Consider the following 57671-nt stretch of genomic DNA (forward strand, 5'->3'; position numbering starts at 1 on the left):
CGGCAGCTCACAGCTGAGCGAGGCGCTCAACCAGCGACGGCAGCCGCTGCGCATGCCGGTCGCGGCCTACGCGTGATTTGCTGAAGGAGAACGTGATGAACACGAACACGGAGTCGGGTCGCGTGCAGTACGCGCTGGTGCCGACAGGCAATACCGACGGTGACTGGCACTATGACTTCACCAGGCTGACCGAAGGGCACAAATACCTGAAGCTGGTGGTGTACGCCAGCGAAGGCGAGCCGCGCGAGATGGAGCAGTTGCGCCTTCAGCCCGGCAAGGAGGCCAGGCTGGAGATTCGCGTGGGGCCCTCGCCAGCCTGGGGCCAAAAGGAAGAAGGGCTGCCCGCGGCGCTCACCGAGGTGGCACGCACCATGCGAAAGCTGGCGGCGCTGGGCATTCCGGACGATATGCTGTTCGACGCCGCCGCGAAGCTGGGCGGCCGGCGCGAGGTGATTGTGCCGGGCCGGCTGAAGGCGCCGCCGTACCCTGACGCCGGTGAGGGTGCCGAACCGCAAGGCGACGATACGAGCGCCGAGGGGTTCGACACGATCGGCGAGCGTTCCGGCCCGGTGGGCGTGAAGGACTACCGTGAGCCGTCGATCAGCCTCAAGCGCACCTCGCGCGACCTGACGGCGGACTGGGCGCTGTGGCTGCTGATCAAGCGCAACGCCGACATGCTGAGCTGGGACAACTACGCGCGCCAGGTGGACCTGCTGTTCTTCGGTACCAGCCCGCTGCCGGCCCGCCCGGGCGCACCCGGCGGCCCGGCGCTGTACGACGAAGCCGCGCGACTTAGCCGGCGCCGCTTCCTGCCGTTCTCCGACACCGATGCCTATCGCGCGCTGAAGGTGGCCACCGAGGCCTTCGTGGTGACGTGGGGTGCCGTGGTGCCCTCCGCGCGCGACAGCGACACCATCGCCAGGCTGCTGCGGACCGACCTGGCGGCTATCAATCTGGCCAATGACCGGCTCGGGCTGAACCTGGAGCCGGCGCATGTGGACGCGATCGCCAGCCAGTATTTCGGCAAGGGCACGACGCCGACGCTGCCCTACCTGGAGCGCGTGGTGCAGGGTCTGCAGGGCACCGACGCGGGGCGCACCGTCGATGGCATGCGCGAATCCATCGCGCGTTCCGGCGTGGTGGAACATCCGGCCACGCATGGCGCAACCCATCCCACCGGGCATCTGGCCGAGCCGCTGTCGAGCTCGCGCGAACTGGTGCCGCGCGACGATGGCCCGTGCGGCGACGGCTGCCTGTGGCTGCAGCACTGGAATAACGACATCTCGGCCAAGCTGAGCGCGCCGCCGCTGATTGAACTGATCTGGAGCTACTGGATGGAGGAACTGCAGCTGGTGCAGACCATGAACGCCATCTCGCGCCGCTTCCAGAATCTGTCCGGCGGGCCCAGGGATCCGCTCAACCAGCTCGAGCTCGATCCGCTGCGGCCGGTGAGCAACATCATCTGGGGCTGGGTACAGGATGAGCAGCATCGCCTGCCGATCGAGCGGCGCGCGGCCGAATACCTGCACGAGTATGGCTTCCGCCTGTTCGGGCGCGCGGTGCCGCGCATCCAGCCGGCCGACAGCCGCAGCAAGTTCCTGGGCGCGTTCCATACGCTGCTGAACCTGTGCGTGCCGTTCTTCCGGCAGGCGGACGATACCACCGTGGTGCCGGATGGCTTCCCGTTGCTGAACGCGCTGCGCGAGGTGCACCTGATCCTGTCGGAGGGCGCGCATAACCAGTTCGGCGACCTGCCGACCACCTCGCGCATCGAGATGATGATGCAGCAGTGGATCCTGGCGCGGCCGGAGTTCCGCGAGTTCCTGCCGCGGCGCTCGATGATCGCGTATCCCGAGCCGTGGATGCACTCGGTGGAAAGCATGCGCAAGCTGCAGGGGTGGGGCGATACCAATACCTACCAGTTCTGGCAGCTGGCCACCACCGGCGAACAGATCGTGTCGTCGATCCGCTGGAGCGACTGGAATTCGGTCACCGATCCGTCCAACGCGGCGAACTGGGCAGCGTATTTCCGCCCCGAGATCCAGACCTATATCCACTCGTACCGGGCCGTCACCGGCGTGGACATCGGCGCCGAGCCGGTCGACGTGCAGGTGCCGGGGATGCACCTGCTGCGCCGGCTGCAAGAGCACCGAGGTGCGCGGGTGGCCTGAGCATGGCCCCGCGGGAACGGCAGGGACAGCGAGCACAGGGCAGACGAGAGGCAGGCGGCCATGATCGATTTCGCGTCGGCGCTCTACCTGGGCATGTCGCATCCCGCCGCGCAACTGGGCAGCTATGCGGCGCTGACGACCGGCACGCCTGCCGCGCTGGCGGTGTCGCCGCTGGCCGGCACGCTGGCGGCGCAGGCGGCGGCGCTGCAGGGTTGCGAGGCCGGCCTGGCCGGGCCGTCGACGCTGCACCTGTCGCTCGACCTGTTCGACCGGCTCGGCCGCACGCATGCGCTGGTGGCGGATGACACCCTCTATCCGGTGATGCGCTGGGGGCTAGAGCGGGTGCGCGGGCTCGGCGCACCGGTCACGCTGTTCCGTCATGCCGACCTGGCCGACCTGGCGCGGCGCTTGCGCCAGGGCACCGGCATGCGCCCGCCCGCGGTGGTGACCGACGGCACGCGCCGTGAAGGCGCACCGGTGGCGCTGCGCCGCTATCTGGCGCTGGTGCGCGAGCGTGGCGGCCTGGTGGTGGTCGACCACACGCAGCTGCTGGGGCTGGCCGGCGCGCAACCCGGCCCGGGACGACCGTGGGGCAGTGGCGGTGGCGGGCTGCTGCGCTACGCCGGCCTGGCGCCCGCCGAGCCGGTGCTGCTGCTGGCATCGTGGGCCAAGGCCTTCGGCGCGCCACTGGCCACGCTGTGCGGCCCCGCCGCGCTGGTGGGCGAGATCGCCCGCGACGGACCGACCCAGGCCCATTGCAGCGCTGCCTCGCAGGCCGCGCTGCTGGCCGGCCTGAACGCGCTGGCGCGCAACGGTTGCGATGGCGACGCGCTGCGGGCGGCGTTGCTCGAGCGCGTGCGGCGCCTGCGGCGGGGTTTGCGCTGGCTGGCGCAGCACCGCTTGCCGGACCTGCAGGTCAGCGTGCCGCTGCACCCCATGCAGCAGTTGCGGCTGGGGTCTGCCGGGCGCACGCGCGCGCTGCACGCGGGGCTGCGCGCCGCGGGCTTCCGCACGGCGTTGCTGCGGCAGGCCGAAGGGCGCTGTGCCGTGGCGGTGGTGGTACGCGCCAGCCATGCGCCGCAAGAGATCGACGGCCTGCTGGCGGCGCTTGCCTCGCTGGCGGGCCAGCCGGCCGTGCCGCGCGGGCGTGCGCCGCCGGCCTATCGGGAGAGTCTCCATGTTCAAGACTGCGGAAGGTGAAACACTGGAACTGGCGCCATGGCGCATGCGCCGGCTGCTGCGGCTGTTGGCCGAGGTGCGCCGCTACCCGGCCGGCACGCCGCCGCAGGCACTGCTGACCGACCTGCGCCAGCTGGTGGCGCGCGCACGGCGCATCGGCACGCCTTCGCGCCGCGGCACGGCGCGGTACGAGAGCCGGCTGGATAGCGGCGGCGCGCACGGCGGGGCTTGCTGCCGTGCCTGCCTGCTGGCCCGGCGGCAGGCGGGGCGCCTGTCGCTGGTGGGGCTCAGCCTGGACCGGTGGCACGCGCCGGCGAGCCAGTACGAGAGCGAGTCAGCGCTCGCCGGACTGGCGTTCGAGTCCGCGCCCAAATCCGCCAACGTGACGCTGCAATGGCGGCGCTGGCCCAGCCTGGACGCCGCCGCGCGCGCCACCCGCGGTGGTGGCGTCTACCTGTTCCAGCGCGGCGCGACGCCGGTCTATGTCGGCACGGCGGCGAGCCTGCCGGCGCGGCTGGGCGTGCATGGCTGGTACCACGCGCGCCAGGGCAGCGCGCGCGCCGGCGCCTCGTGCACTTGCGCGCCGCCGCTGACGGTATGGACGGCCAACGTGGCCAGTGCCGGCGAAAGGGCGGCGGTCGAGCACGCCATCGTGCGCACGCTTGCCAACAAGGGCTTCGCGCTGGCCAATGACAAGCTGCGCGGCACGGTCACCGTCGGCAGCGGCCTGTCGATCCGCAACCTGGTCCCGGCCGGCATCCTCGGCGCCGGCAATGACCTGAACTACGGCCCCGGCCAGCGCTTCGAGCTGTCGCGATGATCGTCGATTTCCATGTCCATGCCGGGCAGGGCGACGGCATGACGGGGCCGTGGGACACCACCGCGCCGCTGGCCGGCTATGTCCGGCGTGCGCGGCAGGCCGGCATCGCGCATTCGGTGCTGCTGCCGGTGTTCCAGTCAGACTACCTGCGCGGCAACCGCGACGTGGCGGCGCTGGTGCGCGCCGATCCCGGGCGCTTTACCGGCTTTGCCATGGTCCATGCCGAACGCGACCGGCACCGTGTGCATCGCATGATCGAGGAAGCGGTGCTGCGGCTGGGCCTGCGCGGCATCAAGGTGCACCGGCACGACGCCCCGATCCACCGGCAGGTCTGCGATGCCGCGCGCCACTGGCGGCTGCCGGTGCTGTACGACCCCGGCGGCGAGACCGGTGCGCTGCGCCTGCTGGCACAGACCCATCCCGAGGTGGCGTTCGTGTTCGCGCACCTGGGCAGCTTTGCCGACGACTGGGCGGCGCAGCGGCAAGTGGTGGACCTGATCGCGCACTATCCCAACCTGTTTGCCGATACCTCGGGCGTGCGGCGTTTCGACGTGCTGGAGGAAGCGTTCCGGCGCGCCGGCCCCGGCAAGCTGCTGTTCGGTTCCGACGGACCGTGGCTGCACCCCGGCCTGGAACTGGCCAAGCTGCGCGCCCTGCGTCCGACGCCGGAGGCATTTGCGCGCATGGCCGGGGGCAATGCCTTGCGCCTGCTGGCGCGGGTCGCATTGCCGCCGCCAACGCCGACCAGGAACAGCGCGCGCATTGGCCCGCGCTTCACGCCGACGGTGCGGGCCGCACCTGCCGCCGCAACTGCAGCGCCCGCGGCGTGACCTGCAGCAGCTCCGCCGCGCGGCTGGTGCAGCCGTGGCGGCTCTCGGCCACCTGCACCGCCATGGATTCGGCGACCTGGCCGATATGCTTCAGGCCGAGCCCGGCGTCGAGTGCGCCTTCGATGGCATGCCGCAGTGCTTCCGGCCACGGGTTGACGATGTCCGCGGCAAGCTCGGTCCCCGGCACGGGGCCGTCGAGCCCGCCCGTGCTGATCACCTGAAAGCCGCGCTGGCGCTCGGCCAGCCGCGACACCACATTGCGCAGTTCGCGCACATTGCCCTGGTAGTCACGCGTCACCAGGTAATGCATGACCTCCGGCATCACCAGCGGCAGGCCCGGCCCGGTGCCGGCCAGGCTCTCCGCAAGGAAATGCCGCACCAGCAGCGGGATATCCTCGCGACGCTCGGCCAGCGAGGGCGCGCGCACGGTCCACTGGGTAATGCGGAAGTACAGATCGCTGCGAAACCGGCCGGCCTGCACCTCCGCCTCCAGGTCGCGGTTGGTCGCGCACGTCAGCCGGAAATCCGACTTGCGCCAGGTATCCTCGCCCACGCGCTTGTACATGCGTTCCTGGATCACGCGCAGCAGGCGCGCCTGCAACGGCAGCTGCAGCTCCCCGACTTCATCCAGGAACAACGTGCCGCCATCCGCCATTGCCACCGCACCGTCGCGTGCCGAGACGGCGTGGGTGAAGGCGCCCCTGGCGTGGCCGAACAGTTCGCTGCCCGACAGCTCCGGGCTCAGCGTGGTGCAATCGACCACCACGAACGGCGCGCGATGGCGCTCCGGATCGAGATCGTGGATCAGCCGCGCCAGCAACTCCTTGCCGCAGCCGCTTTCGCCCAGTAGCAGGCAAGTGCCGCGGCCGTAGCGGCCTACCTGCGCCACCGCGCGCAAGGTGGCGCGCCATGCCGGCGAATCGCCGACGGCGCGCTCGCGCAACCACTGCGCATCCAGCACGTCCTCGATCTCGGCCAGGCGGCGCAGCCGCATGGCGAGTTCCGTGAGCAGCGCGTCATGGTCCGGCGCGCAGACCAGGTCGCACAGCGCCGCGGGCCACCATGCCTCGGGGATGCAATGGCAACGGGTGGCGGCGGTGCATCCGGCGATAAAGGCGTCGGCGCGCGGCTCGGCGCGCAGCCAGCGCTGCGCGGCGTCGGTGACGCGATTGCCGTCCGCCACCACCAGCACCGCCAGCATGCCGCGCGCGTCGTCGTCCAGCGGCACCTGGTCGGGCAGCCCATGCTCGCGCAGATCGCGCTCTAGCCTGGCACGATCGTCGTGATACAGCACTACGCGCATCTTGCCCCCGCACGAAAGGGAGATCATCGGCAGGGGCCTGCGGTGCGGGCGCGTTATCTGCGCACGCCATGCGCCGCGGCGCCGCCGGCCCGGATCAGGCGGCGGGCTGGGGGTGTCGATAGCGATGAGGCCGTCGGCGGCGTGACGCGAACGCGTCGGAGAGGATCGTCAGGCCGGGGCAGGGCTGTGCATGCAGCCAGTTGCCGGAGCATCGCCTGCCTGCGAGGGAAACCTGAATTGGCCGCATGGAAGCCCCCCTTAGTTTTTGTCTCAGAATACTAGTCAGCGGCAGCGGGGCAGGCAATATGAAGTTAATTTAAGACTGAGATGCTGCGGCGTTACTGGCGGGCGGAGAGGTGGAAACACGGCGTTTGTACGGGTGCAACGCCTACGGCAACCGCAAATCCCACAACACATCCAGTACGTGTTGCGTGGAGCGCTCAACGTAACCCGCACGACAGGCAATACCGAGCCGTCGCCACAACGCCGGCCGCAGCGGACGCATGACAATGCGACTGTCGGGCAATGGCGTAGTGGCCTCATGCGGCAACAGCGCTGCGCCATACCCTGCCGCTACCAGGCTCTTGATCGCGTCGTTGTAGTTCAGCTGAATGCGCGGCGCGGGATGGTGCCCGGCGGTCGCGAACCACTCCGTAGTCAGGCGCGACAGGCGCGTGGTCGCGTCGTTCAGGATAAGCGGTTGGGCGGCCAGCCATTCCGGCGTAACGCGGGCCGGGCACCGCCAGTGCGCCGGCACAAAGGCCATCACCGGGTCGCGCCGCCAGGGCTTTATCACCAGTCCGGCCACCGGAGGCTGAGGCAGCGCGACCACCCCGATATCCAGCGTTCCATCCACCAGCCGGGACAGGGTTTCTTCCGACGTATGCACGGCAATCTGGATGTCGATGGCGGGATGGTGCTCGCGCAGGAGCTCCAGCGCTTGCGGCAGCAGGTGCGCGATCACGCCCGTGGACGCGCCGAGTCGCGCACGCCCTTCGAGACCGTCCACCTGGCGCTGAATATCGTCCAGCGCCTGCTCCGCGTCGGCCAGCAGCCGGCGCGCGCGCTCCACCAGCACCGCGCCGACAGAGGTGGGTCCCACATGGCCGCGCTTGCGAATCAGCAGTGGTGCCCCGATGCGGTCTTCGAGTTCCGCGATGTGAAGGCTGACCGTCGGTGGCGCCAGGTGCAAGGCGCGCGCCGCATCGGCAAAGGAATTGCGGTCGGCAACGGCGACCAGGGTGCGCAAGCGGTCCAGGCTGATCTCTCGCATGACGAAGTCCGGATTCAGGAAAGATGAATGTTGTCGTTATGAAATTCAACTTTCCCTATTCTAGTCGCCCGCGCAACATAGGGACGCCGTTTCACCTGTTCACCCCCACAGTCAGCGGAGTCATCCACCTATGAGCTCTCCCGTAGTTTTCATCGACGGCGACCAAGGCACCACCGGACTGCAAATCCACGAGCGCCTGCGCCACCGGACCGACATCCGATTGTTCACACTTCCCGCTGCGGAGCGCAAGGATCCGCGGCGTCGCGCGGAAGCCATCAATGCCTGCGACATCGCCATCCTCTGCCTGCCGGACGCCGCCGCGCGCGAGGCGGTGAGTGCGATTGTCAATCCCGCCGTCCGGGTGATCGACGCCAGCTCGGCCCACCGCACACAGCCGGGCTGGACTTACGGTTTTCCGGAAATGGCGCCTCAGCAGGCCGAGCGGATTGCCAACGCATCCCGGGTCACCAATCCCGGTTGCTATCCGACCGGTGCCGTTGGCCTGCTGCGTCCGCTGGCACAGGCCGGGCTGATACCGGCCGATTACCCGATCAGCATCCATGCGGTATCCGGCTACTCCGGACGCGGGCGTGCCGGCGTGGAGGAGTATGAGCGGCCGGGAGCTGCCAATGCGCCTGCATACCAGATCTATGGCCTGCAACTCGCGCACAAGCACGCGCCCGAGATCCAGCTGCACGCCGGCATTGCGCAGCGTCCCATTTTCATCCCGGCGTACGGGGCGTTCCGCCAGGGCATCGTGCTGACGGTGCCGCTGGCGTTGCGGCAACTGGCAGCCGGCGTGGATGGCGCGACGTTACACGACTGCCTTGCGCGGCATTATGCGGAGGCTACTCATGTACGGGTCTTGCCGCTGCATGAATCGGGCGCGCTGACACATCTGGATCCGCAAGCGCTGAACGGTACGAACGATATGCAGTTGGGCGTTTTTCACAATGCCGAAAACGGTCATGTGCTGCTGGCCGCGGTGTTCGACAATCTTGGGAAAGGGGCTTCCGGGGCTGCGGTGCAGAACCTGGATTTGATGCTCGGGCGGCAGTAGTGGCGGATGGTGCCCGGCACGCCGCTCCTGCAAGCCAAAGTGTGGCGCTAATGGCGTCTAGCGACCGCAGCATTAATCCGCGCTGCCTCGGCGCGCGCGTCGGGCACTCCGATCACCAGGCGGGCCCAGTCATGTCGGGCCAGTTCGATCACGATGGTCTGCAGCTTGCGCGAGGTGTAGACGAACTGCCTGTCGCCGCCTTTGATAAACGTGCCGGCGGCGATCAGGCCCGGGAAGTAGGTGCCTGGAAGGCGCAGGCCTAGCGCCTTGCCATCGAAGCCATTGTCTTCGGTAGCGCCGCGAACCTGCGCAAGCGGCACGCGAAAGCCGCGGCGCAGCGACCAGATCGATTCCCACGGTGTCAGGTGGACAACGAGTTCGCGGTCGGTTAATTCGAGTCGAGGCATCGCTACTCCTTGTTGAGATCGTGGGGGGGCAGATGATCGAGCAGACGCGCGCCGAGCAGTTCGGCAGCGTTATCTCCATAGGTCTGCAAGGCGTCGCGGCAACGGGCGGCAATCGGTTGATCGACTGGCGCAAGCTCGCGCAAGGCTGTGATCAGAAGGTCGAGCACGGCCGGGTCCCGGTACCATTCGCCGACAAGGGCTCGCTCCAGTACCTTTTCGAACAAACCGCGCTTGGAACCGAATGCCTTGTACAGGCTGCCTCGCTGTAACGCCGTTGCCTCCACCAGGTTATCGACCGAGCAGGCGTTGTAGCCAATACGACCAAAAACCTCCGCCGCGCGGGCGATCACAACGTCTTCGTCGAACGTCCTTGGCCTAGCCATGCGACACCCATTCGCCAGTTATGGAACGATTGTTCAATAACGCCAGTGTGAAGGTTTTTGACCGGCCAGTCAACAATGGCCCGCCACCGTATCAACGGGATCGCTTACCTGCCGCAACGCCGCGCCGCAAGGCCGTCAGCGCGAGCGGCAATGCCGGATGACGCGAACGCGGATCGTAGAGGGCCGTCAATGTCAGCACCAGAGCGGCGGGGTAAGGCTTGATCGGCACGCGGACCGTGCCAGCCACCGCCAGGCTGCGCGACTGCGTTGGGGCGAGCCCAATGCCCAGGCCCGCGGCAACCAGCGATAACTGCCCGTGCAAACGAGGCGCGGTAGCTGCCACCTGCATCGCATGGCCCGCGACACGGCAACGATCGCGTATCGCTGCATACAGCGCCGGTCCCTGCGCCTCCGGAAACAACACCAATGGCTCGCTGGCCAGATCGGCAAAAGAGATGGTGGCCTGATCGGCGAGGCGGTGGTCAGCAGGCAGCACGGCCTCGAAGTGGTCATTCGAGAGCAGAACACTGTCCAGGCGCGCATGCGTTTCGAAGGGCGGGTGACCAATGCCCAGATCGATCTCTCCGGCCGCGAGCAGGGACAGCTGTTCATTGGTAGTCGCTTCCTGCAGCGCAAACTCGACCCGTTCCTGTCCGCCTGACAGCGTCCGCAGCGCCGCAGGCAACGCCAGATACAGCGCGGCCGACACATAAGCTATGCGCAGGCTCCGTCGTTGCTGTCCCACAGTGCGTGCAAGCTCCTGCGCACGCCGCTGCGCTTGTAGCAGGGCGATGGCTTCCTCGCGCAAGCACTCGCCGGCGGCCGTCAGGGCGACACGGCGGCTGGTGCGGTCGAACAGGCGCACGCCGATTTCCTCTTCCAGCCTGACAATCGCGCGGCTCAGATGCGGTTGTGCCATGCCGACCTGCTGCGCAGCACGGCCGAAATGCAGGGTTTCGGCAACGGCCAGGAAAAGCTTCAGTTGCTGGAATTCCATTGATACCTCGTTTCGTATCGAATGATGCCATTTTCGGTTATTGATGCATGGATTGGCGAGGGCTATCGTCACCACAACGAGTCGAGGAGGTATCAAATGAAGCGAACCATGACCCGACGGGTGGCGATAGCGGTGTCGAGCGTCGCGATGACGCTCGGATGGCCTGCACTGGCGCATCACGGTTGGGGCTACTACGACACTGCCACGCCGCTCTACTTCTCGGGGCGCGTGGTGACGGTGACATGGCGCAACCCGCATCCGCAGGTGACAATCGAAGTCGAAGCCAATACCTTGCCGCGTAACTGGAATACTCTGCCCATCCCGCCAGAACTCGCCGAACTGGACTTCGCCAAAACGCTGGCGGCAGTGCGCGCATCGGCCCCGCCCGGCCGTTGGACCCTGGACCTGGCGCCGATCAACCGGCTCGAACGATGGGGCATGCCGCGCGAGCCGCGACCCGGCGACCGGCTCCAGGCCATCGGGTTTCCTTCCTGCAACGACCGCCATGTCGCGCGACCCGCATTGATCGTTCTGGACGGCGTTGGCGTGCGCCAGCAATCGGTCGCGCTGCCCGCGGGATGCAGCGGTACGCCGCGCGGCTGAGCGGAAAAGACGACATGGAAACGTGGGACGCCTTGCTCGCAGCAATCGAGACATGGCAACCAGTGGTGGCGCTGCGCGCATCGACGTGGGCCTATCCGTTGGTCAGCTGGCTGCATCTGCTCGGAATTGGCCTGCTCTTCGGAACCATCGCGGTCGTCGATCTGCGGCTGGCCGGGGGATTGCGGCGGCTCGAGGAGGCAACAGTGCGCGAGACGCTGGTGCCGCTATCGCTTGGCGGCTTCGTACTCGCTGTACTCACAGGCCTGCTGCTGTTTGCTCCAGCGGCGCGCGAATATCAGTCGAATCCATGGTTCGCCGCCAAGTTGGCGTTGATGGGGGCGGCGGCGCTCAATGCAATAGTCTTGCAGTTGGCGTCGTTCCGGCAGTCGAATGGACGCCATGCCCGGTTCGCCGGGCTGCTGTCGTTTGGACTGTGGGCTACGGTAATTCTGGCGGGGCGAATGCTGGCGTTCGGATAGAGTCCGCAACTGTGGCATCCTTGCGTTTCGAATAAGAAAAAGAAGGGTGGGGTCAACATGTACAAGAGCTTGCTCCTCGTCGGAGCTGCCGCGGCGGCTTTTCTCTACTACAAAACGCACGCGCCGCTCAAGAATCCAGTGGCCGACGCCGAGCCACAACCCGTCGCGGTTTCCGTTGTGACAACAACGCCGGAACCAGTCTTCCGCTGCGAGGGCAAGCAACACTGCAGTCAGATGGCTTCCTGCGCGGAAGCCCGCTTTTACCTGAAGAACTGTCCGTCGGTGAAGATGGATGGCGATGGCGACGGTATTCCATGTGAGACGCCGCCTCTGCAGTGCATGTTTTGACGCGCTGGCAAGCTCCGTCGAGCGGGGTAAAAGCCGGCTGGCGCATCCCAACCCAAGTGAGCCCTCCTATGGAGGGGTGCTTTCAGCTGGCCTGACCGCTTAGCATCGCGCAAAACAATAAGCGTAGGAGGGTCATGTGAAAGCGATGCTAGGGCTGGTGTTCCTTTTTGCAGTTGCCGTCGTGCTTATGGCGATGCTGAAGTCCGCAGCGTCCAACAGAAGTTCATCCGGGGATTTTCGTTTTGGACGCAGGTCTCCATTTTTGCGGCAGGATGAGATACACCTCTACGAACGACTGACCGCCGCGCTAAGAGACACGCACGTCTTTCCGCAGGTCGCCATGTCCGCGTTTGTTGAGCATAAAGGAAGGTCACACGCCGCCAGGAATCTCTTCGCTCAGAAGTATGTCGACTACCTCGTTTGCGAGCGCCAGACGATGCGACCCCTCTATGTCATCGAACTTGACGGCGCCTCGCACAGTAGCGCGAGAGCCCAGAAGCGCGACAAGCAAAAGAATGACGTTCTCGCATCGGCCGGCATTCCAATCATGCGCTACAAGTCCAAAGACGTGGATCTGAGCACTATCCTTAGTGACTACATCAGTGTTGTCCCGCCTCAGCCCGCCAAGGGCGTTGGCGCTTCAGTGGCAGAAGACGAACGAAAGCTGCCTGTCGGGCGTACACCTATGGCTTGAGGTCAGCCATGCGGAGATATCTGACGCTCGCGATGTTCGCCTTGGCCACAAATGCAGCAGGCCAGACCATATATCAATGTCGAAGCGCCGCTGGGCATGTCACGTTGCAGGACGCCCCTTGTCAGCACGACGCAAAGACTGAGGTGGTGAGGAAGTCCATCGGCCAGCGAAACGCAGAATACCGGGCTGAACCGTCTTCGATCTTCGACCCGGAGGGGCAAAAGCGACTAGCATCAAGCATCATGTGCCCGTCACTGCGCCAGTCCTACCGCGCAGCGGTCACGCATTCCGAGCGGGCAATGCTCACCAATAATTTCGCCCAGATCCAGCAAGCATCCGAGGCTGTACAGCGAGCCGGTGCGCAGATGTCCCGGTATCGATGCGAGTAAACAATCGCCAGAGAGACCGTAATCGCCTGCCGTAGCTGTCCTACGGATGGTTTGCTCTCTGCGGCGACAGTGACCGGAATCGACCCTACTCGGTCATTCGAGAAACTCCATCTAAACGGCCGTTTCGGTTGGATGAGCAGTCGTTGAGATGCGCGATCGCTCCCGCAGTGATCGAGAGCGCTTTCATGCCAGGCGTCCTCGCGCGTACTTGGAAACGTGGAGCTACTGAGGTACAAATACTAAGGACCCCTATCGCGATATCGGCTCGCGTCGGCCAGTCAGAAACCAAGTATGCACTGCACCGATACCCTTTGCTGCGATGATGCCGCGCTCTTCAAAAAGAAAGGATCGCTCCAACAGGTTGCGCGTTGCGTCGGTGACCTGCACCCGTCCAGCTAAGCTATGGGACTCCATCCGACTTGCCGTGTTGACTGCATCGCCCCATAAGTCGTAAATGAATTTGCGCTTACCGATGACGCCGGCCACGACCGAACCACTATTGATACCGATGCGCATCTGAAGGTTATAGCCAGTGCGTCGATTGAACAGGCTGAGCGCGTCTATCATGTCCAGCGCCATGTCCGCGGCTCTGACGGCATGGTCAATAATGGGTTCCGGTAGCCCCGCTGCTGCCATGTAAGCATCCCCGATAGTCTTGATCTTCTCAAGTCCGCGGCGGTCGGCAATGGTATCGAATTCGGTGAAGATCTCGTTGAGCACTGCGACCAGATGCTCAGCGCTCATGCCCGCCGAGAAACGCGTGAATGCCACGATATCCGCAAACAAGACCGTCACCTCCGGAAAACTGTCGGCGATGATTTCTGGAATGCTGTCGGCTACGATCTCCGGACGTGCTTTCAGTCGTTCAGCGATCGGGTATGGCAGAAGGTTCAAAAGGAGCCGCTCCGACAGCTTCTGTTCAACCATGAGCCTGTCATAAAGACTCTGAAGTTCGTCGCGCTGCCGGCAGATCAGGTCCCAGCTTGCTTGGAGTTCGTCGTTTTTTTGAGCTAGCGCTGCCTCGGCGCGCTTCTTTTCCGTGATGTTGCGCCCCTCCGGCAGCAGGAACACCACGTTGCCACCCGAATCCCTGATAGGCACGAGCGAGAAGTCAACAATGATGGTTTCCTCGCCGGCTTCCTGGCTGTAGACCTCGAAATCACTGCGAACGAATTCGCCTTGGGCCGCGCGCCTGATCAATTCTCGCAGATCGTTCTGAGTCTCCGGGGAGATCACCCACCATCGCGCTTCCCAGAACGGCTTTCCCCGTATGTCGTCCATCTGGATGCCGATCCCGTCAAGCGCTGCGCGATTGATTTCGAGCATTCTGCCGTCGATATCCAGCAGGCCGACGTACTGGAACATCGCGTCGAGCATGATGGTCGCGAGCTTGGATCGCTGTGTCTGGAAATCGTCGTGTGCGGACACCGTTACATCCCGCACCCGAAGCTCCGGGCCGGACGGAAACAGTTTACGGCTAATGAGGGCCATGCTTCACCTCTTTCACCCCTGCTCGGTTCACATGGAATGCACGCCAGGCGCGCTGGATTCATGGGGCTGTCGCTATTGGAGCATATATCGAACCGAGTGGCAGAACCTGACCGGCATGCCATGTTTCCGTTCAAACGGAAGGGCGCAGTTCATGCTTCGTCCTTTCCGTGATTCCGCGAATGGTGCGAGGCGCCCCGATGGGAAAGCAGACCGTTGCCTGGCACATTGGGCCCGCTGTTGAGGGCCCATTTCGTCAGAACGCTGTCACCACCTTGAACCAGAACTTGTCGCCGCCAAACCGGTTCCTGGCATAGGCTTCGTGCTGCCACTGGGCGACGAAGCTGGTTCCCTTGGCATTGGTATACGAGACGCTCGGGCCGACAGCGAACACCTCGCCGCGACGGCCACGGCTCCATACACCCGGCACCTCCGGCACTACGGTCCCGTTGAATTTGTCGTCAGTCACCTGCTTCAGGTAATACCCGCTCAAGCCGACTGTCCATGGGCCGATGTGCTTGCCCAGGGCATAATCGACGTGCAATTCCTGCCCGGACCGGTAGCTTCCCGCCATGCCGCCGAAGTTGGCGTCAGTGTTCTTTGCCTTGATGTTGTACATGAACTTGGCCGAGACTTCCCAGCCGCTCTGGCCCAGCCACGTGAATGCTGCCACGGGCTCGAAGGCCCAGTAGTTCGCGCCGATACTGACCCGCGGATCATTCCGGTCGTAGCGCCCCGTCGGCACATAGATGTCCAGCCCCGTCGTGACATGCCAGTTCGCACCATGCCAGCCAAGGACAATCGGATCGATCGTGATGTCGCCCAGGCCGGTAGCGTTGCGACGGCCGCCTATCTGGGGCAAATTCATGGATTGGTAGACCAGCGGGACGATGGCTTGCATGCCCCAGCTCGCGCCAAGTAGCGTGATGTCGGTGACTTTTACCACCCGCAATGCATCGAACCAGGCGTCAACCTTTGCCGGACTGCCGGCGATATTGGCATTGTCGCCGTTGCCGTCCTTGAGCTTACCGCCGTAGTAGCCGGTGTAATTGAGGAGATAGGTACCGGGAGGTGGCAAAGCACCCGCCATCCAGTTTTCAGCTCCATTTGGATATTGGTCTGCACCCTCCTTGGCGAGCGCCTGGCCGCCTAGCGCAAGCGAACCGGCTAGCATTGCCGCGATTACTCGTGTCTTCACTTCGTTCTCCTCCTTTTGTGGTTATTGATGGCTCAGTCGAGTATCAGCCGGGAATCAGCGCCAGGACGCGAAGCGGGCTCCCGGAACCGTCCTTGATCTTTAGCGGGGCAGCGACAATCAATGCCCCTTGCGGCGGCAGTTGGTCGAGATTGGTGAGGCATTGCAGCCCGTAGCGGTTGTTGCCATGCATCAGGTAATGACATGGGAACGGCAGCTCCCAGCCATAGGACTGGCCCGCATCGGTACCGATGGCTTCGACGCCGAATCCGTGGACGTCGCGCTCGTCAATCATCCACTGGACCACCCCCTGGTCAGGGCCAGGGGTATGCATGCCATCGTCACGCGCATTCAAATACGCTTCGGGACTGGTGCGCTTGGACCAGTCGGTGCGCATCAGCACCCAGGAGCGGGCAGGGATGCGGCCATGCCGGGCTTCCCAGGCCTTGACGGCGTCGACGGTGAGCAGGTAATCCGGGTCTTCCGCAGCCTCGCTCGAACAGTCGATGACGCAGGCGGTGGCAAAGAATTTTTCGGCGGGGATGGTGTCCGTCGTATTGTCGGGCAAGTCCTTGCCGGAGACCCAATGGACGGGAGCGTCGAAATGGGTGCCGGTATGTTCGCCGCAGGAGAAGTTGTTCCAGTACCAGTTCGGGCCGCGATCGTCATAGCGCGAGATGGTCTCTTGTCGGAACGGCCAAGTTTGGCCCAGCTCGGGCGGCAGTGAGATGGTCGGGAATTCGGAACTCAAGGTTTGCGTCAAATCCACCACGCGGATGCGACCGGACAGCAAATCGGCAGCAAAATTGGCAAGGCTGTTGTTCATGGTTGTCTCCTGTAGTTGCTTCACTTATCGGTTCGATCTAGCCCGCTTTTTTGCGAGCGCGTTGGCGACGTGGTAACCGGAGGTACCGCCAAGCCCGGGGCCGGGATGGGTGGAGGCGCCGATGTGGTGAAGGTGTTTAACCGGGGTAGCGTGATCCTTGACGCCCGGTACCGGGCGCCAGAACATGAACTGGTCGATGCTGCATTCGCCGGAATAGGGATCACCGCCGACGAGATTGACGTTCATCGATTCAAGGTCGGCAGGCGAGAGAACCGTCCGCCCGACGATGCTCGCCTTCAGGTTTGGCACTTGGCGCGCAATGCGGTCGATAATTCGGTCGGCGTAGCGCTCACGGATTTCGGCAGTCCACCGGCCATCCGACGGGGCCGCGATCTCTCCAAGCGCATCGCCTTTGATTTGACGCGGGCATTCCGGCACCTGGATCCAGAGCACCCAGCCTCCGGCCGGGCTTCTCGAAGGGTCGACAGCGCAAGGCTGGGCAACGCAAATGGTGCCTTCTGCCGGAAGCAGGCCGCGTTCCGCTTCGCTGACTGCCCTGGAGATACCGTCCAGGCCCGGGGTAAGGTGCAGGTAAATGACGTCGCGGAGATATTCCTGGGGCCATTGCGGAGGGGCGGACAGCGCCAGATGGATCTGCATGTTGCCCTTGCCGTAGCGGTACTCGGCGGCCTGCTGACGCAGGCCGGCCGGTACGTACTTGGCTGCCAACAGCTTCCCGTAGAGCTGTCCCGGTGTGACGTTGCAGATGATCTCCTTGCCCATGAATACACGGTTGTCGCGCGTCCTGACGCCGCGCGCCGAGCCGCCCGCGACCAGGATGTCCTCGACGTCGGCATTCACGTGAAATTCACCGCCCCGGCTCTCGACGATGCTGCGGAAGGCGTCGACAGTACGGCCATTGCCGCCCTGGACGATCGGCAGTCCAACTCCCTCCAGCGAGAACGCGACCACCTTGCCCATCAATGCGGACATTGCGCTTTCGGGGCCAAGGCCTGTATGCAAAACCCAGGGTGCAAGCAGCGCCTGGACCAGGTCGGATTTGACCCGGGTCTCAAGCCAACTGCGGCAACTCATCAGAGCTGGGGAAAAGAAGGCGACGGTATCGTGCACGCCTTGTTTCCACAGGCGGCCGGCTACGGTCCTTGCAACACTGGCACTCCACAGTTCGTTGCCAAGCAGCGAAAACACCAGGCTGGCGTTCTGCTCGACCTCTTGCATGGCCGCCTGAAAGGCATCGCCGTCGCCGCTTGCCAAGGCATTGAAGGCGTCGACATTGCGCTCACGGGAGGTGCTCAGAATCAGCGAACGGTTATCGGGCAGGAGCACGCCAGTGGGCGTGTTGTTATTGCGGTAGCTGAGTCCTGCCTGATGAAGATCGTCCTTCAGCTCGGCGTAGCCCGGCGAGGTGACAAACAGCGGGTGTGCCGTGGACAACGTGTCGTGCAGATAGCCGGGCGCGTTGAGCGTCTCTGTGCGAATGCATCCGCCAAGCGTGCTATTGCGTTCCAGCACACACACGCGCTTGCCGCGCCTGGCCAGGACGGCTGCGCAGACGAGCGAATTGATACCACTGCCGACAATGACGGCGTCATAGGTACTCATTGGATTATCCAGGGGACAAGTACAAGAGAGGCCGGCAATTGCATTCGGTTGCGGCGCTGGCCAGCTTCCTTCGGACGGATTGTCGTGTGCGGTACCGGAATCAGGTCGCGGCGACGTACTCGGTGCGGACCAGGTCGGACAGCTCGGTCATGGCGTTGGCGGTACGAGCGTAGTTTCCCTTGTAGAAGAGCAGGGATTCCCGATCCGACGTGTCAAAATGTCGGACCTCGCCAAGGAAGATGACGTGATCCCCGCCGTCATACTGATGCGTGTTGCGGCATTGGAAAACCGCTGCGCATCCTGGCAGGACGGGGGAGCCATCGATGCCATCCGTGCACGGGACGCCGGCAAATTTTCCTTCTGCGCCCCGTGCAAAGCGGTTGGACACATCCTCCTGATCGGCGGCCAGGATATGGATCACAAAGCTGCCAGTGTTCTGAAACGCTTCAAGGCTGTAGGACTTTTTTGCAAGGCTCCACAGCACCAGCCGCGGCTCCAGCGATACCGAGCTGAAGCTGTTGACCGTTACACCCCATGGCTCGCCATCGGCGGTGCGGGTTGTGACAATCGCTACGCCGGTGGCGAAGCGGCCCAGGGCATTCCGAAACTCGCGTGCGTCGGTCATGTCTGTCTCCTGTAGCCTGCTGCACCAATAGGGCAGCCAGGCGACATGTTTTCGGGTGTTCTTGTTCTGTCTCAGGCGGCGCGGGACTGCGATTCTTGCGCGATCCAGGCGTCGGTGGCTTCCTCGTCGAACCAGTAGCTGCCGTAGTCGCGAGGATCGTTGAAGCCGTTGGCAATGCGATGCGCAATACGCGGTGCGTGCTGCGCCGTGGCCAGAAGCCTGACGATGTGATCCGGCGGCGGGAACAGCAACGAGTTGGTCCAGCGGATCACCGGCTCGGCGTAGCCTTCGTAAAGGCCGTCGAAGGTCGCTTGCATCCATGCCTTGTCGAAGGGCTTGTCGCCGTGGCGCAGGATGGACTCGAAATAGTGCAGGGCGCCCTTGGTGGCGTTGTTGGAGCCTTGGCCAGTGATTGGGTCGTTGACCATGACCGCATCGCCCAGGCCCATCACCACGCGGCCCGATGGCAGCGTAAGCGTGGGGTTGCGTACGGTCGGCGTGACACGCCCGCTCAGAATTCCGTTGGCATCGGTGAGCTGCACGCTGGCACAACGCTCGCTCTCCCAAGGTAGGTAATCACGCAGGATGCCGAGGCAGACATCCAGATGCTGGTCAGCGGATTTCACATCAGCCCAGCGATCCATCGGGCCGCCCGGAATCGCCTCGAAGACCATGATGTCGCAGGCCTGCGTTTCGTTGCTGCCCTTGGTCGTCAGTGCCGGAAACACGAAGTACTCGCCGACGCCTGGGATCAGGTTGAAATTGACACACTCGAACGGGCCGCTGCGCTGCATGCCGGCCACGTAGGCGAGCGCAAGCTGGCGCTGCGGATGGCGCACCGGGGAGCGTTCCTCGTTACGGGTCAGCAGGTTGACAATCTCTCCCTTGCCACCAGCCAGCAGGACCAGGTCGTGGCTCTGCGCCAGAGCCTCAAGCTCGGGAATTTCCACGTTCTCGATGCGCAGGTTGCCGCCGCGGCTTTCGAATTCGGCCATCCACCCTGGCATCTTGACGCGCTGGTCGACTGATTGCGCGTAGGCATTCAGGCGCGCGCGCCAATGGATGGCCATTTCGCCCTTCCCGTCATCGGTGGGGATGGTCAGGCCAATGCCGTCGACGGTCGGGCACTGTGCCTCCCATTGATTCAGGCCGAAATCGCGCTCGATCTGAAGCGCCTGGTCGAAAATGCATTGGGACGACATCACCTTGCCGCTCCAGACTTCCTCTGCCGTGCGGTTAGTGACCAGCGTTACCTCATAGCCCCGTTGCAGCAGGGCGCAGCCCAGCAGCAGGCCAGCCTGGCCTGCGCCAACAATCGCGATCTTGCGCGGCGTGATTTTCGAAATGGGTTGGGTTGTCATGTGTCTCTCCAGTGGGGGATCGTGCTTTCGGGCCGGCGCAGGGCTTGGATCGGTGACCTGCGCCAAGGCCAATGCGTGCGTTAGGCGGTGAGCCGTTGGATGGCTGACTGCCGGCCTTCCGGGCCCAACGCGCCATAGCCTCCATCGCAGGCGTAGTCGGTGCCCGTGACGAAGCCGGCAGCATCGGACAGGAGAAAGAGGACCACCTGCGCAACTTCCTCAGGTTTGCCGAGCCGCCCCAGCGGGTGGAAGTCGGCAGCGACGCTGTCGGCCTTCGCCTTGTCGCCACCGCTCAGCGCACTGATCACCGACGACCAGGTCCAGCCCGGTGAAACCGAGTTGACGCGAATGTTTTCGGGCGCGAGATCGAGCGCCGCGCTGCGCGTGAATTGCTGGATTGCGGCTTTGGTGATCGGGTACAGCCAGCGCCCGGACTGCGCCACGCCGGCCGAGATCGAGGCAAAGTTCACCACGGCACCGGCGCCGCGCTTCTTCATCTCCGGTACGCAGGCCTTAAGCATCATCGCCGCGCCAACCACGTTGACGTTGTAGGAATCCAGCCACTGTTCGCGGGTGGACGCTCCACCATTGTCGACATAGGTGCAGGCGCAATTGACCAACAGGTCGATGCCCCCAAAGGCGTTCACCGTGTCGGCAATGCAGGTAGAGATAGCGGCGTCGCTGGTCACGTCCACGGCAACAAAGCGGCAATGTGCCGCATGTCGTTCCGCAACCTGGCTGCCCCCTTGCTCGTCGATGTCGACAACAACGACGTTGGCGCCAGCCGAGACGAGGGCGGCAACGACCGCTTCGCCAATCATGGTTGCGCCGCCGGTCACGATTGCCGTCTTGCCCTGAATTCCTTGCATGTCTGTCTCCACTTTTGTATTGGCTCGCATGTAGCCATGTGAAAGACAGTTTGGTGTACCAGTGATGATGCTTCTATCCGCAATCCGCTCTCCGATATCCGGATAACGAGCCGATGCTGAATGCGGATAGCACGTAGGGAATGGAGAGGTGCGCGGCAGCGTTGCCGGCTTCCTGAGCCTTGGTTCCGGCACGGACACAAGGGCCGGATTAGCGTTGTTGTATCAACAACGACAGTGAAGGCGCCCAGCTCGACCGGCGAGGCCTTCGAAGCGCGGGGAAGCTGGTGGCGCGAGCCAGCGACGACTAAGGCCGTGGATTTGCACCGACCCTGTGCAAGGTTGCCGAGGGTGGTACCCCAAAGCGCTTTTTGTAGTAGGCGGCAAACCGGCCCAGGTGGGTAAACCCGAAGCGATAGGCAATGTCCGCGACCGAGACCTGCTTCGCGCCCGCGGAGGCAATCAGCGCTTGTCGCACGCCGTCCAGTCTGACGTCCCGCAAGTAGCCAATCGGGGTCGTATTGAAATGGCGGCGAAAGCCTTCCTCCAGCGCTCGTACGCTAACGCATGCAACCTGGGCGAGGTCGGCAACGGTTAGCGGCTGGTCGACATTCGCTTGTACATAATCAATCACGCGCTGCAAGTGACGCGGCCTGGCGGGTTCGCTGCTGCGGACGAGGAACTCGGAATAGGTGTGCGGCTGAAGCAGCAGCAGCGTTCGCAACAGATAGTCCTCCATCGAAGCCACTGCCACGGGGAACTGAAGCCAGTGCGTGCCGTGCTGGTCGATATTCCGTGCCAGGTCGAGGACGGCCTGAGTCCACGGGCTGGAGGGTCCCGCGTGCTTTGGGAGGGTGGGGTCGAACGACAGCGGTCTTCCCGAGTCGCGTCCCGTTAGCAAGACGAAGCGGCGCTCGACCGCCTCCTTGCTTATCCACAGCAGCACCTGAGCACAATCCTCGTGCCAATGCATGCGAGTGGGTGTGTCAGGGCTTAAAAGACTGCCCGTGTGTACATCGGAAAGGATTTTCTGCTGACCGCACAGGATGCTGGCATGCCCCGCTACAGGAATCTGGGCAAGATAAAAATGCCCCAGTCGGCCGGGATCAATCTCGACATGCGCACCATACGCGAGGAAATTGATCGCGGTTTCCTGAAGCCGCACAAGGTTGTGTTGTACGTGAAGATGCTGCGATGCACCAACAACACGCAGATCGTGCGGACAAAATACGGCCGCGACCTTGCCCTGCGTTTCTTCCGGGTCGGCGGAGCGAAACCACGGGTAGGCGGATAGCATTGCGCTCGGTGAGCAGTCTTCTGTACTCAGCGGCGCATCGGTGTCGAAGCTGGACCGGGGGGCGATTGGCATTGTCTCGTTCCTGCGGGATTGCTCCATGGCACGGCTGCCCGCACAGCACGGTCGCGCGCAATCCCATTACTTTGTACTGAAAGTTCTTTTCTGTATCAAGAGGGGGAAGGCGCTGGATCGGGAGCCTCGTCGGCTAGGCAAAATGACCGCCGTGGTATGTTCTATCGTCGCGCGGCCACCAGGGCTGTCCAATCGCATCCGTTTCACATGAATAAGTCCATCGACACCTCTGACGACGAATTTGTCGACAACTACACCCCAGCGTTGCTGGCCCAGGCCAGCCAACTGATTTCGGGCGAATTCCACGCGGTTGTGGTGGCTAACGGATTCACCGTTTCTGATTGGCGCGTGTTGTCCACCTTGTCGGGAGGCAAGGCAATCACTATCGGCGAATTGGCGCAGCTGTCAGTGACCAAGCAGCCTACCGTGACCCGCTTGCTCGACCGAATGGAAGCGCAGGGCTACGTGAAGCGCATTCCGCATGACACCGACCGGCGCATCACGCTGGTCCGCATCACTCCACGTGGCCAAAAGCTCACTTCCGGTCTTATCAGCCAGGCGAGGGCCCATGAAGCGCAAGTGCTGGCCCCACTCGGCGAGAAAAAAGCCGACGAACTTCGAGCCACGCTAAAGCTGCTGATACGGCTGCACCGTGCCGCGGACTAAGTTCATCTCCGGGCGTCACGCCGGCCGGCGCATTTGAAAAAGCGCGTCCCTACTCACCTCGTAGTAATCCGCGGGACCGCCACCGCGCAAAATGGGACGCGCAGCAGCGGTGTCATACACGCCATCCTGAACGAAGGCACGGTCGATATGCACGCCCACCACTTCGCCCAGGACCATCCACGTGTCCAGCATGGCGCCGTCGGCCCTGCCCAGTTGCATGACCCGGGTCGCGCTGCATTCGAATGACACCGGGCTTTCCTGTACCCGAGGGGCTGACACCAGGCGCGATGGCGCCGGTGTCAAGCCTGCCAGGGTGAATTCGTCGACTTCCGGGGCCACGCCGGCGCTGGTCATGTTCATGCGCTCGGCCAACGGTCGTGTCACCAGGTTCCACACAAAGTCGCCAGTCGCCTCGATATTGCGCACCGTGTCCTTGTATCCAACGCTGGAGAAGGCCACTACCGGCGGGGAGTAGTTGAAGACGTTGAAAAAGGCATAGGGCGCCAGGTTTGGCACCCCTGCCGGATCCAAGGTGGCAATCCAGCCAATCGGGCGCGGGCCGACGATGGCGGCCAGCGGATCGTGGCGCAACCCGTGGCCGAGCGTGGGCTCGTAGAAATGGATGTCGTCCATACGCTCTCAAGATGCACCGCCCCGTGGCATGCCCGGTGGCGGCGGGTGGGGCGCTTAATATCTACCGCTCAGCAACTCGCCGCAGCCGGCAACTTCCGTGCGGAGGTCCAGCTTGCGGAGCATCTGCCAGGTAGTCGCGACGGCTGCCGAGAGGGTCGGAATGCCGGATTCGTCCTGCACTTTCTGGATCGACGGCAGGGACTGCATCTGCACGCATGCCGACAGCACGATGGCATCCACGCCGGTGGTGTCGACACGCTTGTAGATCTCCAGCAGCTCGGCAGGGTCCTGGGCGGCGACCTGCAGGTTGTCGGGGATTTCCAGCGCGGTGTAGTCCTTGACCTCGATGCCTTCGCTCTCGATGTACTCGACCACCATCTTCGTGAGCGGCCTCATGTACGGGCATACCACCGAGACGCGCTTCGCGCCCATGGCGTGCAGGCCGTCCACCAGCGCGCCGGCGCTGGTAACCACTGGAGCCGGGTTGCCGTTGTCGACGGTGCGCTGTGTGAGGCGGGCTTCGGACACACGGTGGTAGCCCTTGCCCATGCTCATGATGGCCACCAGGCAGGCATAGCCCAGCACGTCCACGCGCGCGTCGGACAGTTCGAGGGCGCAGCGGTCGCTGTCGCGGTCCATGGCCTCAAGCTCTTCCTTGACCACTTTTTTCATGCGCATGCGGCTGGAGTGGAAGGTGAAGCGCTCGGCAAAATCCTTCTCGCGCTCGCGCAGCATGGCAGGAATTTCCGTCTCCATGGTGGTGTTGGACGACGGCACGATTTGCCCGATACGCAGCGGCTTCTGGGGCGTCAGCAGGAAAGACATTTACTTGCTCTCGGAAAGGTCGAATGCATTGAGATCGGCTTGGTCGGCCTCCAGGTCAAGAGCCTGGGCTGCGCCGTCCATGAATTGCGCGGGCTGCAGCGGCCGGCGGTCGACACGCAGGTCAAAGATGTCGAAGCGGTTGTAGTGGCCGGTGATGTCATGCATCTGGCGCGGCTGGATGCACCGTGAAAGATCGATGTCGGCATAGACAATGCCTTCCACGTCGATCAGCGGCTCGCCGATCACGCGGCCGTCCGGGCCCAGGAAGCCGGAGAAGGAACTGTTTCGGCGGGACAGCAGTTCGCGCGCCTTGGGGTTCAGCGGGCTCATCGCCTCGATGATCTCCGCCGACACCGTTGAACATGACACAGCGGTAAACACCTTGCCCTCGAAGCAGTGGGCGGCCGCGCGCACCTTGATAGCCTCGGCCATGTCATAGTCGGCCGGCGCCACCGGCAGCGCGATATAGCTCGCGACGTGCATCAACTCGCCTTGCGACAGCAGCGAGAAGCGCGCCAGCGTGTTGGTGTTCTCGCCGCACGCCAGCGAGCCGAGCGGCCCGACGCTGGTCTGGTGCACGCGCAGCGCCGAGGCGTCGCCATTGGCCCAGGTCAGCTTCTCAGCCCACGTGGGTACCAGTTTCCGGTGCCGGCCCAGGATGCGGCCCTCATCGCTGATCGTGACTAGGGTGTTGTAGAGCGTGCCGACGCCCGTGCGGCTGCGCTCGTTGACGCCAACCACTACGTTGATGTGGTTGGCCTGCGCGGCCTGGGCGATCTTGCGGATCTCCGGGCCCGGAATCTCGATGGAAGCCTTGACCAGCTTCTCGAACCAGGGGCTGGCGTCGACGGGGTTGGTCAGCCAGCTCCAGTACGGGTAGCCAGCCACGAACACTTCCGGGAATGCGACCAGCTTTGCGCCGTTGTCGGCCGCCTGCTTGACCAGGCGGCAAACCTTGTCGACCGTCGCGTCGGCATCCACGAACACCGGAGCCGCCTGGACAGCAGCGGCCTTGAATGTTGGCAGGTTGAGCATTGCAGTTGTCTCCTTACACTTCCGAATGGCCAGTCCCGAACGCCGGTGCGTGGGGACTGCCGCTTCTCCGGATACTGGGAATCAGACCGCCACGACGGGGTGGCGCAGCTCGCCGATGCCTTCCACCGTGGCCACCACGGTGTCGCCCGGCCACAGCCATTCCTGGGGGGTGCGGCCCGCACCGACGCCATCCGGCGTCCCCGTCGCGATGATGTCGCCGGGCTCCAAAGCCATGCCCTTGCTGATATCCGCGATCAGCGCAGGCACCTTGAACAGCATGTGGCGGGTGTTGGAGCTTTGCTTGGTCACGCCATTGACGGTCAGCGACAGGTCCAGCGTGTGCGGATCGGGAATCTCATCAGCGGTGACGATGACCGGGCCGAACGGCGCATAAGTGTCCTGGCCCTTGGAGTAGATCCATTGGCCAGCGCGACGGCAGTCGCGCGCCGAGATATCGATCATCACGCTGTAGCCGAACACGTAGTTCAGCGCGTCGGCCTCCTTTACGCGCTTGCCACGGGTGCCAATGACGACGGCAAGTTCGACTTCCCAGTCCATTTGCTCGGTGATTTCCTTGTTGTGCTCAATGGCATCGCCCGGGCCAATCACGGTGGTCGGCGGCTTGGAGAAAATCACCGGCTCCTTGGGCAGTTCCTTGGAGGTGTCCAGGCTGCGGCTGGATTCGGCCACGTGCTCGACGTAGTTCAGGCCAATGCCCCAGATGTTCTTGCGCGGGCGCGGGATGGGGGCCAGCAGCTTGACGTTCGAGGCCGGGAAGGCCACGCCGAACGGCAGCCTGCCGCGATATTCGTTCAGTAGCGCACTGGTCGAGCGGACCGCCTCGGGTCCCAGGTCAATGAACTCGAGCATGGTGGACGGAATGTCGACGCCGACGGCAGCGCCGAAGCGGGCAAGGTCAACGATGCTGCCATCGATAATGGCGCCCAGGCGGGCGGCGGCGGCTACTTCAGAGCGATAGGTAACGAGACGCATGGTTTTACTACTCCGGTGAATGCCGCGTTGTCGGCGGCTGCGCAAATCGAAAAAATCAGGTCGTGAAAGTCGTGCACATGGCAATGCACAACGACGGTTCCGTTGTCAGGTGGCTAGCACCTGGTGGCCGCCGTTCTCCGCCAACGCCTCTTCGCGGTACAGCCCCAACGAATGCATGACGGGTAGGTCGTTGAAGCAGAACAGCACCGCGTCATCGCCAGACGACGCGTTAGCGTGCTCATGGAAAGCCCAGGAGGGCACGCAAAAGATGTCGCGCTCGGTCCAGTCAAAGCGCTGGCCATTGACGATGGAATAGCCACTGCCCTTGGCGACCTGGTAAATGAAGCTGCCGGTGTGGCGGTGCGCCTGGGTGGCCTCGCCCGGCCGCAATAGCTGCATGCTGGCGCCGATCGTGGGCATCACGGGGCCCCCAGTGACCGGGTTGACGTAGTGCATCAGCACCCCGTCGAACGGGCTGCCGTCCGTGACTTTGCCGTGACGGAGCAGCGCCTCGTAAGTCGGCGCCCATTCATACTTGAACAACGGCGAATAAGGCTTGGTCCAGGTGCCACCGTGCGGGCGAAGGCCCTTTCCGCCCCAAATGGCCGGCACGTCGTCGACCGGATGTGTCACCGCTTGCTGCAGCCCCGGATGGACGGCGTAGAAGCCGGCTTCCATTGCGTTGACGAGTGGAATATCCAGGCCGTCTTGCCAGATGCAGGTCGTACCGTCAGCCGACACGCCGTGCTCGTGCCAGGTGCCGTTTGGCGTCAGCACGAAGTCATTGGCGTTCAGCGTCATCTTGTGGCCATCGACGATCGTGTACGCACCGCTGCCTTCCATGATGAAGCGCAGCGCCGAGGACGAATGCGCGTGCGCTGACGCGGCCTCGCCCGGATGCATTACCTGCAGGCCGGAGTAGAGCCAGCCCACGGCCGCCGACACGTCCTGGCGCCCAGGGTTGTTCAGGTAGATCACCCGGCGGCCCGCTTTCTCAGGCGTAACGAGGTCCACTGAACGCAGTACGTGGTCGCGCAGGTCGCGGTAGCGCCACAGCACGGGCACCGATTCCGACTTCGGCTGCCACGGCTCGATCTTGTTGGCAACGGTCCAGAGGGCACCCGTCTTGAGCGTGGCCAGTTCCTTGTAGTAGGCCAGCAGCTCGGGCGTGTCCGCCACGTCTGCACGGCCCGCTACGTTCTCGCGGTAGGTGTCATATGAGGTATTCGACATCGTCTTCCTCTCTTGGTGTGTTCTTCCTCGCAGGTCTCGCCTGAGTGGTGGCAACATTCAGGCGCCGGCTGTCGCGCGCTGGAGGTTTCGCTCGAGCTGGTCCTTTGCAAGCAGGTATTGCTTTGGCCATTCGACACGGTGGTAGCCGAGCTTGGCGGTCTCGTGCAGCAGCCAGGCGGGGTCGGCGAGGTGCGGGCGCGAGATTGCGCAAAGGTCAGCGCGCCCCGAGGCGATGATGCCGTTGACCTGGTCGGCTTCGGTGATCGCGCCCACGGCGATGGTCGGGACACCGGCCTCGTTGCGGACCCGGTCGGCAAACGGGGTCTGGAACATGCGCCCGTATACCGGCTTCTGTTCCGGGGTCACTTCGCCGGAAGAGCAGTCGATCACGTCGGCACCGGCTTGCTTGAACAGGCGGGCCATCTCGACCGCATCATCTGCGCTGATGCCGCCGCTCACCCAATCCGTAGCCGAGATACGCACAGAAATCGGCTTATCCTGTGGCCACGCTTCTCGTACCGCCGCCAGCACTTCGATCGGGAACGCCATGCGCTGCGCCAGCGTGCCGCCATATTGGTCGGTTCGGTGGTTGGTCACCGGCGAGATGAAGCTCGACAGCAGGTAGCCGTGGCCCGCCTGTAGCTCCAGCCAGTCAAAGCCGGCGGCAGCCGCACGTCGGGCGGCAGCGACAAAGTCGTCGCGCACGCGGTCCATGTCCTCGCGCGTCATGGCGCGAGGTGTCTGCGAAATGCCGGGCTGGTAAGGCAGCGCGGAGGCTGAAAGCAAAGGCCAGTTGTTCTCGGGCAGCGGGTGATCGGCCTGCTCCCAGCCGAGCTGGGTTGAGCCGCGCCGGCCGGCATGGCCGATCTGCACACCGATGCGCGCACTGGTGTGTTCATGGACGAACCCGACGATGCCGGCGAAAGCCGCAGCCTGCTCGTCATTCCACAGTCCCGGGCAACCCGGCGTGATGCGTCCGTCCGGCGACACGGCGGTCATTTCCACCATCACGAGGCCGGCACCGCCCAGCGCACGGCTTCCCAGGTGAACCATGTGGAAGCTACCCGGCATCCCGTCCTGGCAGGAATACATCGCGGTCGGGGATACCACCACGCGGTTCTTCAGCGCGACCCCGCGTACGGTGTAGGGCGTCAGCAGAGGCGGCACCGCCGTGGCTTCGGTGCCGGCGCGCCTTGCCAGCCAGGCTTCATAACCTTCCAGCCAGGCCTTGTCGCGCAGGCGCAGGTTCTCATGCGAGATGCGCTGGGAGCGGGTCAGCAGCGAGTACGCGAATTGCTCGGGTTCCAGGTCTTCATAGCGCTTGACGTTCTCGAACCATTCGGTCGAGTTACGCGCCGCATTCTGGATTTTCAGGACTTCGACCGAACGCACCGCTTCGTACTGCTCTAGCGCCGCTTCCAATGAGCCATCGACGCGCTTGATGGTACGTGCCAGCTCGATCGCATCCTCGAGCGCCAGCTTGGTGCCGGAACCAATCGAGAAGTGCGCGGTGTGCGCGGCGTCGCCCATGAGCACCACAGGCACTTTCTTTTCAGTGCCGTTGTCGGAAGTCAACGTGTTCCAATGCACCCACTTTTCGCAGATCACGCGCGGGAACTGAATCCAGATTGCCGAGCCGCGCAGGTGAGAGGCGTTGCTGATGAGCGGATTGCCATCCAGGTACGGGGCGAACAGGCGCTCACAGTAGGCGATGCCTTCCTCCTGGCTCATCTGATCGATTCCCGCGGCCTTCCACGTTTCCTCGGGCGTCTCGACGATGAATGTCGAAGTCCCGTCTTCGAAACGGTAGGCGTGGGCCTGGAACCAGCCATGCTCGGTTGGAACGAAAATAAAATTGAACGCGTCAAATACCTTTCTCGTACCCAGCCAGACGAAGCGGCATTTGCGGGTGTCGATATCCGGGCGGAACGTGTCGGCGTAGCGTTTGCGCACCACGCTGTTCAGGCCGTCGGAGGCAAGGACCAGGTCGGCGTTGTACTTGCGCGCGATGGCCTGGTCGTCGTCGACATTGGTTTCAAAAACCAGTTCGACGCCGACTTCCTCGCAACGCGCCTGCAGGATGTTCAACAGGCGTTTGCGGCCGATCCCGATGAAGCCGTGGCCGCCGCTGCGCACCGCCCGGCCCTTGAAGTGGACTTCAACGTCGTCCCAGCGATTGAACGCGTCGCCGATGGTGTCGGCCGAAACAGGATCGGCTTCACGCAAGTTGCCCAGCGTTGCGTCGGAGAACACAACGCCCCATCCGAAGGTGTCATAAGGGCGATTGCGCTCCACCACCACGACGTCATTGGCGGGATCCTGCAGTTTCATTAACAGGCCGAAATAGAGGCCGGCGGGACCACCGCCGATACATACGATCTTCATGGCTGTTTCCAAAAGTTACTACCGGAGCCATCGGCGCCCCTGCGCGGGTCGCGTTGGCATTTGCCCAAGGTCTGACCGCGTGTGGATTCAGACCGTTTCGCGAAAAGGCCGGCCGTCGAGAGCAGAATGCGTCCCGATACGGTGACCCAACTCAGTCAACGCCCCGTCATCTGTGCGGGCCAGGGCCGCCCCATGTTCGATCGCCGCGCGCAGGTCCTCCGGCACCGGGATCGCCAGGTGCGTGTCGAGAGAGGTCATCACGATGGTCTGTGTGGCCGCCAGCCGCACACCGCCGTCCGCCCCCGAGCATCGCCAGGCCAGCGTGATTGACTTTCCGCCAACACGCACCACTTCCAGCTCCAGCCAGACCTTTTCGCCAAAGCGGCTGATCGCTTTGAAGTCCACCTCGAGGTGGACCGTTGGCATGCCGAGCCGGCGCGCGCCAATCACGCCGTGGTAGCCGTCCGGCATCAGTGTGTCGATCCAGCTTTCGATCAGGTCGTTGAACATCACGAAGTACTGGGGGTAGAACACAATCCCAGCGGGATCGCATTCGGAGAAATGGATCTTGTGCTGGCGCCTGAAGGTGTGCGGAGTGGTCATGGTGTTCAATTCCTTCGAAGGTTCGGAGTCCAGTCACGCCAGCGCGTGGCGAACCAGGGCTTCCTTCAGCTTCTTGCCTTGCTCGTCCGCGAGGGCTGCCTCCCGCAATTCCCGCAGCGTGGCGGGGGCCAGGCGCGCACCTGCCCGCACCACTGCCCCCATTAGGGTCTGGTAATTGGTCAGGCCGCGCACGTGCGTGTCGCTGTAGCCTTTCACCAGCCTCTGGCACTGCACCACTTCCAAGGCAAGCGCGGGATTCAGGCGGGCGGCCGCAAGAACCTGCGCCAGCCAGTTTTCGATGCGCTCGGTCTCGAGCGCGTAGCGCAGTGTGCAACGCCGAATCGCGCGCAGACGTGCCACCGACCACAACATCAAGTAGCCGCGCAGCGAACTGGTCGTGACGACGCGTCCTGCGGTAGTAAAGCGGCGCACCAGGCGGTGCACAAAGTGCGGCTTCATTAGCCAGCGTCCGAGTCCGGCTGGCAGTGTTTCGCAGATTTCTTCCACGCGCGGGTGCATGAACTCGTTGATCGCCAGCAGTTGCTTGTCGTTTGCGCGCACCTCGCCTCGGACGCGCTCGAAGCGGGAGCTGCGCGTCTTGAGGTCTGCCACGCGGATGGTGTCCTCGTAAGACATCCACAGCGCGAGGTGACGTGCGGTTTCACGCAGCAGCGGGATATTGCTGACGCCTGCTGCCTGGCGCACGAACTGCAGCCGGTTCAGGTAGAGGCCGGCATAGCCGACGTCCTGGTAGTCGATCATGCGGCGTACGCCTTCGACCACCACATGCTGAATCTCTGCCGGTTGCTCATCGCGCACGCGCTGCAGCACTTGGGCCACCTTTCTGTCTCGCGGATTGGGTACGGCAGGAGCCGAGGGCTCGGAAGCGGGGGGCGCATCGCTGGCTTCGGCCATAGCGAAGGCTGCGCCGAATGCCCGCAGGCTGGGCTTCACGCCAACGCCACCACGCTCGATGGTGGCTTCGAACTGCGCGCGGCTGAAGGGCAGCACGCCAGTGCCCGCCAGCGCGCCGAACAGGACAGCGCTAATGACGCTGCCGTTAGCCTCGGCGGCCTGCGCCATGTCAAAGCGGATAAAGCGTTTGGCCGCCTTGCTGGCGTGGGCGATCAGTTCATTGCTGTCGACCCGGCCATCGCCCATTGCCGCTTTTTCAGCGATGGAGTAGACGCGATGGGTCGATGACAGAAGGGTGGTGCGATCCGGCGTCACCAGCCCGCGTTGTACTGCGCGACCGGCTTCCATCAGCTCGGAAGCGAGTACCACATCGACGTCGCCGGGCGTCGGCATCAACGCCAGCACCGGCATGCGGCCGGCACGCTCGGCGATCTCGCGCGGAAACAGTTCGACATAATAGATGGTGGCCCCGGTACGCTGGGCCACGCCGGGTACCGAAGTGGTCTGCGCGATGTAGCCGTTGTGCTCGCCGAGATCCACGATCCAGTCGGCCAGCACACCGCCGCCTTCGCCGCCCATGGCAAGAATGGCAACCTTGATCGTCTTGGCGCTGAGATTGATGGGTGCGTTCACGATAAACCTCTTGATCGTAGAGTCAGAATGCAAAGCGTGCGCGGCGCGCGGCTTCGCGTTTTTGCAGGAAGCCAATCACCGTGTCGCGCAGGCGCTGACGCAGCTTGTCCAGGCGGGTCGGATTGGTAACGATCTGGGCGCGATAGAACGACGGGCAAAGCACGGCGGCATGGGAAACCTCGCCGCATAGACCGCAACCCACACAGCTATCCAGGACAGACGCCACTGGGTCAGTGCGCAAAGGATCCGGATTTGGTTTGATCGTGAGCGAAGGGCATCCCGAAAGGCGAATGCACGAGTGGTCGCCGGTGCAGGTGTCCGAATCTACGCCGAAGCGCTCGCGCACCACGCGTTTGCCATCGGCAATCGCTTTGCGTGTCCTGGGCTTTTCGCGGCGCTGCTTGTTCAGCATGCACTCGCTTTGGGCAATAAGCACCTTCGGGCCTTTGGCTCCGGTGGTCAGCGCTTCTTTGAGCGTCGCCTTCATCGCCTTCAGGTCATACGTGCGCCGGATGGTCTTTACCCACTTGACGCCCACGCCGCGTACCGCATCCTCGATGGCATGGCCAGTGCTGCGCGTGTCGTTGTGCGCCGTGGATGAGAGGATGTCCTGGCCCCCCGTGGCCGACGTGTAGCTGTTGTCAACGACAATGGTCAGGTTGTCGCTCTTGTTGAATACCGCATTCGCGATTCCGCTGGTCAGGCCGTTGTGCCAGAAGCCGCCATCACCCATTACGGAAATTGCGCGTTTTCCAGTCGGCGCATTTAGCGCCGCGGCACTCGCGCCACCGAGGCCATATCCCATCGTCGTGTTACCGAGGTTGAACGGTGGCAGGATGGAGAACAGGTGACAGCCGATGTCGGCGCTCACGTGGTGTTCACCAATCTCGCGTTCGACCAGTTTCATTGCGGTAAAGATTGGACGCTCCGGGCACCCGGTGCAGAAGCCGGGCGGACGTGCATGCACACTTTCGTCAACTAGTTTCTGCGGCTCCAGCACTTCAGCGGCGACGGCATCGACGGTAGCGGCTTGCACCAGCGGGATCACCTTCCGCTCGGGCTTTGGCTCGGGCTGCGGTGCGATCTTGCCGTATTGCTCCAGGAACGCCCGCACTCCCTTGAGAAGCGTGGCGGTGTTGTATTCGCCGGCCAGCGGCAACAGGTCTTTGCCGTGCAAGGTGACGCTGGCACCCGCGATGCGGAGGATGTTGGCGGCGTTCTGTTCGATGAAGTTGGGTTGTCCTTCCTCCAGGACCAGCACGGCGCGCTTGCCCGCGCAAAAGCGCTCCCACTCCGAATCAATCAGCGGGTAAGCCACGTTCATCACGTACAGCGGAATCCTGGACTCGCCAAATACATCCGCCAAGCCCAGTTGCTCCAGTGCACGAATCAGCGTGTTGTAGCTGCCACCCTGCACGGCGATACCGATGTCGCCCATCTCGCCGTCGAAGAACTCGTTGAGTTTGCGCTCCTCGATGAATTTCACGGCAGCCGGCCAGCGCTGCTTTACCTTCTCATGCTCGTGCACGAAACTGGCCGGCGGGAGCACGATTCGGCTGAGGTCGCGTGCAGGGTTGTCAAGCGCATCCTGAATCGAAAATTTGCTGCGGCGGTTGTCGGAAGCCAAAAACTGACCGTGTACGTGGCAGGAACGCACCCTCAGTTGGAGCATCACCGGGGTATTGGAGGCTTCGGACAAATCGAAGCCATCCTTTACCGCCTGAACGATGCATGGCAGGTTCGGGCGCGGATCCAGCAGCCACATCTGGGACTTCATTGCAAAGGCATGGCTGCGTTCCTGCATGATCGAGGAACCCTCGCCATAGTCTTCACCGACGATGATCAGCGCACCCCCGGTCACGCCTCCCGAAGCCAGGTTGGCGAGCGCGTCCGACGCTACGTTGGTACCAACCGTCGCCTTGAAAGTCACTGCCCCGCGCAGCGGGTAGTTAACCGAGGCGGCCAGCGACGCTGCCGCCGTCGCTTCACTCGCACTGTTCTCGAAACGAATGCCGTTCTCGGCCAGGATGTCCTGCGCATCGGCCAGAACGTCCATCAGATGCGAGATGGGCGAACCCTGGTATCCCGCGACATACGCGACGCCAGACTCGAGCAGCGCCTTGGTGACGGCGAGGATGCCCTCGCCACTAAATACCTCGCCTGAACCCAGGCGCAACTTCTTGACTTCTTCAACGAATGAACGCTCAGCCATGGCTTTCCTTCCTGTTGCTTTGGTGCGGACGGACTGCGAAGCGCAGCGCTAGTCCTCTATGCAATGAATATAGTTGAAGATTAAACAATTCCACAATCATATATTGGGCCGGAGTGATGGATCGGCGGGGAGGAAAAACCCGTAGCTCCAAATCTCGAGTGGCTATTACCTCGCGGCATGCCTGGGAGTCGTGGTAGACGCCGCGCCCAGGTAGTGTGCTGGGGGGCTCAGGTCACCGGCGCCCCATGCTCTGCATAGGTCGATGTGGATTTCGAGAGCGCATGAGTTCTTAGTGCTGCATAGAGCCACACCTTGCGGGACCGCACGATAGATGCCCTAACGCTACGAAGCCCCGCAGAATACCCATGACTTCAAGCAGATATGGGATGGAGCCGTTGCCGGTAGATTGAACGGCTGGCCCTATTCACAGGCGTGGTTTCGCCTGCCGGGACGAGAGCCGAAACGACCGCTTCCCCAATCATGGTTGCGCCACCGGTCACGATCGCCGTCTTGCTCTGAACTCCTTGCATGTCTGTCTCCACTTTTGTATTGGCTCGCATGTAGCCATGTGAAGAACAGTTTGGTGTACCGGTGATGATGCTTCTATCCGCAATCCGCTTTTCGGTATCCGGAGAACGAGCCGATACTGACGGATAAGAAGCGCCGGTTAGGGAGTACGGAGCACATAAGTTCCGCGCACTGCACAGAGCCACACCTTGCAGGATCGCGCGATAGAGGCTAGCGCCACGGCCATGGTTGCCGTAACGCTGCGAAACTCAGCAAAGTACTCATGACTGCAAGCGATTATGGGGTGGGGCGATGCCGGTAGTCCGATTGAAAGGCCGGCCTCATTCTCAGGCGTTGGTCTCCTGGTGATTGTGTGCAACGGCAACTCGTCGACCGGCGCTCGGCAAAAGTCCTACGGCCAGCGCTGCGGCCAGGCCCGCAATGGAGAACGTGATGAAGTTCCACTCAAAGCTCAGCCCTGATCCAGCCACATAGCCTCCAAGGAGCGGTCCGCACATTGCGCCACAACGCGCAAAGCTGAGAGCCCATCCAGTCGCGGCGGCGCGAGCGTGTGCGGGGTAGTAGCCAGCCAGATAGCCTGTCAGGATAAGAGATGCGGAGACGCTGCCTACGCCGGCCAATGCCATCAGAAGATAGTTGATAGCAACCGAGTTTCGGAACATCAACGCGCCAATGGCAGCGGACCCGATCAGATAGAAGCTGGTAACTGTGCCGCGCGCGCCCATCTTGTCTGCCGCGCCGCCAAGGAATAAGCCGCCCAACGCGGATGCGAGACTGAATACAACCAGGAAAGAGAGGCTGGACCCCAGATCGTAGCCATTCTTGCGCATGATGGTTGGCAACCACGTATTGAGGCCGTAGACCAGCAGCAATCCGAAGAACAGAGCCATCCAGAAGCATGCTGTGGCACGGAGCTGCCGACGGGCGAAGATGCTCGACATAACATCTCGCCACGTTGCACGGTTGGCGTTCTTGCCCAGACCGCCTCTGGTCTGCAGCCGGCCATTGCCCGTGCGGTTGGCCAACGCCTGCGCTTCGCTAATTCGACCCTGGCCGACCAGATATTCCTGCGATTCAGGCAACATCCATGCCATCAGCGGTATCAAGACAATGGGCACGGCACCCAGGCCAATGACGCCGCGCCATCCCAGACTGGGCAGGAACCACATGGCGACCAGCGCAGCACAAAGAATTCCCACGGAGTAACCCGAGTACATGAGTCCGTAGTTGAAGCTGCGGCGGTGCGGTGGTGAGTACTCGATCGTTAGCGCGGCCGCCACGGGGATCACACCTCCCAGTCCAAGCCCACCTATGAATCGCAGGATACCGAACAGGACAGGCGTTGGCGCCCAGGACGCGCCCAGCATTGTCAGGGAGAACACCGAAACGCAGAGCAGGAGCATTCGCCGCCGGCCCATCATTTCGCTCAGCGTGCCAATCAGGAAGGCGCCGAAGAACATGCCCACCAAAGCGTAGCTGCTGAGTGCCCCCAGTTGAAAGGGGCTGAGATTCCAGTTCCGATCTTCGGCCAGTGCGGGTAGTACGGCGCCCATGACACCGACGTCATAGCCTTCGAACAAGATTGCGAGAAAGCATACGAGCAGCACGGTACAGGTCGTGCGGAAATGCGGATGCCAAGGTTGAATGCTATGGGCAACGGTCACAGCTTGTCTCCTTTCGGGCGGCGGATCGGTGTGCTGGGTGACCGCCTGTATGTAGTACGCGCGTGATCGAGGCGCCGACCGCGCCCCAGCAAGCGATAGTTTATGTGTAAACATATGAGAATGGAAATAAAATAGCTGCGGTGGGGCGAGAGGGGCAGGGAGGCGGGAGCGAAGTGGCGGATGCGATTCTTCGATTTTTGTCGCCGCTCCGCAGGGACTTGCAGTCACTCGCGCCGCGGCTTATGGGCGGATCGCGGCATGGCTTCAGCTTTGGCGTCCCGAGCAGGGGAAGCGCCGAGAGGGGCGATAAACTGTTGCCGAGAAGACTTGCGCAAGCTGCATTACAGCGCTGTGGGAATACCTGCGGGCCGCTGCGGAGGAGAACCGCTCGCTGTTGGCAGGGCATCAGGCGAATTGCGGTTCATCGATAACTGGCATCTGGATCGGCGCGCAATTGATTGTCAGCCGTTCCAAAGAGATGTCAGCGGTTCACGCTGCAGCTATCTGTCTGGCGCCCAATCGACTGTCAAAGTGGAGGATTGCGCGTCAGACTGAATATCCAGGTTTCAGGTCCGTTATCTGAGTGTTGCAGCCGTTCGAATGCCGGCATTGAGCCAAAGTCCAGCGTCCGCAAATGGCCGTTCGCGGCCTTTGGCACCTCCTGTTTTCGGGCGGCTGGGCGCCAGAGAGTCGACCCCTTCTGGCCGACTTCAGGCGGCCGAGGTAAGGGTGGTGGTCGGCGCCACCCGATCCGACACGGTCGGATCGAAGAGGAATAGTGCAATGGCTTAGTGGATTGAAACACCTCGGACGTTACGTTTGGCACTTTGCTTCTTCGTTTCAGTGCGAGGCGAATGAGAAAGGCGCGCGCGTCGTCGGACGCTGCGGTTTCTTAAGATTAGACGTGGAAAAGCAGCACCTACACCTGGCCAAAGCCGTGATGCGGCCACGCCGCCCGCTTCAGTGTCCTACGGCCATTTGATGGGCGGCTGCCAAGGTTGTTGCAAATGTGAAATCGCGCCCATTGCGCCACAGTCCGAGTGGCCGCAGATTACGATGCCGACGCTGCGCCGCGGTGGCACCGCCTGTCGGTGCGGTCACGACGACCGTCCGCTTCCATCGCCGCCACGAAAATCCGACGGACTGACCCCATTGGCCCGCCGAAAGGCCCGGCTGAAGTTCGCCACGTCGGTGAATCCGAGGCGGTAGGCAATTTGCGAAATCGGCAGCTTCCCCTCGCGCAGCAGCTTCTGCGCGCGTCCGTTCCGGACGTCGATGGCGAGGTCGCGGAAGCTGCTGGCCTCCTTCTTCAGGTAGCGGTCCAGCGTGCGCGCCGAGATGCCGATCAGCCCGGCAAGTTCCTCCAGCGTCGGCTGGCTGTCCTCGGCTTCGGTCAGCATCATCACCACCCATCCTGTCCAGTTGCCTTGCTCGCAATACCGCTGCAGCAGCGTGCGGCAGCGCTGCTCCGCCATGCGCACCGCGTGGGCATCGGCCATCGGCAGGGGCGCGTCCAGGCTCCAGGTATCGGCGACCATGCGGATCTCGGGCAGTGGCGACGCGCCAAAATGCACGCGCGCGGGCGACAGTTCGCGATAGCGTGCCGCATGCGGTGGCGTTTCCATGGCCATGTAGATGTCGTAGACCGCCGACGGGTTGCGCAGCAAGGACTTGCATTGCAGGTGCGCCGACACGGCAATGGTCTCCTGGAGCAGGTTCAGCGTGTCCCGGCCCATGGGCAGGGCCGGCCGGAAGATGACTTCCGCGCGGTCGCCGCTGCGCTCATAGCTCATCCTGAACATCCGCGTCAGGAGCTGGTAGTAGCGCGAGCACAGCCGCAGCACCTGGTCCAGCGTGGTGCACGAGAGCATGGCGTAGCCGAGGATATCGTGCGAGTTCAGCTTCAGGCGGCATCCCCACTCGAAGCCGAGGTCGCTACGTCCGGTGGCGCGTACCGCTTCTGCCAGCAGGCGGTCGATCTGTTGCGAGTTGAGGCCGAAGTCCGTGTCGCGGAAGCGGTCCGGGTCAATATCCGCGGCGCGCGCCAGTTCGTCCAGCGAGGTGCCGGCGGACTTGAAGTAGTCACCCAACAGCAAAAAATAGCGGGCCGGTAGCAGAGGGCGGGCAGCGGCTTTCATCTTCGAAGGGAAGGGAAAAAAGACCTGAGATCGGCGCAATGCCGTGTCTGAAAATGATAGATGGCTGTCTGGAAATGACAAGTCAGCAGCGGGTCTGCATCCCCAGAATGGGAGCCTGAACCAGCCGGATCCGTCCCGGATGCGGCAATGACAGGAGACAGGCCATGCTGTTCGAGTCCATCAACACCGGTTGCCTGGACGGCAACGATACGCCGTGGATGCCGTTTGCGCCGTATAGCAACGACGTGATGATCAAGTACTTCAAGATCGATCCGGTACGGGGGGAAACCATTACGCTGCTGAAGGCGCCTGCCGGCATGGAGATGCCGCGCCACCACCATACCGGCACGGTTATTGTCTACACCGTCCAGGGAAGCTGGCGCTATAAGGAGCACGACTGGACCGCCCACCCCGGCAGCGTGGTGTACGAGACCGCCTCGACGCGGCATACGCCCCAGGCGGCGTATGCCGAGGGCCCGGACATCATCACCTTCAATATCGTCTCGGGCCAGCTGCTGTACCTCGACGACAAGGACAACATTATCGCGGTCGAGAACTGGAAGACATCGATGGACCGCTACCTCGGCTACTGCAAGGCCAACGACATCCAGCCCAGGGACTTGTCCACCTTCGAGGGCTGATCCGCGCACCGACAACAACACATCGTCCCGGCTCAAACAGGAGGAGACATGCCGACCCTGACTCATCTTGCGTGGTTGCGGCGCGCCCTGGCCGCGCTGCTTGGCATGGCCGCGCTCCAGGGCAGCGCAGGCGCTGCACCGCACGGTCTGGCCGAGGCACAGGAGATCGCCATCGAGGCCTATCTCTATGCTTATCCGATGGTGCTGATGGAAGTGACGCGACGGGTCTCGACCAACGTCGCGGCGCCGGATCCCCGGGGCGGCATCCGCGCGCCCATGAACCAGTTCGCGCATGTGCCCGCCTTCCCGGACGACAAGTTCCACGCCGTGGTGCGCCCGAATGCGGACACGCTCTACTCGTCGCTCTGGTATGACGTCTCTCGCGAGCCGCTCATCATTTCCGTGCCGGACTCCGGTGGCCGCTACTATCTGCTGCCGATCCTTGACATGTGGACGGATGTCTTTACCTCTCCCGGTTCACGCACGACCGGTAACGGCCCGCGGCAGTTTGCCATTGTCGGCCCGCGCTGGCAGGGCAAACTGCCCGCTGGCATGCCGGCCTATATCTCGCCGACGGCCGTAGGCTGGATGATCGGCCGAACGCAGACCAATGGCAGCGCCGACTACGCCGCCGTGCACAAATTCCAGGCCGGCCTCCATGCCAGGCCGCTCAGTGCCTGGGGCCGGCGCGGCTACGAGCCACCGAAGGGCGGGACGAACCCACGGCAGGACATGAGCGCACCGGTGGAACAGGTGGCGAGGATGGACGCCGCGCGCTACTTCGGCATGTTCGCCGAACTGATGAAGCGCAACCCGCCGCACGCGAACGACTATCCCATTCTCGATCGCATGGCGCGGCTGGGACTGGTGCCCGGACAGGACTTCGATATGAACCGTCTGTCCCTGGACGTGCAGGCGGCGCTTCAGGCCGCTCCGGCACAGGCACGCCAGCAAATGGCGCAGGCGCTGCCGCGCTCCGGTTCCGTCAGCAACGGCTGGAGGATGATCGGCAATCCGATCGGCACCTACGGTACCGACTATCTGCGCCGTGCGGTGATTGCCTTTGCCGGCCTCGGGGCCAACACGGTCGAAGACGCCGTTTACCCGCTTGCGATGACGGACGCCGATGGCAAGCCCCTGGACAGTGCGGAACGGTACGTGATCCACTTCGACAAGGCGCAGTTGCCGCCCGCGCGCAGCTTCTGGTCCCTGACGATGTACACCGATCGCCAGTTCTTTGCCGCCAATCCGATCCACCGCTTCGCCATCGGCGATAGAGACCCGCTCAAGTACAACGCCGATGGCTCGCTCGACCTGCTGATCCAGCGCGACCCGCCCAAGGGCGCCGAGTCCAACTGGTTGCCCACGCCGGCAACGGGAAAGTTTTCCATGAACCTGCGCCTCTACCTGCCCGGCCCCACGGCGCTGGATGGCACATGGAAGCCGCCGGTGATCCGGCGCATGGCTGATTAGGTCCCGGATCCGCGCAACACGGCCGCCCCCGGAACGATTCGCAAGACCCGCTTGCGCGAGCCGGAACAGCCGGTCCACATCAAACAAATCGAGGAGACACCCATGAAGGACTTTGCCGGGCGCAAAGGGCTACAGTTCGTGCTGGCTACTGCCGGCGCCTTGGTATCCGGCATTTCCCACGCACAATCCGTCGTCATCCTGTATGGGGTCGCGGACATGAACGTGGAATTCGTCAACCATCTGGGCGCAGTGCCGGCGGCGGCCAACGGGTTCGACCCGGGGCCGGCGCAGCACGCTTATCGGATGAATTCAGGCGGCGTATCCGGATCGCGCTGGGGCCTGCGCGGCGCGGAGGCAATCGGTGGCGGCATGAAGGCGATGTTCGTGCTGGAGAGCGGCTTCAACCTCGACACCGGCACCACGCAGCAGAACCGGTTCTTCGGGCGGCAGGCCTATGTCGGGTTACAGGGCCAGTACGGGCAACTTTCGCTTGGCCGCCAATATACTGCCTTGTTCGAGGCCATGGCCAATTTCGTGCCGGCATCCTATTCGACCCAATATGAGCCCGTCGTGGCGATGGCTGGCCCAAATTTCCGCGAGGACAACACCGTCAAGTACAGCGCGGCATTCGGGCCGGTGGCCATGCTGGCGCACTGGTCGTTCGGCACGGGCGTCGCCTTGCCGCCCACCGTCGGCGCGCCGATCATCCTCGGCGGCAATGGCGAAGTCCCCGGCAGCTTCCGGCGCGACACCGCCTATGGCGCCGGCTTGGTCTACAACACGGGCGCGTTCAGTTCGGCGATTGCCTATGACCAGTTCAATCCCACTATCGCGCCCGCAGCGGCACCTGGCAATGCCGGCAACGGCACCATCAGGAAGGTCGCCGTCGCCGCCAGCTACACGGTGGGACCGGCGAAAATCATGGCGGGCTACCGCTGGGGACAGAACAAGAACCAGAACGGGGCCGTGTTCTTTCGCGACGACTTCTACTGGATCGGCGGCAACTACCAGGTGACGCCGTCCATCGCGCTGACGCTGGAGTACAACTACGACAACGTAAGAAACCAGTTTGGCAATGCCAACGCTGCCAATCCCTGGCAAATTTCCTTGCTCGCGAACTATGCGTTATCCAAACGGACGGATCTCTATCTGACCACGGCTTATGCCAGGCACGCAGGTGTCGGGATGGAGTCGGCCGGATTCTTCTTTGCAAGCAGCCTTTCACTGGGGAACAGCTACGCCCTTGCCAATGGCCAAAGCGCGATGGTCGGCGCCGCGGTGGGGCTCCGGCACAAATTCTAGGAGAGACCCTGTCACAGGTCTGGCGTGCGGCGCCGGGCCTGGTACTCCCGCCACCAATGGTCACCCAATCCCCTCATCCTCCAACGCCTTCTTTACCGCCGGCCGCTCCCCAACCCTCTGCCGATACTCTTGCAGCGCAGGCCAGCGCTCAAGCGACAACTTGAAATGATCCGGCCATCGCAGGATGGTGAACAGGTAGGCGTCCGCGACACTGAAATCTCCCATCAGGTAATCCTTGTCCGCGAGCTGCGGAGCCAGCCAGTCGAACCGCTGTGACAGGCGCGTCCACGTCGCCTCTTTCTGCTCCTGCGGCGTGCCGGGTTTCCAGAACGGCCCAAAGCCCTTGTGCAGTTCGGACGAAATGAAGTTCAGCCATTCCTGCAAGCGATAGCGCTCAAGCGTATTGCATGCCGGGGCAAGTCCATTTTCCGGGGCCTGGTCGGCAATGTACTGGACCACCACGGCCGCCTCGGTCAGCCGGTCGCCTTTGTCGAGCTCCAGCGTCGGCACATAGCCCTTGGCATTGATGGTCTTGTAGTCGGTGCCGCTCTCGGTTTTGTGCGGCTCGGCGCGCAGGTCGACGCGCTCGGTGGAGAAGGGAAGGCCGGTCTCGATGAGGGCGATATGTGCCGCCAGGGAACATGCGCCGGGAGCGTAGTAGAGCTTCATGATGGGTGCCTCCTTGGTAATGTGCGCCAGCTTGAGGACGTCAGGTGAGATTTAGCAATCGACATGCCCAAGCCGATTCTCTCCGCCTGGTTGCCGAAGTCGGAAGCGCGCAATCCCGGCGGCGCAGCGGGTCCGTGGCCTTGGCCGGTGCCTGAGGCCGCCGGAATGGATTGCAAGGCGCGTAGCAGAAATTGCCAGGTGGGCGCTCCCGGTCGCCGTTGCGCGCGCCGGCGCAACGGGGCAGCCCTTGGGAACGTTCCTTGCAGCGGCGGTACTCCGACTGACCTCGCCGGAGGTGGCTCCGGCTTCATGTGGAGGACACCATGAAAGCGGTTGTATTTCACGGGATCGGCGACATCCGGCTGGATGATGTGCCGGAACCGGTGATCGAGCAGGACACCGACGCCATCGTGCGCCTGACCGCCAGTGCCATCTGCGGCACCGACCTGCACTTCGTGCGCGGCACCATGGAAGGGCTGGCGCCGGGCACGGTGCTGGGCCACGAGGGGGTGGGCGTGGTCGAGGCTCTCGGCGACGGCGTGCGCAACCTCAGCGTGGGCGACCGGGTCGTGATCCCGTCCACTATTGCCTGCGGCTATTGCTCGTACTGCCGCGCCGGCTACTACGCCCAGTGTGACAACGCCAACCCGCACGGCAAGCAGGCCGGCACCGCCTTCTATGGCGGGCCGGAGCAGACCGGGCCGTTCCAGGGGCTGCAGGCCGAGAAGGCCCGCGTTCCGTTCGCCCACGTCAACCTGGTCAAGCTGCCGGACAACATCAGCGACGAGCAGGCGATCATGCTCTCCGACATCTTCCCGACCGGCTATTTCGGCGCTGACCTCGCCAGCATCCATCCCGGCCATACGGTGGCGGTGTTCGGCTGCGGTCCGGTGGGGCAGTTCGTGATCGCGTCGGCAAAGCTGATGGGCGCGGGCCGCATCTTTGCCGTGGATACGGTGGCCGACCGGCTCGACATGGCGCGCGCGCAGGGCGCCGAGGTAGTGAACTTTGATGCCGAAGACCCGGTGCAGACCATCGTGGAGCTGACCGGCGGCATCGGCGTGGACCGGGCCATCGATGCGGTCGGCGTCGATGCCATGCACGCGCACCACGGTCCGGCGGCGCAGGATCCGGCGATTCCGGAAAGCGAGCAGGAGGCCGCCCGTCTGGCGCCACACGCCCATCCCACGGAACAGGGCAACTGGGTCCCGGGCGATGCGCCGGCGCAGGCGCTGGACTGGGCCATCCGCGCGCTGGCCAAGGCCGGCACGCTGTCGATCATCGGCGTGTATCCGCCCACCGACCGCAGCTTCCCGATCGGCGCGGCGATGAACAAGAACCTGACCGTGCGCATGGGCAACTGCAACCACCGCGCCTATATCCCGCGGCTGGTCGAGCTGGTGCGCACCGGTGCGGTGGACCCGGCGGCCATCCTGACCCGGCGCGAGCCGATGACCTCGGCGATCGAGGCTTATCAGGCGTTTGACCAGCGGCAGCCTGGCTGGATCAAGGTAGAGCTGCAGCCGGGATCGGTGCACTAACGCTGTCCAGCTTACCTGCGTCATTCCCGCGCAGGCGGGAATCCAGCGTCTTTTGAAGTCACTGGGTTCCCGCCTGCGCGGGAACGACGCGAGAGTTTGATGCCTTAGCTGAACAGCATTGCGAAGGCCCCTACCTGCGCTGCATGTCGATGACGGTCGGCTTGCCATCGACCTTGTCGAACGTGACCGAAACCGAGTCGCCTTCCTTGAAGTTCTTCAGCGAAGCACGGTCCTTGACCGGGAACGCCATGGTCATGGCGGACATGCCGAGGTTCTCGATCGGGCCGTGCTTGAGCGTCACCTTGCCGGCCGACGCATCGATCTTCCTGATTTCGGCTGGCACAGGCTGGGAGGCCTGCTTTGACGCGGCGGGTGCCTTGCTGTCCATGCCGTGCATGCTGTGGCCGTCCGTGGATCCCGCTGCGAATGCAGTGGAGGCTGTGGAGGCAGCGACGATGGCGAGCGCGAGTGCGAGAGTCTTGCCGGGGTTCATTGCGATTCGTCCTGAAGTGAAGGGTGGGTAGGGACTGGGGGAACTCGGGTCTGACGTCGGCGTATCAGCCAATACACCGCCGGCACGACAAACAGGGACAGCAACGGGGCAGTCACCATGCCGCCGACCATCGGTGCCGCAATGCGTTGCATCACTTCCGAGCCCGTGCCATGCGACCACATGATGGGAATCAGGCCGCCGAGGATTACCGCGACCGTCATGACCTTGGGGCGCACGCGCTGCACCGCCCCTTCCTGGATCGCGTCGAGAAGTGCCGACTGCGTGGTTTCGCCACGGTTTTCTCGTTCGGCCCAGGCTTGTTTCAGATAGAGCAGCATGATGACACCGAACTCCGCCGCCACGCCGGCCAGCGCAATGAAGCCGACGACGCCAGCCACGGACAGGTTGTAGCCCAGCAGGTAGAGCAGCCAGAAGCCACCAATCAGGGAGAGTGGCAACGTGCCCATGATCAGCAGCGCCTCATCGAGGCGACCGAAAATCATGTAAAGCAGCACAAAGATGATCAGCAGCGTGAACGGCACCACCAGCTTGAGCCTGGCCGTTGCCCGTTCCAGGTACTCGAACTGTCCTGACCAACTCAGCGAATACCCCGCGGTCATCGGCACAGCCTTTGCCACCACGGCCTGCATCTCGCGCACGGCTGAACGGAGGTCCCGTCCGCGAATGTCGACATAGATCCAGCCGGACAAGCGTGCATTCTCGCTGCGCAACATCGGCGGGCCCTGCACGACCTCGATGCGCGCCACGTCCGCAAGCGTGATCTGCAGACCCTTGTCCGTGACGATGGGCAGGGCACGCAATTGCTCGATGGAGTCACGGTAGTCGCGCGGATAGCGGACGTTGATCGGAAAGCGCGCCAGCCCGTCGACCACTTCACCGACATTCTCGCCCCCGATCGCGGATGACACGATACTCTGCACGTCCTCGATGTTGAGGCCATACCGGCCTGCGGCGCCACGGTCGATATCCACATCGATATAGCGGCCGCCGGTGAGACGTTCGGCCAGCGCCGAGGTAACCCCGGGTACCGTCTTGACCGTCTCTTCTATCCTTGTGGCCAGCCTGTCGATCTCTTTCAGGTCCGTGCCAGCCACCTTGATGCCGACCGGGCTCTTGATGCCGGTGGCAAGCATGTCGATGCGGTTGCGTATCGGTGGCACCCAGACGTTCGACAAGCCAGGCACCCTGACCACGCGATCCAGTTCCTCCACCAGCTTGTCGGTCGTCATGCCCGGCCGCCACTGGTCGCGCGGCTTGAACTGGATGGTGGTTTCGAACATCTCGATGGGCGCCGGGTCGGTGGCGGTATCGGCGCGACCTGCCTTGCCGAATACTGTCGCAACCTCAGGCACGGTCTTGATCAGCCGATCGGTCTGCTGCAATAGCTGCGCCGCCTTGCCGGCGGAGAGACCCGGCAGTGCCGACGGCATGTACAGCAGGTCTCCCTCATCGAGCGGCGGCATGAACTCCCCGCCGATGCGCATGACGGGCCAGGCGGTTGCCGCCAGCAGCAGTGCCGCGATCGCAATGGTGGTCTTGGGATAGGCGAGCACCCTGGCCAGCAAGGGCTGGTAGCCGCGGATCAGCCAACGGCTGAGCGGATTGGCCTGTTCCGAAGGAATCCTGCCGCGAATCATGTAGCCCATCAGGACGGGCACCAGCGTGACCGACAGGCCGGCCGCAGCCGCCATGGAATAGGTCTTGGTAAACGCCAGCGGCGAGAACAGCCGCCCCTCGTGCGCTTCCAGCGTGAATACGGGGATGAATGAGAGCGTGATGATCAGCAGCGAGAAGAACAGCGCCGGGCCCACCTCCGCCGCGGACTCGCCAGTCACGCGCCAACGATCCTGCGCGCTCAGTTCCCGTCCGGGGTTGTCGGCATGCCAGCGTTCCAGGTGCTTGTGGGCGTTCTCGATCATCACCACCGCCGCATCGACCATTGCACCAATGGCGATGGCGATACCGCCAAGCGACATGATGTTGGCGTTCACGCCCTGGTAGCGCATCACCAGGAACGCCGCCAGCACGCCGAGCGGCAGCGAGACGATGGCGACCAGCGCGGACCGCAGGTGGAACAGGAACACCAGGCACACCAGCGCCACCACGATGAATTCCTCGATGAGCTTGCGTGTCAGGTTATTCACCGCACGCTCGATCAGCGCTGAGCGATCGTAGGTAGTCACCACTTCCACGCCCTTGGGCAGGCTCGTTTGCAAAGAGGCGAGCCTGGCCTTGACCGCGTCGATGGTCTCCAGCGCGTTCTTGCCGGAGCGCATCACAATGATGCCGCCCGCGACTTCGCCCTGGCCGTCGAGTTCCGCGATGCCGCGCCGCATTTCCGGACCGAGCTGAATCGTGGCGACGTCTCCCAGCCGTACCGGGATGCCGGCCGCGCTGGTGAGCAGCGGAATCTGGCGGAAGTCATCGAGCGTCTTCAGGTAGCCGCTGGCGCGCACCATGTATTCGGCTTCGCCCAGCTCCAGCACCGATCCGCCGGCCTCCTGGTTCGCCCCCTTGAGCGCCGCCAGCACCTTGCCCTGCGACAGGTTATAGGCGCGCAGCCGGTCCGGCATCAGGACGATCTGGTACTGCCTGACCATGCCGCCCAGCGACGCGACCTCGGCCACATTGGGCAGCGATTTGAGCTCGAAGCGCAGGAACCAGTCCTGCAACGCGCGCAACTGGCCGAGGTCGTGCTGCCCGGTCCGGTCGACCAGGGCGTACTCGTAGATCCAGCCTACGCCGGTCGCGTCCGGGCCAAGGGCCGGCCTGGCAGCGGCGGGCAGCCGGGATTGCACCTGGTTCAGGTATTCCAGCACGCGCGAGCGCGCCCAGTAGAGATCGGTGCCATCTTCAAACAACACATAGACATAGGAGTCGCCGAAGAACGAATAGCCGCGCACGGTCCTGGCGCCAGGCACGGACAGCATCGTCGTGGTCAACGGATAGGTGACCTGGTTTTCGACGATCTGCGGGGCCTGGCCGGGAAACGGCGTGCGGATGATCACCTGCACGTCGGACAGGTCCGGCAGCGCGTCGAGCGGCGTGCTGCGCGCGGCCCACAAGCCCCACGCGGTCAGCATGACCGTGGCCAGCAGCACCAGGAAGCGGTTGCGGATCGAAGCCAGGATCAGACGCGCGATCATGGCCTGGCTCCCGATGCAGGCGCTGCGCGTTCCACCGATGACAGCGTCGCCGCGCCGTCGCGGTCCAGCCGGAAGCGAAAGCGGATACGGTCGCCGGGCTTGAAGCCTTGCGGCATGCCGGAAGCGGGCGCGGCAAAGTCCATGGTCATGGCGCCCCAGTCGGCCGACGGGATCGGCTCGTGGGAAATCGTCATGCTTTCCGCACTGACCGCCTCCACGCGTCCGGTGCCTTCGTGCTCCGGGCCCGCGGCGGCGGTTGCCGGCGCGGCTGGTGCTGCGGTCATGCGCTGCGTGGCACCGCGCAGGCTGGCTTCGGAGTCGAGCAGGAACTGGCCGGAGACCACGACCTTCTGTCCGGCTTCGAGGCCTTCGGTCACTTCGGTCTGTCCGCCCGAGGTGGCGCCGGTCCTGACCTCGACAGGGCTGAACCCACCGGGGGCGGTTTCGATCATGACGATGGTGCGCGTTCCGGTGTGGATCAGCGACTCGGTCGGGACCAGCAGCCGGTCCGGGCCAGGCGCGGCATCGAAGCGGACGGTCACGAACATGCCCGGCAACAACTGCCGGCCCTTGTTCTGCAGTTCGATCCGCACCCTGACAGTACGGGTGCCGGGGTTGATGTCGGGCAGGATCGCGTCGACCTTGCCGGTCAGCGTCTGTCCCGGCAGCGCGGCCGCGACCGCCGACACCGTCTGTCCTGGCCGTAGCCGTGAAACATGGGTCTCCGGCACTTCGGCCAGTACCCATACCGTCGCCAGGCTGGCAAGGCGAAAGAGGGTGGTGCCGGGAGGGACCGTCATGCCGTCGCGCGCACCGACCTCGGTGACGATCCCGTCCACCGGACTGGTGACGGCAAGCCGCGGCTGCAGTCTGCCGGTGTCCTGCACCAGGCGGATGTGTTGCTCGGTCATGCCGGTCTGCCGCATGCGGGCAATCGCGGCCTCGCGCAAATCGCCGTGCAGGCTGGTGCCCATGCGCGTCACCGCCAGGTATTCCTCTTGCGCGGTGACCCATTCCGGCGAGTAGATCAGCGCCAGTGGCTGGCCCTTGCGAACCGGATCCAGCGTCGTCCTGGCATACGCGTGCTCGACGAACCCGCTGGTACGGGCCTGCAGCACTTCGATACCGCGCTCGTTGATCGCGACATTGCCCGGCACTTCGAGGGCGGAGGCCAGCCGGCCCGTCTTGACCTCTGCCGTGCGCACGCCAAGGTTCTGGGTCACGCGGCTGTCAACGGTGACGGTCGCGCCGCCACCGGCTTCCTCGTACACGGGCGACAACGGCATATCCATGAAGGGCGACTTGCCGGGCTTGTCGAAGCGCTGGCCCGGCACCATCGGATCATGCCAGTAGAGGATGCGCTTGCCGGTGCCCGGATCGATATCGCCGGCCTTCAGGTTCGCCCCGCCGGCGCTGCGGGCCGGCGCGTCGGTCGCAGCCATCTGCCGGCGTCCCTGTTGATGGCCGAGATGATAGGCACCGCCTGCACTCGCCAGCACGAGCAGGACCACCAGGGTCCGTGCCATCGTGGTCTGCTTCATGGTTGGGCTCCTTGCGGTGGCATGGCTTGCGCGGCAGTCGGCAGCGGCATCAGGAAAGTGAGCTCGGCCCAGAGCCTGGCGGTCGCTGCCTCAAGCCGGAGCCGTTCGAGCGAGAGCTCGAGTGCCTTGCGGCTGGCCTCCGCCACGGCGGCCAGGCTGCCGGCGCCAGTGCGATAGGCGCTCAGGGCCGCCTCGGTTTGTGCCTGCGCCAGGGGCAACGTGGTATTGCGATAGCGCTCCAGGCGCGCATGGCTCAGCTGCAGTTCGGCCTGCTTGCCGCGCAGCTGTCCGATCAGACCGCGGCGTACTGATTCGGCTTGCGCCCGCGCGGCATCGGCCTGCGCCAGCCTGGCGGCCAGTTCGCGGTCCTGGCGATGTTCCTGGTCCCAAGGTAGCGGCAGCGAGACGTTGAGCGACACCATGTTCGAGTAGGCGGGACCGCGCTGGCTGTACATCAGCTCGACGCTGAGATCCGGCACCTTGTTCTCGCGCGCGACGCGGCTCTCGGCCTGGGCCACGCCGGCTTGCGCCTGCGCGGCAGCGACGTCTGGCAACTGCGTTGCGCCGGCATCATCCAGGTTATCGAGCCAGGCCGGGGCATCGAGCGCGGGGCGCTCGGCCAGCGGCAACGCTGCCGCATCGCCGACCCACCGACGCAGCATCGCCCGGGACGAAGCGACCGCGGCGCGGGCTTCGTCTTCGCGATCCTGCAGTTGCTGCGATTCGATCCGGGCGGCCAGGATCTCGGCGCGTGAGCCGCGGTTGCCGCCGTTGCCACGATAAGCGGCCTGTGCCGCATCGATCAACAGCCTGACGGATTGCGCCTGTTCGGCAAGCAGCGCGTGCGCGCGTTCCGCATACCAGCGATCCAGCCACGCCGTGGCGGTGCCGCGTTGCACGTTGGCCAGCGCCACCATACGTTGCGCCTCCGCCGAAGACGCCTCGGCCTCGAAGCGCTCGGCGCGGGCCTGCCGCTTCGCCGGGCGTGTGAATTCCTGCATCAGGCTGACCGACCTCATGGTCATCGAATCGGTGCCCAGCGAGAACCGGTCCGGCCCATTCGCCGGGACGTTGTTGACGCCGACCTTCAGGACCGGGTCGGGCATCTGCCTGCCGGCCACGGCCATCTCGATGGCTGACTGGACTGCCGAGCGCGAGGTCTCGGCATCGGCCGAACGCGCCGCGGCGAGCGCGAGCGCTTCCTGCAGGGAAAGGGCTGGCGCGGACTCCGCCCATGCCGGACGGATCACGGCAAGCAGCGTGAGCGCGAGCGCTAGCCGGCGCCCGCACCTGGTGGATAAGTGCAAATGCATAAAGCCTCCGCAAAGCAACGACCACCCTGGAGCCGATGGCTCAGGGCACGACAACAGGCGTTGCTGCGGAGGCTACGTTCGGAAACAGCAGTGAAGGATGGGGAGGGGGCGTGGCGGCGCCCGGGGCATCGCATCGCGGGCAGCGGCCAGGCGATGTGCCAGGACCGGTATCGGCGCGGGCACCACGACATTGACCAGCACCGGATGGAAGGCGGGAACCTGCGGCGTGACATGGTCGGCCGACTTCGAGCCGAGCTGGCAGTGCTCCTGGCATAGCCCGTCATGTACGCCAGGCCCGGCGTGTTCCATTGCCATGTCGGGGCAGGCTTCGGTCATGTTCGCCATCTCTTCCGTCGCGCTCAGCGAATACCGGCTGCCCTCGCAGGCATACGCCGCCGCTGCCAGTTGTACTGTCAGGAAAGCGCTAAGCAGGAAGGCGGCAAGCCAGAGCCGACGGAAAGTAGTGCGCACTTGAGATACCTGGGTTGCCGGAATGGTAGCAGCGTTTGACGGCTTGCGGCATAAGCCGGTTGGAGGAGCCTGTCGTCCGTCTGTTCCATCATTGCCGCGTGGCCCCGGGCGCCGTCGACGCCAGCGAAGACCCGACCGACAACGCTCGTTGCACCTTACCGGGATGTAATGGTTGCGTAACGTCCTGGTGAGGGACGGCCCCGTACCCTGGACCGGTACGGCCGCTGGTTTTCGCCCTGGCCGTCCTTGACCTTACTACCATGGGAAGGCCTAAGCTGCCGTCTTTGGGCGCGATGGCGGACTCCCCCGTGATGGCAGGCCCAACAACCAAGGGAGCCAGGATGAACAGGACGAGCAACGACCGCGATGCCAAGATGCCTGGCCGCCACGGCGGCGCACAGGCCAACCATCATCATCACGAGCATGCGCATCACCATGTTCATGCTCATGAGCAGACCGGCAGCGGGACCAAGCCAGCCCCGGCGCAGCCTCCCGCCGAGGGCACGATCTATACCTGCCCGATGCATCCGGAAATCCGCCAGGACCACCCGGGCAACTGCCCGAAGTGCGGCATGACGCTGGAACCGTTGTTGCCGGAACTGGATGAGGGCGACAACCCGGAACTGGCGGACTTCCGTCGCCGCTTCTGGTGGACGCTTCCGCTGACCGGCGTGGTGTTCGTGCTGGCGATGTTCGGCCATCGCCTCGGCTGGATGGCCCTGTCGACGCAGAGCTGGGTCGAGCTTGCCTTGTCGACGCCGGTGGTGCTGTGGGCAGGCTGGCCGTTCTTCGTCCGGTGTTTCCAGTCGATCGTCAACCGCAGTCCCAACATGTGGACGTTGATCGGGATCGGCACCGGCGCCGCCTATCTCTACAGCGTCGTCGCGACTATCGCGCCCGGCGCATTTCCGCAGGCTTTTGCCGAGCATGGTCGCATCGGCGTCTATTTCGAGGCCGCGGCAGTAATCATCTCCCTCACCTTGCTGGGGCAGTTGCTTGAGCTGAAGGCCCGCTCCCAGACCTCGGCCGCCATCAAGTCGCTGCTCGGGCTGGCGCCCAAGACTGCAAGACGCATCGGTGCGGGCGGGATCGAGGAAGACGTACCCCTGGCCCATGTGCATGTCGGCGACCTGCTGCGCGTGCGGCCCGGCGAGAAAGTGCCGGTCGACGGTGTCGTGACCGAAGGCACCAGCGCCGTCGACGAGTCGATGATCACCGGCGAGCCGATTCCCACCACCAAGCGCGCCGGCGACCGTGTCATCGGTGCCACCATGAACACATCGGGCAGCCTGGTGATCCAGTCCGAAAAGGTCGGCTCGCAGACCGTGCTGTCGCAGATTGTGCAGATGGTGGCGCTGGCGCAGCGGTCGAAGGCGCCGATGCAGCGGATGGCGGACAAGGTCGCCGGCGTCTTTGTCGTCGGCGTCATCGGCATCGCGGTGCTGACCTTTGTCGCATGGGGACTGTTCGGTCCCGAGCCGAGCTGGGTGTTCGGCCTGATCAATGCCGTCGCCGTGCTGATCATCGCCTGTCCTTGCGCGCTGGGCCTCGCTACGCCGATGTCGATCATGGTGGCAAGCGGGAAGGGGGCGTCCGGCGGCGTGCTGTTCCGCGACGCCGCTGCGATCGAGAACCTGCGCAAGGTCGATACCCTGATTGTCGACAAGACCGGGACGCTTACCGAGGGCAGGCCGGTATTCGAGCGCGCGATCGGCGCCAATGGCTTTGCCGAGGACGACGTGCTGCGCCTGGCCGCCAGCGTGGATCAAGGCAGCGAACATCCACTCGCCGCCGCGATCGTCGAAGCAGCCCGTAGTCGAGGGCTGCCGCTGGACAAGCCGGAAAGCTTCGAGTCGAGTTCGGGGATCGGGGTAAGGGGCACGTTGGCCGGCAGGAAGATCGCGATCGGAAACACCGCGCTCATGGAAGCCGAAGGCGTCGCCACCGAAGCGCTGGTTGCGCAGGCGGACGCATTGCGTTCGCAAGGCGCCAGCGTCATGTATCTCGCCGTCGATGGCACGCTTGCGGGCCTGCTCGCCGTCTCCGACCCGGTCAAGACCACCACGCCCGAGGCGCTGGCGCGCCTCAGGGACGAAGGCATCCGTGTCGTCATGGCGACCGGCGACGGCATCGCAACCGCCAGGGCCGTGGCCGCAAAACTTGGCGTGGACGAATTCCACGGCGAGGTCAAGCCGGCCGACAAGCTGGAGCTTGTCAGTTCCCTGCAGCAGTCCGGCGCGGTGGTCGCCATGGCCGGCGACGGCATCAATGACGCGCCGGCGCTGGCGAAGGCCGATGTGGGTATCGCCATGGGCACCGGTACTGATGTCGCGATGAACAGCGCCCAGGTCACGCTGGTCAAGGGGGATTTGCGCGGCATCGCGCGCGCCCGTCAACTCTCCCACGCGACTATTCGCAACATGAAGCAGAATCTTGGTTTTGCGTTCATTTACAACGCGCTCGGTGTGCCGCTGGCGGCCGGCGTGTTATATCCCGCGACCGGCCTGTTGCTGTCGCCGATGATTGCTGCGCTGGCGATGAGCCTGAGTTCGGCCTCGGTCATCGCCAATGCACTGCGTCTCAGGAACGCTGCTTCGTAAGGCGGATGCGGGTGGATACGGGGTGACCCTAGTTATTGTCAGGAGTCAGGTGTAGTGATGAAGCTTATGGGTGCAGGCGCGACATGAACAAATCAGGCAAGCCACGCTGGCGGATCGTGGCGCTGCTTGTGCTTGGCGCGGCGATTGCCACTGCCGTTGCACTGCAGACCAGGCGGTACCTCGATACGCCATCCAATGCCGGCAAGACAGGCGATATACGAAAGCTGCGCATCGATGCCACCGATGCGGCCAGCGTCGCGCAGGGCCGCAAGATCTACGCACAGCAATGCGCCGCATGCCATGGCGCCAACCTGGAGGGCCAGCCCAACTGGCGCGAGCGCCTGCCGAACGGTCGGATGCCGGCACCTCCGCATGATGCTTCCGGCCATACCTGGCATCATCCCGACGCCGTGCTATTCACGATTACCAAGAATGGGCTGGTAGCCGGGGTGACGGCTCCGGAGGGGTATGTCAGCGATATGCCGGCCTTCGGGCAATCGCTGTCCGATGAGGACATCGTTGCCGTGCTGGCGTATATCAAAAGTACCTGGCCACGAAAAATGGCTGCGGCACAACGCGAAGTCACCGAAGCGCATGCCGTGCGGAAACAGGGCGCTGCGCAGTAGTTGCGGATTTGATCCTTTTGGGCATATTTTCGAGCAGATTGAGTCTCGAAATGAGCAATGGCTACACCTAAAGTGGAGGCTCCCAACCACCTGATGAGAGCCCTCCATGACCAAGGAAACCACCCGGACCAATGCAGTCATCGAATGTATCTTGAGCCGTAGCGCGGCCAAGTACTACGATCCCGCCGCCGCCTTGAGCGACGACGAAATTCGCGCGCTGGTACGAATCGGCACCAGCGCGCCGACATCCTTCCACATGCAGAACTGGCGCTTCATCGCCGTACGTTCCGCCGAGGCCAAGGCACGGCTCAGCCCGATCGCCTGGAACCAGCCCCCGATCACCGAAGCCGCCGTGACTTTCATCGTCTGTGGTCAGTTGGCCGATTCGAGCGTAATACCGGATCGCCTGGCGCCCCTGGTGGAGGCGGGCATCATGCCGGCGGAAATGGTGCCGGAATGGGAAATTCCCGCACGCAACCTGTACATGGATTACCCGCAGCGCCAGCGGGACGAGGCCGTACGCAGCGGCACCTTTGGCGCGGCGGCGATGATCTACGCCGCGCGCTCGCTAGGCCTGGGTTCGACGCCGATGATCGGCTTCGATGCTGAAGCAGTGCACCGCGAGTTCGGACTGGCCAGGAACGAAGTGCCGGTCATGCTTTTGTCCGTAGGCGCGGAGCGCACCGGAAACTGGCCGCAGAAGCCGCGCCTGCCGGTGGCCGATGTGTTGGACCTGCTATAAGCGGTCCGCCGCCGCACATGGATATTCCCAAACAGTAAAGCCAGTACCTTACAGAGACTACGATGCCAAGAACTGATGCCCTGAACCCGGAGCAAGTGCCGGCCGAATCGAAACCGACCCTCGATGCGTTCACCAGGAACATAGGATTTACCCCGAACATGATGGCGACCTTCGCCCAAAGTCCGATCGCGTTCAACGCATGGGCCACCCTGCTGGGCTCATTGAGCAAGGCGCTCGACCTGAAGACGCGTGACAGCATCGGCCTCGCCGTCTCCGAAGTGAACGGCTGCAATTACTGCCTGACGGTTCACAGCTTTACCGCCGAGCATATGGCCAGGCTGGCGACCGATGAAATCATTCTGGCCCGGAGGGGCCATGCCACCGACCCGAAGCGCGACGCGGCGGTCCAGTTTGCGCACAAAGTCATCGAGACCCGCGGCAACGTCACTGACGCCGATTTCAAAGCCGTCCGCGATGCTGGCTACACGGATGCGAACATCATGGAAATCGTCGCGCTGGTTGCCATGTTTTCCCTGACAAACTTCATCAATAACGTGTTTGATCCCGAGAAGGACTTTCCTGCCGTAGCGCCGGCCGGCTCGGTCTGACGTGATCCGCTCGCATCGATTCGTCTCGGCTCGATGCGAGCACCATGCCCAAGCCTGGAGGTACCCGGGAAAGATTCCCGGGATACTGAATAGCGAGAGACCGCTGTGCAATTGCCATAAGATGCTTGATCGTTCCAGGTTCCCGAGATCCAATGTCCCAAGTTGACTGGCTGAGCCAACTGCTGCAAATGATCACCGTCACCGGGCGGCTGGAGGTCCGTTGCGTCTATGGTGCGCCATGGCGGGTGGCCTGGCCTCAGTCCGCGGCGCACGAGATTCCGTACCACGTCGTGCTCAAGGGCCGAGCGATTGTCGAGAATCCGCAGACGTGGACGACGCTGGAACTGGTGGAAGGAGATATCGTGCTATTGCCTCACGGGTCGGCCCACGTACTGCACGATGGCAGTGGACAGCAGCCGCGTCGTACCCACAATCGCCACGGTGCTGCAGGATGGATGCTCAGCCAGAATGATGGCCCGGGCGAGCAGCTGGACCTGTTATGCGGGCGATTTCTCATCGAGCCGCCCCATGATCGGCTGATTCGCAGTTATCTGCCCACGAACCTGGTAGTACGTGCGATGGACGTCCATCGCGAAGAGGCCATGTCGTCCGCTTCGCATCACCTGGCCGGCCTGCTGGAACTGATGCGCATGGAGTCCACCGGCGACAAACTGGGCGGATGCGCCATGCTTAACGCGCTTACTTCAGCGCTGTTCACGTTGGTACTGCGCGCCGCCAGCGAATCGGGACAGGCCCCCGCAGGCTTGTTGGCGCTTGTCGGCCATCCACGGCTGGCGCCAGCCATTTCGGCCATGTTCGCCGATCCGGCGCGCCCCTGGACTTTGCCGGATCTGGCCGACTTGTGCAGCATGTCACGCGCCACCTTCATGCGGCACTTCCAGGACAAGCTCGGACGTTCGGCCATCGAATTGCTGACCGATATCAGGATGAGCCTGGCCGCCAACGCGCTGAAGAATCCGGCGATGACCACAGAGGCCGTGGCGGATTCGGTCGGGTATGGGTCCGTAGCTGCGTTTCGGCGAGCGTTCACGGAAACGATGGGAATGACGCCGGGGCAATGGCGCCGTCTGGCTCGCGAAACGGGTAACGCCTCTGCATGATTGCGGGGTTTGAAGAACAAAAGACCCGGCGCTGGTGCGACGGGCCTTATTGCTTGCCGGACCCTCAATCAATAATCCCATTGCACCGGCACGAACCGGAAGCTTTCTCCGTGCTTCGCAACATGCCCGATCGACGGGAACGCGACATGCGCCGCGGCCAGCAAGGAGCCGGTTGCCGCGGCTTCGTTGAGCAGCGCGATACGCACGTCCGTGGCGGCTTCGGGATCGTGCTCGAAGCCATTCTGCCAGTCGGGCCGCTCGAAGCCGACTTCGAAGATCGCGTCGCCGACGAATGTCAGTTTCTCGCCGTTCGATGCCACGTCCACGACGCAGTGCCCCGGCGTGTGCCCGCCCGTCACGCGCGCCGACACGCCCGCTGCGATTTCAACGGTCTGGTTGAACTGGACGATGTTTTCGCTGTACATCTGCGCAAACTTTGCCGCCGCCTTGCGGAGCGCGGGAGGCACCGCTTCCGGCATTACCGTCTTGCTGAAGTCCGGATTTTTCCAGAACTCCACTTCCGCGGCCGCCACGTGAATGCGCACGTCCGGCCGCAGCCTGGCCTTGACGCCATCGACGTTCAGCCCGCCGACGTGGTCCATATGCATATG

The 57671-nt window shown here is 63.8% G+C and carries 52 protein-coding genes (2 of these 52 running past the window's edge); 21 read left to right on the plus strand and 31 right to left on the minus strand.

Annotated elements, in window-relative coordinates; all coding sequences use genetic code 11:
• The 5 genes in view from C7416_RS17505 to C7416_RS17525 are tightly spaced (at most 60 nt apart) and all read left to right on the plus strand, a layout consistent with a single transcriptional unit that may run on beyond the window.
• A protein-coding gene (locus tag C7416_RS17505) for a hypothetical protein (RefSeq protein ID WP_111520090.1) crosses the window boundary here: on the plus strand, nt 1–76 show its 3' end. 1316 nt of this gene lie to the left of the window's left edge; only the last 76 of its 1392 coding nucleotides appear in the window; its start codon lies off the left edge, out of view; the stop codon is at nt 74–76.
• A 19-nt stretch (nt 77–95) separates the two neighbouring features.
• Nucleotides 96–2171, plus strand: coding sequence for an 8-amino-7-oxononanoate synthase (locus C7416_RS17510; protein WP_111520091.1), 2076 nt, complete (start codon nt 96–98; stop codon nt 2169–2171).
• Nucleotides 2172–2231: 60 nt separating this feature from the next.
• Nucleotides 2232–3371, plus strand: coding sequence for an aminotransferase class I/II-fold pyridoxal phosphate-dependent enzyme (locus C7416_RS17515; RefSeq protein ID WP_111520092.1), 1140 nt, complete (start codon nt 2232–2234; stop codon nt 3369–3371).
• Nucleotides 3349–4170, plus strand: a complete 822-nt coding sequence (locus tag C7416_RS17520; RefSeq protein WP_111520093.1) for a hypothetical protein — start codon at nt 3349–3351, stop codon at nt 4168–4170. Before C7416_RS17515 ends, C7416_RS17520 begins: the two co-directional genes overlap by 23 nt.
• Nucleotides 4167–5000 carry an amidohydrolase family protein gene (locus C7416_RS17525; RefSeq protein ID WP_111520094.1) on the plus strand — a complete coding sequence of 278 codons (834 nt, stop codon included), beginning with the start codon at nt 4167–4169 and terminating at the stop codon, nt 4998–5000. Before C7416_RS17520 ends, C7416_RS17525 begins: the two co-directional genes overlap by 4 nt.
• On the opposite strand, the gene C7416_RS17530 is transcribed toward C7416_RS17525, so the two are convergent.
• Together C7416_RS17530 and C7416_RS17535 are read right to left on the minus strand one after the other, a co-directional pair.
• Complete coding sequence (locus C7416_RS17530) at nt 4945–6330, minus strand: sigma 54-interacting transcriptional regulator (RefSeq protein WP_240988250.1); 1386 nt, start codon at nt 6328–6330, stop codon at nt 4945–4947. The two genes, C7416_RS17525 and C7416_RS17530, sit on opposite strands and share 56 nt — an antisense overlap.
• A 361-nt stretch (nt 6331–6691) precedes the next feature.
• Complete coding sequence (locus tag C7416_RS17535) at nt 6692–7576, minus strand: LysR family transcriptional regulator (RefSeq protein ID WP_111520096.1); 885 nt, start codon at nt 7574–7576, stop codon at nt 6692–6694.
• A 130-nt stretch (nt 7577–7706) separates the two neighbouring features.
• Between C7416_RS17535 and argC the strand changes: the two genes are divergently transcribed.
• A complete protein-coding gene (gene argC / locus C7416_RS17540) occupies nt 7707–8636 on the plus strand; it encodes an N-acetyl-gamma-glutamyl-phosphate reductase (RefSeq protein ID WP_111520097.1) in 930 nt (309 codons plus the stop codon).
• A gap of 47 nt (nt 8637–8683) precedes the next feature.
• Here argC and C7416_RS17545 read toward each other — a convergent pair whose 3' ends face one another.
• From C7416_RS17545 to C7416_RS29180, 3 genes are all read right to left on the minus strand, one after another.
• Nucleotides 8684–9043 (minus strand): hypothetical protein, encoded by a 360-nt coding sequence (locus tag C7416_RS17545; protein ID WP_111520098.1) that lies wholly within the window; start codon nt 9041–9043, stop codon nt 8684–8686.
• A 2-nt stretch (nt 9044–9045) separates the two neighbouring features.
• On the minus strand, nt 9046–9393 hold the full coding sequence (locus tag C7416_RS17550) for a helix-turn-helix domain-containing protein (RefSeq protein WP_240988251.1): 348 nt from the start codon (nt 9391–9393) through the stop codon (nt 9046–9048).
• A gap of 124 nt (nt 9394–9517) precedes the next feature.
• Nucleotides 9518–10423 carry a LysR family transcriptional regulator gene (locus C7416_RS29180; protein WP_181461256.1) on the minus strand — a complete coding sequence of 302 codons (906 nt, stop codon included), beginning with the start codon at nt 10421–10423 and terminating at the stop codon, nt 9518–9520.
• 96 nt (nt 10424–10519) lie between these two features.
• On the opposite strand from C7416_RS29180, the gene C7416_RS29185 reads away from it, so the two are divergent.
• From C7416_RS29185 to C7416_RS29410, 5 genes are all read left to right on the plus strand, one after another.
• Nucleotides 10520–11026, plus strand: coding sequence for a DUF6152 family protein (locus tag C7416_RS29185; protein WP_181461257.1), 507 nt, complete (start codon nt 10520–10522; stop codon nt 11024–11026).
• A 14-nt stretch (nt 11027–11040) separates the two neighbouring features.
• On the plus strand, nt 11041–11505 hold the full coding sequence (locus C7416_RS17560; protein ID WP_181461258.1) for a hypothetical protein: 465 nt from the start codon (nt 11041–11043) through the stop codon (nt 11503–11505).
• A gap of 57 nt (nt 11506–11562) precedes the next feature.
• Nucleotides 11563–11853, plus strand: coding sequence for an excalibur calcium-binding domain-containing protein (locus C7416_RS17565; RefSeq protein WP_111520102.1), 291 nt, complete (start codon nt 11563–11565; stop codon nt 11851–11853).
• A gap of 145 nt (nt 11854–11998) precedes the next feature.
• The gene (locus tag C7416_RS17570) at nt 11999–12547 is read left to right on the plus strand and encodes a DUF2726 domain-containing protein (protein WP_111520103.1); all 549 of its coding nucleotides are present in this window, start codon (nt 11999–12001) and stop codon (nt 12545–12547) included.
• 32 nt (nt 12548–12579) lie between these two features.
• Entirely contained in the window at nt 12580–12936 is a 357-nt protein-coding gene (locus tag C7416_RS29410) for a DUF4124 domain-containing protein (protein ID WP_373425138.1), read from the plus strand.
• 249 nt (nt 12937–13185) lie between these two features.
• Here C7416_RS29410 and C7416_RS17580 read toward each other — a convergent pair whose 3' ends face one another.
• The 8 genes from C7416_RS17580 to C7416_RS17615 all read right to left on the minus strand — a co-directional run bounded on the left by C7416_RS17580 (nt 13186) and on the right by C7416_RS17615 (nt 22289).
• On the minus strand, nt 13186–14427 hold the full coding sequence (locus C7416_RS17580) for an adenylate/guanylate cyclase domain-containing protein (protein ID WP_111520105.1): 1242 nt from the start codon (nt 14425–14427) through the stop codon (nt 13186–13188).
• A gap of 253 nt (nt 14428–14680) precedes the next feature.
• Entirely contained in the window at nt 14681–15622 is a 942-nt protein-coding gene (locus C7416_RS17585; protein ID WP_240988252.1) for a SphA family protein, read from the minus strand.
• Between the two features lie 43 nt (nt 15623–15665).
• The gene (locus C7416_RS17590) at nt 15666–16445 is read right to left on the minus strand and encodes a cyclase family protein (protein WP_111520107.1); all 780 of its coding nucleotides are present in this window, start codon (nt 16443–16445) and stop codon (nt 15666–15668) included.
• A gap of 24 nt (nt 16446–16469) precedes the next feature.
• Nucleotides 16470–18068 carry a phytoene desaturase family protein gene (locus tag C7416_RS17595; protein WP_111520108.1) on the minus strand — a complete coding sequence of 533 codons (1599 nt, stop codon included), beginning with the start codon at nt 18066–18068 and terminating at the stop codon, nt 16470–16472.
• A gap of 100 nt (nt 18069–18168) precedes the next feature.
• On the minus strand, nt 18169–18693 hold the full coding sequence (locus tag C7416_RS17600) for a flavin reductase family protein (protein WP_111520109.1): 525 nt from the start codon (nt 18691–18693) through the stop codon (nt 18169–18171).
• A gap of 71 nt (nt 18694–18764) precedes the next feature.
• Nucleotides 18765–20054: a styrene monooxygenase/indole monooxygenase family protein gene (locus tag C7416_RS17605; RefSeq protein WP_111520110.1), complete on the minus strand. Its 1290-nt coding sequence runs from the start codon at nt 20052–20054 to the stop codon at nt 18765–18767.
• Between the two features lie 80 nt (nt 20055–20134).
• The gene (locus tag C7416_RS17610) at nt 20135–20923 is read right to left on the minus strand and encodes an SDR family oxidoreductase (RefSeq protein ID WP_111520111.1); all 789 of its coding nucleotides are present in this window, start codon (nt 20921–20923) and stop codon (nt 20135–20137) included.
• Between the two features lie 304 nt (nt 20924–21227).
• Entirely contained in the window at nt 21228–22289 is a 1062-nt protein-coding gene (locus tag C7416_RS17615) for an AraC family transcriptional regulator (RefSeq protein ID WP_111520112.1), read from the minus strand.
• A 207-nt stretch (nt 22290–22496) separates the two neighbouring features.
• Between C7416_RS17615 and C7416_RS17620 the strand changes: the two genes are divergently transcribed.
• A complete protein-coding gene (locus tag C7416_RS17620) occupies nt 22497–22955 on the plus strand; it encodes a MarR family winged helix-turn-helix transcriptional regulator (protein ID WP_111520240.1) in 459 nt (152 codons plus the stop codon).
• A gap of 15 nt (nt 22956–22970) precedes the next feature.
• Here the strand turns inward: C7416_RS17620 and C7416_RS17625 are convergent, their stop codons facing one another.
• From C7416_RS17625 to C7416_RS17680, 11 genes are all read right to left on the minus strand, one after another.
• Nucleotides 22971–23588: a flavin reductase family protein gene (locus C7416_RS17625; RefSeq protein ID WP_111520113.1), complete on the minus strand. Its 618-nt coding sequence runs from the start codon at nt 23586–23588 to the stop codon at nt 22971–22973.
• Nucleotides 23589–23642: 54 nt separating this feature from the next.
• Complete coding sequence (locus C7416_RS17630) at nt 23643–24413, minus strand: maleate cis-trans isomerase family protein (RefSeq protein ID WP_290367838.1); 771 nt, start codon at nt 24411–24413, stop codon at nt 23643–23645.
• A complete protein-coding gene (locus C7416_RS17635; RefSeq protein ID WP_111520114.1) occupies nt 24414–25448 on the minus strand; it encodes a carbon-nitrogen hydrolase family protein in 1035 nt (344 codons plus the stop codon).
• Nucleotides 25449–25529: 81 nt separating this feature from the next.
• Entirely contained in the window at nt 25530–26441 is a 912-nt protein-coding gene (locus C7416_RS17640; protein WP_111520115.1) for a fumarylacetoacetate hydrolase family protein, read from the minus strand.
• Between the two features lie 105 nt (nt 26442–26546).
• The gene (locus C7416_RS17645; RefSeq protein WP_111520116.1) at nt 26547–27674 is read right to left on the minus strand and encodes a cupin domain-containing protein; all 1128 of its coding nucleotides are present in this window, start codon (nt 27672–27674) and stop codon (nt 26547–26549) included.
• Nucleotides 27675–27731: 57 nt separating this feature from the next.
• Nucleotides 27732–30059, minus strand: a complete 2328-nt coding sequence (locus C7416_RS17650; protein ID WP_111520117.1) for a bifunctional salicylyl-CoA 5-hydroxylase/oxidoreductase — start codon at nt 30057–30059, stop codon at nt 27732–27734.
• 87 nt (nt 30060–30146) lie between these two features.
• Nucleotides 30147–30662 (minus strand): acyl-CoA thioesterase, encoded by a 516-nt coding sequence (locus C7416_RS17655; RefSeq protein WP_111520118.1) that lies wholly within the window; start codon nt 30660–30662, stop codon nt 30147–30149.
• Between the two features lie 33 nt (nt 30663–30695).
• Entirely contained in the window at nt 30696–32210 is a 1515-nt protein-coding gene (locus C7416_RS17660) for an indolepyruvate oxidoreductase subunit beta family protein (RefSeq protein ID WP_258401116.1), read from the minus strand.
• Nucleotides 32211–32232: 22 nt separating this feature from the next.
• Nucleotides 32233–34422: a thiamine pyrophosphate-dependent enzyme gene (locus tag C7416_RS17665; protein ID WP_111520119.1), complete on the minus strand. Its 2190-nt coding sequence runs from the start codon at nt 34420–34422 to the stop codon at nt 32233–32235.
• 854 nt (nt 34423–35276) lie between these two features.
• Nucleotides 35277–36614: an MFS transporter gene (locus C7416_RS17675; protein WP_198035623.1), complete on the minus strand. Its 1338-nt coding sequence runs from the start codon at nt 36612–36614 to the stop codon at nt 35277–35279.
• A 1097-nt stretch (nt 36615–37711) separates the two neighbouring features.
• Complete coding sequence (locus tag C7416_RS17680) at nt 37712–38833, minus strand: AraC family transcriptional regulator (RefSeq protein ID WP_240988253.1); 1122 nt, start codon at nt 38831–38833, stop codon at nt 37712–37714.
• An 83-nt stretch (nt 38834–38916) separates the two neighbouring features.
• On the opposite strand from C7416_RS17680, the gene C7416_RS17685 reads away from it, so the two are divergent.
• From C7416_RS17685 to C7416_RS17695, 3 genes are all read left to right on the plus strand, one after another.
• Nucleotides 38917–39393: a 2,4'-dihydroxyacetophenone dioxygenase family protein gene (locus tag C7416_RS17685; protein WP_111520122.1), complete on the plus strand. Its 477-nt coding sequence runs from the start codon at nt 38917–38919 to the stop codon at nt 39391–39393.
• Nucleotides 39394–39441: 48 nt separating this feature from the next.
• Entirely contained in the window at nt 39442–40866 is a 1425-nt protein-coding gene (locus tag C7416_RS17690) for a DUF1254 domain-containing protein (protein ID WP_111520123.1), read from the plus strand.
• 102 nt (nt 40867–40968) lie between these two features.
• On the plus strand, nt 40969–42168 hold the full coding sequence (locus tag C7416_RS17695; RefSeq protein ID WP_111520124.1) for a porin: 1200 nt from the start codon (nt 40969–40971) through the stop codon (nt 42166–42168).
• A gap of 60 nt (nt 42169–42228) precedes the next feature.
• Here C7416_RS17695 and gstA read toward each other — a convergent pair whose 3' ends face one another.
• Nucleotides 42229–42837, minus strand: a complete 609-nt coding sequence (gene gstA / locus C7416_RS17700) for a glutathione transferase GstA (protein WP_111520125.1) — start codon at nt 42835–42837, stop codon at nt 42229–42231.
• Between the two features lie 323 nt (nt 42838–43160).
• Here gstA and C7416_RS17705 point away from each other — a divergent pair, with 323 nt between their 5' ends.
• Nucleotides 43161–44378, plus strand: a complete 1218-nt coding sequence (locus C7416_RS17705; RefSeq protein ID WP_111520126.1) for a zinc-dependent alcohol dehydrogenase — start codon at nt 43161–43163, stop codon at nt 44376–44378.
• Between the two features lie 130 nt (nt 44379–44508).
• Here C7416_RS17705 and C7416_RS17710 read toward each other — a convergent pair whose 3' ends face one another.
• The 5 genes from C7416_RS17710 to C7416_RS17730 form a co-directional block, all read right to left on the minus strand.
• Complete coding sequence (locus C7416_RS17710; RefSeq protein ID WP_111520127.1) at nt 44509–44871, minus strand: copper-binding protein; 363 nt, start codon at nt 44869–44871, stop codon at nt 44509–44511.
• Entirely contained in the window at nt 44868–48038 is a 3171-nt protein-coding gene (locus C7416_RS17715; RefSeq protein WP_111520128.1) for an efflux RND transporter permease subunit, read from the minus strand. Before C7416_RS17715 ends, C7416_RS17710 begins: the two co-directional genes overlap by 4 nt.
• A complete protein-coding gene (locus C7416_RS17720; protein WP_111520129.1) occupies nt 48035–49579 on the minus strand; it encodes an efflux RND transporter periplasmic adaptor subunit in 1545 nt (514 codons plus the stop codon). Before C7416_RS17720 ends, C7416_RS17715 begins: the two co-directional genes overlap by 4 nt.
• On the minus strand, nt 49576–50892 hold the full coding sequence (locus tag C7416_RS17725) for a TolC family protein (protein ID WP_111520130.1): 1317 nt from the start codon (nt 50890–50892) through the stop codon (nt 49576–49578). The genes C7416_RS17720 and C7416_RS17725 overlap by 4 nt, the downstream gene beginning before the upstream one ends.
• A gap of 72 nt (nt 50893–50964) precedes the next feature.
• A complete protein-coding gene (locus C7416_RS17730) occupies nt 50965–51363 on the minus strand; it encodes a copper resistance protein (RefSeq protein ID WP_111520131.1) in 399 nt (132 codons plus the stop codon).
• 521 nt (nt 51364–51884) lie between these two features.
• Between C7416_RS17730 and C7416_RS17735 the strand changes: the two genes are divergently transcribed.
• The 5 genes from C7416_RS17735 to C7416_RS17755 all read left to right on the plus strand — a co-directional run bounded on the left by C7416_RS17735 (nt 51885) and on the right by C7416_RS17755 (nt 57060).
• Complete coding sequence (locus C7416_RS17735; protein ID WP_111520243.1) at nt 51885–53963, plus strand: copper-transporting P-type ATPase; 2079 nt, start codon at nt 51885–51887, stop codon at nt 53961–53963.
• Nucleotides 53964–54046: 83 nt separating this feature from the next.
• Entirely contained in the window at nt 54047–54589 is a 543-nt protein-coding gene (locus C7416_RS17740) for a c-type cytochrome (protein ID WP_111520132.1), read from the plus strand.
• A gap of 106 nt (nt 54590–54695) precedes the next feature.
• Nucleotides 54696–55331, plus strand: a complete 636-nt coding sequence (locus C7416_RS17745) for a nitroreductase family protein (RefSeq protein ID WP_111520133.1) — start codon at nt 54696–54698, stop codon at nt 55329–55331.
• A gap of 62 nt (nt 55332–55393) precedes the next feature.
• Nucleotides 55394–55939: a carboxymuconolactone decarboxylase family protein gene (locus C7416_RS17750; protein WP_111520134.1), complete on the plus strand. Its 546-nt coding sequence runs from the start codon at nt 55394–55396 to the stop codon at nt 55937–55939.
• Between the two features lie 152 nt (nt 55940–56091).
• The gene (locus tag C7416_RS17755) at nt 56092–57060 is read left to right on the plus strand and encodes an AraC family transcriptional regulator (RefSeq protein ID WP_111520135.1); all 969 of its coding nucleotides are present in this window, start codon (nt 56092–56094) and stop codon (nt 57058–57060) included.
• Nucleotides 57061–57128: 68 nt separating this feature from the next.
• Here the strand turns inward: C7416_RS17755 and C7416_RS17760 are convergent, their stop codons facing one another.
• On the minus strand, nt 57129–57671 hold the 3' portion of the coding sequence (locus C7416_RS17760; protein WP_111520244.1) for an MBL fold metallo-hydrolase. Its footprint extends 390 nt past the window's final position; 543 of the gene's 933 nt are visible here — the last part of the coding sequence; the start codon falls outside the window, past its right edge; the stop codon is at nt 57129–57131.

The sequence above is a fragment of the Cupriavidus phytorum genome, from assembly GCF_003254285.1.
In the GTDB taxonomy this organism is placed as follows: Bacteria; Pseudomonadota; Gammaproteobacteria; order Burkholderiales; family Burkholderiaceae; genus Cupriavidus; species Cupriavidus phytorum.

What these genes read in the sequence shown, in the direction of transcription:
- C7416_RS17510 (WP_111520091.1), top strand. Translation starts at nt 96, where the DNA reads ATGAACACGAACACGGAGTCGGGTCGCGTGCAGTACGCGCTGGTGCCG.
- C7416_RS17515 (WP_111520092.1), top strand. Translation starts at nt 2,232, where the DNA reads ATGATCGATTTCGCGTCGGCGCTCTACCTGGGCATGTCGCATCCCGCC.
- C7416_RS17520 (WP_111520093.1), top strand. Translation starts at nt 3,349, where the DNA reads ATGTTCAAGACTGCGGAAGGTGAAACACTGGAACTGGCGCCATGGCGC.
- C7416_RS17525 (WP_111520094.1), top strand. Translation starts at nt 4,167, where the DNA reads ATGATCGTCGATTTCCATGTCCATGCCGGGCAGGGCGACGGCATGACG.
- C7416_RS17530 (WP_240988250.1), bottom strand. Translation starts at nt 6,330, where the DNA reads ATGATCTCCCTTTCGTGCGGGGGCAAGATGCGCGTAGTGCTGTATCAC.
- C7416_RS17535 (WP_111520096.1), bottom strand. Translation starts at nt 7,576, where the DNA reads ATGCGAGAGATCAGCCTGGACCGCTTGCGCACCCTGGTCGCCGTTGCC.
- argC (WP_111520097.1), top strand. Translation starts at nt 7,707, where the DNA reads ATGAGCTCTCCCGTAGTTTTCATCGACGGCGACCAAGGCACCACCGGA.
- C7416_RS17545 (WP_111520098.1), bottom strand. Translation starts at nt 9,043, where the DNA reads ATGCCTCGACTCGAATTAACCGACCGCGAACTCGTTGTCCACCTGACA.
- C7416_RS29180 (WP_181461256.1), bottom strand. Translation starts at nt 10,423, where the DNA reads ATGGAATTCCAGCAACTGAAGCTTTTCCTGGCCGTTGCCGAAACCCTG.
- C7416_RS29185 (WP_181461257.1), top strand. Translation starts at nt 10,520, where the DNA reads ATGAAGCGAACCATGACCCGACGGGTGGCGATAGCGGTGTCGAGCGTC.
- C7416_RS17560 (WP_181461258.1), top strand. Translation starts at nt 11,041, where the DNA reads ATGGAAACGTGGGACGCCTTGCTCGCAGCAATCGAGACATGGCAACCA.
- C7416_RS17565 (WP_111520102.1), top strand. Translation starts at nt 11,563, where the DNA reads ATGTACAAGAGCTTGCTCCTCGTCGGAGCTGCCGCGGCGGCTTTTCTC.
- C7416_RS17570 (WP_111520103.1), top strand. Translation starts at nt 11,999, where the DNA reads ATGCTAGGGCTGGTGTTCCTTTTTGCAGTTGCCGTCGTGCTTATGGCG.
- C7416_RS29410 (WP_373425138.1), top strand. Translation starts at nt 12,580, where the DNA reads ATGTTCGCCTTGGCCACAAATGCAGCAGGCCAGACCATATATCAATGT.
- C7416_RS17580 (WP_111520105.1), bottom strand. Translation starts at nt 14,427, where the DNA reads ATGGCCCTCATTAGCCGTAAACTGTTTCCGTCCGGCCCGGAGCTTCGG.
- C7416_RS17590 (WP_111520107.1), bottom strand. Translation starts at nt 16,445, where the DNA reads ATGAACAACAGCCTTGCCAATTTTGCTGCCGATTTGCTGTCCGGTCGC.
- C7416_RS17595 (WP_111520108.1), bottom strand. Translation starts at nt 18,068, where the DNA reads ATGAGTACCTATGACGCCGTCATTGTCGGCAGTGGTATCAATTCGCTC.
- C7416_RS17600 (WP_111520109.1), bottom strand. Translation starts at nt 18,693, where the DNA reads ATGACCGACGCACGCGAGTTTCGGAATGCCCTGGGCCGCTTCGCCACC.
- C7416_RS17605 (WP_111520110.1), bottom strand. Translation starts at nt 20,054, where the DNA reads ATGACAACCCAACCCATTTCGAAAATCACGCCGCGCAAGATCGCGATT.
- C7416_RS17610 (WP_111520111.1), bottom strand. Translation starts at nt 20,923, where the DNA reads ATGCAAGGAATTCAGGGCAAGACGGCAATCGTGACCGGCGGCGCAACC.
- C7416_RS17615 (WP_111520112.1), bottom strand. Translation starts at nt 22,289, where the DNA reads ATGCCAATCGCCCCCCGGTCCAGCTTCGACACCGATGCGCCGCTGAGT.
- C7416_RS17620 (WP_111520240.1), top strand. Translation starts at nt 22,497, where the DNA reads ATGAATAAGTCCATCGACACCTCTGACGACGAATTTGTCGACAACTAC.
- C7416_RS17625 (WP_111520113.1), bottom strand. Translation starts at nt 23,588, where the DNA reads ATGGACGACATCCATTTCTACGAGCCCACGCTCGGCCACGGGTTGCGC.
- C7416_RS17630 (WP_290367838.1), bottom strand. Translation starts at nt 24,413, where the DNA reads ATGTCTTTCCTGCTGACGCCCCAGAAGCCGCTGCGTATCGGGCAAATC.
- C7416_RS17635 (WP_111520114.1), bottom strand. Translation starts at nt 25,448, where the DNA reads ATGCTCAACCTGCCAACATTCAAGGCCGCTGCTGTCCAGGCGGCTCCG.
- C7416_RS17640 (WP_111520115.1), bottom strand. Translation starts at nt 26,441, where the DNA reads ATGCGTCTCGTTACCTATCGCTCTGAAGTAGCCGCCGCCGCCCGCCTG.
- C7416_RS17645 (WP_111520116.1), bottom strand. Translation starts at nt 27,674, where the DNA reads ATGTCGAATACCTCATATGACACCTACCGCGAGAACGTAGCGGGCCGT.
- C7416_RS17650 (WP_111520117.1), bottom strand. Translation starts at nt 30,059, where the DNA reads ATGAAGATCGTATGTATCGGCGGTGGTCCCGCCGGCCTCTATTTCGGC.
- C7416_RS17655 (WP_111520118.1), bottom strand. Translation starts at nt 30,662, where the DNA reads ATGACCACTCCGCACACCTTCAGGCGCCAGCACAAGATCCATTTCTCC.
- C7416_RS17665 (WP_111520119.1), bottom strand. Translation starts at nt 34,422, where the DNA reads ATGGCTGAGCGTTCATTCGTTGAAGAAGTCAAGAAGTTGCGCCTGGGT.
- C7416_RS17685 (WP_111520122.1), top strand. Translation starts at nt 38,917, where the DNA reads ATGCTGTTCGAGTCCATCAACACCGGTTGCCTGGACGGCAACGATACG.
- C7416_RS17690 (WP_111520123.1), top strand. Translation starts at nt 39,442, where the DNA reads ATGCCGACCCTGACTCATCTTGCGTGGTTGCGGCGCGCCCTGGCCGCG.
- C7416_RS17695 (WP_111520124.1), top strand. Translation starts at nt 40,969, where the DNA reads ATGAAGGACTTTGCCGGGCGCAAAGGGCTACAGTTCGTGCTGGCTACT.
- gstA (WP_111520125.1), bottom strand. Translation starts at nt 42,837, where the DNA reads ATGAAGCTCTACTACGCTCCCGGCGCATGTTCCCTGGCGGCACATATC.
- C7416_RS17705 (WP_111520126.1), top strand. Translation starts at nt 43,161, where the DNA reads ATGAAAGCGGTTGTATTTCACGGGATCGGCGACATCCGGCTGGATGAT.
- C7416_RS17710 (WP_111520127.1), bottom strand. Translation starts at nt 44,871, where the DNA reads ATGAACCCCGGCAAGACTCTCGCACTCGCGCTCGCCATCGTCGCTGCC.
- C7416_RS17715 (WP_111520128.1), bottom strand. Translation starts at nt 48,038, where the DNA reads ATGATCGCGCGTCTGATCCTGGCTTCGATCCGCAACCGCTTCCTGGTG.
- C7416_RS17720 (WP_111520129.1), bottom strand. Translation starts at nt 49,579, where the DNA reads ATGAAGCAGACCACGATGGCACGGACCCTGGTGGTCCTGCTCGTGCTG.
- C7416_RS17725 (WP_111520130.1), bottom strand. Translation starts at nt 50,892, where the DNA reads ATGCATTTGCACTTATCCACCAGGTGCGGGCGCCGGCTAGCGCTCGCG.
- C7416_RS17735 (WP_111520243.1), top strand. Translation starts at nt 51,885, where the DNA reads ATGCATCCGGAAATCCGCCAGGACCACCCGGGCAACTGCCCGAAGTGC.
- C7416_RS17740 (WP_111520132.1), top strand. Translation starts at nt 54,047, where the DNA reads ATGAACAAATCAGGCAAGCCACGCTGGCGGATCGTGGCGCTGCTTGTG.
- C7416_RS17745 (WP_111520133.1), top strand. Translation starts at nt 54,696, where the DNA reads ATGACCAAGGAAACCACCCGGACCAATGCAGTCATCGAATGTATCTTG.
- C7416_RS17750 (WP_111520134.1), top strand. Translation starts at nt 55,394, where the DNA reads ATGCCAAGAACTGATGCCCTGAACCCGGAGCAAGTGCCGGCCGAATCG.
- C7416_RS17755 (WP_111520135.1), top strand. Translation starts at nt 56,092, where the DNA reads ATGTCCCAAGTTGACTGGCTGAGCCAACTGCTGCAAATGATCACCGTC.